The following is a 54,856-nucleotide window of genomic DNA, read 5'->3' as shown; positions in this document are numbered from 1 at the left end:
CTCATCCGCCTGCCGGCACCTTCTCCCCGCAAGCGGGGCGAAGGGAGCTTTGCCGCACTCTTTCGCCCAGCCACATACGCCGGCCACGCGCCGGATCGATGTCAACTCATGCGCGAGCCGCGCTTAGGGCACGTCCCCTCGCCCCGCCTGCGGGGAGAGGGCTAGGGTGAGGGGCATTCTTTTGAATGCACGCTAGCCCCACCAAATCAACCTGGGAAAAACGAAAAGGCCGCCTCGTCCTTCATGACGGGCGGCCTTTCGAAACTAAGGCGATGCCAGAGGCATCGCCTGCTGGTTGGCTTGTGGCCAACCATGCCCGCGAGCCTGAGGAGGAGGAGTGCTCGAGCGGGCGTCTACTGTTCCGAAGCTGACCACCCTTGAGGGAGGAGGAGAACAGAGTGACCAACTATTCTCGGAACCGCAGCTTTTTGAACCACCGGATGTTCGTCCGTGTTCGTTGAGGCGGCTTATAAACTATTATTCCGATAGAGAAAGAGTTTTCTGAGCATGGGTGCCATGCGCTGAGCGCATATGTATGGTAAATGGGCAATTGCTCTCTTACCGCAGCACAACTGCAGCTTTGCACCAATCGCGGATCAGGCCGCCATCGCAGGATATCGCCTCTTTCCTCCAAAGGGCCGTTTCCGCTAACATGGCCCATCTTTTCCCGCGGTTTGCCGCTCAATCTACCGGAATTCCCTCATGTTTCAGTCTTTTGAAGTCACCTCCACGCCGCAGTTCGGCAAGGAGCGCACCGAAGCCCTGCGCGCGTCCTTCGCGGCCCTCGGCATCGACGGCTTTCTCGTGCCGCGCGCCGACGAGTTCCAGGGCGAATACGTGCCGGCCTCGTCCGAGCGCCTGTCCTGGCTGACCGGCTTCACCGGTTCGGCCGGCGTCGCCCTCATCACGAAGCGTGAAGCCGTCGTCTTCGTCGATGGCCGCTACGTCACCCAATTGAAGGAACAGGTCGATGGCGCCGTCTTTACCGGTGGCGACCTCATCGGCGAGCCACCGCATCTCTGGCTCGAAAACCATGGAACCAAGGGCTTCAAGCTCGGCATCGATCCCTGGGTTCACACCGGTGCGGAAGTCCGCCGGCTGGAAAAGGCGCTCGCCACCCTCGGCGGTTCGCTCGTCTTCCTCGATCACAACCCGCTCGACAGGATCTGGACGAACCGTCCGGCTGCCCCGCTCGGCAAGGTGACGATCCAGCCGATCGAGCATGCGGGCACGCTCGCCAAGGACAAGATCGCGACGATCGCAGCCGGCCTTTCCAAGGCGGGCGCCGAAGCCGTCGTGCTGACCGACCCCTCCTCCGTCGCCTGGACCTTCAACATCCGCGGCTCCGACGTGCCGCACACGCCGCATCCGCTGGCTCGCGCGATCATCCACGCCGACGGTCGCGCCGAGCTTTTCCTCGACAAGCGCAAGACCGGCATCGAGCAGGAAGCCTATCTCACCCAGATCGCCGAGATCGTCGCACCGTCGACCTTCGACGATCGCTTGGCCGCACTCGGCACTGCCGGCGCGTCTGTCATGATCGATCCGGACCTCGCGTCCTTCGCCATTTCCGAGCTGATCCGCGCCAAGGGCGGCAAGATCGTCGAGGCGGTCGATCCCGCCCGCCTGCCCCGCGCCCAGAAGAACATGGCCGAAATCGAAGGCTCGACCCGCGCCCATCTGCAGGATGGCGCCGCCATGGTCGAGTTCCTCGCCTGGCTCGACGGCCAGCAGCCGGGCACGGTGACCGAGATCGCTGCCACCAACCAGCTGGAAGCGGCGCGCACCACCGTCGGCGAGCGCATGCAGAACCCGCTGAAGGACATCTCCTTCGACACGATCTCCGGCGCCGGCGCGCATGCGGCGATCATGCACTACCGCGTCAACACCGCCACCGACCAGGCAATCGAGGCGGGCACCATGTTCCTGATCGATTCCGGCGCGCAATACATCAACGGCACCACCGACATCACCCGTACGGTCGCCATCGGCGCGGTACCGGAAGAGCAGAAGCGCTTCTTCACCCTGGTGCTGAAGGGTATGATCGCGATCAGCACGGCGCGTTTCCCCAAGGGTTCGCGCGGCGTCGATCTTGATCCCTTGGCCCGCATCGCGCTCTGGAAGGCGGGCGCCGATTATGCCCACGGCACCGGTCACGGCGTCGGCTCCTATCTCTCGGTGCATGAGGGGCCGCAGCGCATCGCCCGTCTTTCGACGCAGGAACTGCTGGCCGGCATGATCCTCTCCAACGAGCCCGGCTACTACCGCCCCGGCGCCTTCGGCATCCGCATCGAAAACCTCATCGTCGTGCAGCCGGCAACGATGGTCGACGGTGGCGACCTGCCGATGCTCGGCTTCGACACGATCACCTACTGCCCGATCGACCGCCGCCTGGTGCTGCCGGCGCTGTTGACCGACGAGGAACTCGCCTGGTTCAACGCCTACCATGCCGAGACGCGCGAAAAGCTGACGCCGCTGCTGGCGAGCGACGAGACCCGCGCCTGGCTGAAGGCCGCAACGGAAGCGCTCTCACGCTGAGTCAGTCGCCGACCGACACAATAAAAAACGCCGCGCTCCTTGAGCGCGGCGTTTTTGCTTTCCCGATACCGGGCGCTTATTGGCCCTACATCACCAGGTGGCGGATCACCATCACCACGACCCAGCCGATGACAAGCATGCGCAGCGTCGAGAGGTTCAGCCCGAGCGCGATGGCAAAGGCGATGAACATGGCGATCGTGACGTCGAGCCCGCCATAGACGAAGGCCGGCGCCACGAGCGTGGTGAGAACGGCCGCCGGAACGGCGTTCAGCGCCGCCTCCAGACGCGGCGGAATCTGCTTCATCTGGGTGATCAGGATGTAGCCGCCGACACGCGTCAGGAAGGTCGCAACGGCCGCCGCGACGATCAGGTAGATGAGGTTCAGGTGCTGCGGATCCATCGTCATGCCTCCTTCTCGACAGCCGGCGCTGCAGCCTGCCCGCTTGGCGGCAGGATGGCGGCCAGCAAGATGCCGGCGAGCGCGCCGATGCTGACATGCCAGGGCGAGCCGACGAAATGCATGCCGGCGACGGAAGCCAGCCCCGAGACGATGACAATCGGCAGGAAGCGGTCGCGCTTGCGGAAGCCCATGACCAGGCCCATGAAATAGACCGGCAGCAGGACATCGAGGCCGATTGCCTTGGGATCGCCGATCATCTGCCCGAAGATCGCGCCGACCAGCGTGTTGATGATCCAGGGAACGTAGATGATCAGCCCGAAGCCGAGATACCAGGCAAAGGTGATCGGCAAGCCGCGCTCGCCGCGCTTCTCGGTCTCGGCATATTGCGGATCGACCAGCAGGAAGAAGGCGAGGAACTTCTGCCCGAAGGTGAAGTGCCGGACATATTTGGCGATCGAGGCCGAATAGAGCACGTGGCGGAAGTTGACCGCAAAGACCGAGAGCACCACCAGCCAGGGCTGGACGTGGTTGCCGAAGAGCTCGATGCCGACCATCTGGCTGGCGCCGGCATATACGGTCGCACTCATGAACACCGCATCGGCAATGGTGAAGCCGTTGTCGACCGCAAGCGCCCCGAACAGCGCGCCAAAGGGCGATGCTGCCAGCATGATGGGAAAGCCGCCGCGGACCCCTTCCCAGAATTCATCTTTTTTCATGGAAACCTCCGCCGGCCGGGGCGATGACGCGCCGCGCGGCCGGTGCCGGACTGATAGGCGCTTGCGCCCCCGGCAACAATTCAAATGCGCTGATACAATGATTGAATTTTATGATGCCTCGGCGAACGAGGCTTGAACAAAAGGCGCACCGATCAAGAAACCGGTACGCTTTGTCGCTTGGAACATGCGGCCGGCGCGGGTCAGCTACCGCCTACTTCTTGACCTGGAACGTATGCTCGATACCGGGGAAGCTACGCGCCTTCACCTCGTTGGCATACGCCTCGGCCGCCTTGGAGATCGCCGGCGCCAGTTCAGCGAAATGCTTGACGAAGCGCGGCTTGAAGTCGTTGAAGAGGCCGAGCATGTCGTCGGAGACGAGGATCTGGCCGTCGCAGGCGGGCGATGCGCCGATACCGATCGTCGGCGAGCGCAGCTCGGCGGTAATCTCGCGGGCGACCGGCTCGACCGTGCCCTCGATGACGATGCCAAACGCGCCGGCATCGTCGATCGCCTTGGCGTCGCGGCGGATCTTTGCCACTTCCTTGTCGTTGCGGCCGACCGAACGATAGCCGCCTGTGGTGTTGACCAGTTGCGGCATCAACCCGACATGGCCAAGCACCGGAATGCCGCGGCTGACGAGAAACTCGACCGTCTCGGCCATCTCGGCGCCACCCTCGAGCTTCACCGCGCTGCAGCCGGTTTCCTTGAGGATGCGGGCTGCGCTGCGGAACGCCTGCTCCTTCGATTCCTGGTAGGAGCCGAAGGGCATGTCGATGACGACGCAGGACTGCTGCGAGCCGCGCATCACCGCCTGGCCATGGGCGATCATCATTTCCAGCGTCACGCCGACGGTGGTGTCGAGCCCATAGAGCACCATGCCGACGGAATCGCCGACCAGCAGGAAATCCACATGCGGATCGAGCAGCCGGGCGATCGGCGTCGTGTAGGCCGTCAGGCTGACGATCGGGCGTTGGCCCTTCAGCGCTTCGATGTTGGCAGGGCTGAGGCGGCGCTTCTGTGACTGCACGCTCATGTCAGGCAACCTTTGCAAAGGACGCGGATTTCGGGGCGATGACACGGTTGTCGAGCAACTTCGTCGTGCCGAAGCGGACGAAGAGAAGCAGCAGCACCGGCTGGTCGCCGATCGTTTCGATCGTCTCCAGCGTCTCGGGATCGCGGACTGCCACGACCTCGGGCTTCGCCAGCGGCTCGCTCGCGAGAAACGCGGTCACGGCCTTTTCGAGTGCCGCGACATCGCAGACGCCGGATGCGACGAGACGGGCCGCCTCATCGAGCGCCTTCGGCACGATCGCCGCCGCACGCCGCTCTTCCGCCGTCAGATAGACATTGCGCGACGAGCAGGCGAGCCCGTCGGCCTCGCGCACCGTCGGCACGCCGATGACGGTGACCGGTTGGGCCAGGTCTTCCACCATGCGGCGGATGATCTGCAACTGCTGGAAATCCTTCTCGCCGAAATAAGCGCGATCGGGCCCGACGATGTTGAAGAGCTTGGTGACGACCGTGGCGACACCGGCGAAATGGCCGGGGCGCACCGAGCCCTCGAGCTCGCTGCCGAGCGTCGGCACGTCGACCACCGTCTCCATCGGCCGCGGATACATGTCGGCAACACCCGGCGCAAACAGATAGTCGACGCTGCCCGCTTCGAGCATCGCCTGGTCGCGGGCGAGATCGCGCGGATATTTGGAAAGATCCTCGTTGGCGCCGAACTGCAGCGGATTGACAAAGATGCTGGCGACGACGATGTCGTTTTCCTCGCGGGCCCGGCGCATCAGCTCCATATGGCCGACATGCAGGTAGCCCATGGTCGGCACGAAGCCGACGGTCTTGCCTGCGCGGCGATGTTCCGCAAGCGCTGCACGCAGCTCGGCGATGGTGGTGAAAGTCTTCATCTCCGGACCCTCCAATCCGCGCCGGCGCCCTGCCCTTTGGGGTGCTGGCGCGCTGCCTTCGCAGATGGCCGCGACCTGCTCCACGAAAAGGCATTTGCATAAAATTCGGCTGCAATCCTCTATCTTGTGCAGCGCAAAAAAACAATCGGATTGATGACAGGTTGATGACGCGCGGCCGCGCTTGACTTCCCCCGACAGCCTGTCACGGTTGGCCATTGATGCCACCTGCAACCCACGCTGGAGAGCGAGATGAAACCCTGCCTGCGCCTTCTCAGCCTTCTTGTCCCGACGCTTGCCTTCGCCGCGGCCGCCGAAGCCAAAATCCCGCTCGTCAACGCCACCTGCCCCGGCAAGATCGAGGTCCATGCCGACGAAGGCGGCCCGATCTACATCAATGGCAAGGAAGCCAAGCTGAAAGTGTTCAACGAGAACTACTACGAGGCCAAGGGCGCCGGCGTTACCATCTCGCTCAGCATCAATCCCGATGGCTCGCCGAGCGTGTCCTACACCGGCAAGGGCGGCGCCAATGGTGTGTGCACTGTGAAGTAGGAGAACTCCTTGGCTGGTGTTCTTCACCGACCTCCGGCGCGGACAAACTGCCGTTCAATCGAAGTCGAATACAGCACCGTGGGCTCGCCCGCCGATCTCTTCGGAGCGATGCCAGCCGAGCCAGATCGGCTCCGAGATAGAGCCGTTGCGGATCAATGCAGCGAGTATCCGTTCGGCGAGCCTTTCTGGCTGTGGAACGAGTTTCCGATCATTGATGAAACAATCGAGCCGGGTGTGTTTATGGAAGCCCTCCGCAGCTATACGAGGGCGCGAAGCAAAGAACCGAGCCACCGGTGTCGCGAGCGAGCCGCCACGCGCATTGACGAGCCGATGAAAAACTTCCCCTTCGCGAAACGAAGCGCCTTCATCGCATTCCGCATAGAATTCAGGTGACAGTTCTAGCTGGGCCATGCAACCTCGTGCAGCTCAAGGCATTTTTTTTGCGATCATCGCGATTTCCCGGATCAAGGCCGCGACGCGCACATTTTCAACCAACTTTGCCTTAGCCCGGATCGCTTGAATACCTCAAGCTGCACCCCACATCAGCCCGGCTCAAAAAAATCTTTGAGCCGGTGTCGGGATCGTCGTCCGGCATACGTCCTTAGGACAATTCCAGGGGGCCATGGATCGGTCCTTCGTCCGGAGTTGAGCATTTTCAAAGAGTTGGGCCTTTTCACGGATGGTGTGGAGTGGCCTGACGCCCCAAAACACAAAATCCATTCCAAGGAGCATTTCATGCGCATGATTTTCGTAAACCTGCCGGTCAAGGATCTGAAGGCTTCGCGCGCGTTCTTCGCCGCCCTCGGCTATACCTTCAACGAGCAGTTCTCCGACGACACCGCCGCCTGCACGGTGATCTCGGACAATATTTTCGTCATGCTTTTGACCGAGCCGAAGTTCCGCGACTTCATCACCGGCGAGATCAGCGACACCCGCAAGGGCACCGAGGTCATCACCGCCCTTTCCGCCGGCAGCCGCGCCGAATGCGACGACATCCTCGCCAAGGCCCTTGCCGCCGGCGCCAAGCCCTGGAAGCCGGCGATCGACTACGGCTTCATGTACGGCATCTCCTTCCAGGACCTCGACGGCCACGTCTGGGAATACATGTGGATGGATCAGGAAGCAGCCCAGCAGCAGGGCTGATCACGACATCAGCGCAGCAAAAGACCGCCCGGCATGCCGGGCGGTCTTTTTGCACCGCGTGTCCGGCAGCGCGCAGCCATTACGATGCGCGCTGTCCGTTGGAAGGTTTACCCGATGGTTGAGACGGCGTGCACCTTCATGTCGTCGCGCACTTCATAGAACTTGTTCCCTTCAATGTAGATGGTGAAGCAAGTCGGCTTCTCACCTTTCCCGTTCGAGCAAGCCTTGTCGTCCTTGAAGGTCAGCTTGGTCTTCACGCCGAACGTTTTTCCGTCGACCTTGGCCTTGCCCGTTATCGTCCCCTTCTTCCAGTTCCAGACCAAATCTGCGGTCACGGGCTTGTCGAAATCGTAGACCTCGACTTTGACGGGTTTGCCGTCGGCAAAGGCCTTGAACTCGTCCATCGTGACCTTCTTGGCACCTGCCGGAAGGTCGAGGGCGTAAGCATTAATGCCTGATAGTAGGAACGCCAAAGCGATGCCTGAAAGTATCTTTCTCATCGTGGTCTCCCCATCATTTAAAGAAGTGACCACTAATATACAATGGAACCGGTTGCGGCGGCAACGAGGCACACGTTCACGTTTTCAGCGCAAAGCCACCACCACCACCGACTGAACCGGGCTCGGCGCCCTTCGAGACGCTGCAAACTCTCGCGCGGTTCAAGCGCCTCGCGCGATCGGCCATGGATCATGGCAGCCCCTACCCGCCGATCAGCGCCAGCCACTCGTCCTCGTCCATGGTCGCGACTCCGAGTTCGCGGGCCTTGTCGAGCTTGGATCCGGCGCCCGGCCCGGCAACGACGATATCGGTCTTCTTCGACACGGAGCCTGCCACTTTAGCGCCGAGGCTTTCGGCCTTGGCCTTGGCCTCGTCGCGCGTCATCTTTTCGAGCGAACCGGTGAAGACGACCGTCTTGCCGGCGACCGGGCTGTCGCTCGCGACCGGCGCTTCCGCCGCCTCCGGCGTCACCTCGGACAGCAGCCGGTTGACCACTTCGAGGTTGCGCGGCTCCTTGTAGAACTCGACGATGGCGCGGGCGACGACCTCGCCGATGCCGTCGATGCTGTTGAGTTCGTTCCAGGCGTCGCCCGTAAACGTCGAAGCCTCGCTCATCGCTGTGCCGAAGTGTTCATAAGTGCCGTAGGAGCGCGCGAGCAGCTTCGCCGTCGTCTCGCCCACATGGCGGATGCCGAGCGCGTAGATGAAGCGCTGCAGTGCGATCGAGCGGCGCGTATTGATGGCGTCATAGAGTTTGCGCACGCTGACGCGGCCGAAGCCGTCAATGTTTTCAAGCTTGGTGAGCGACGCCTCCTGGCGCTTCTCCAGCGTGAAGATGTCAGGCGCCGTGCGGATCGAAAGCGTCGGATCCTCGCTTTCGAAGAAGAACTCGATCTGCTTGGAGCCGAGGCCCTCGATGTCATAGGCATTGCGCGAGACGAAGTGCTTCAGGTGCTCGACCGCCTGGGCGCGGCAGACGAAGCCGCCGGTGCAGCGGCGCACCGCATCCACCTTGCCGGTCTTCTCGTTGATGTCGCGCACCGCATGGCTGCCGCAGACGGGGCATGTCGTCGGGAAGCGATAGGGCTCGGAGCCTTCCTTGCGCTCGTCCATGACGACATCGACGATCTGCGGAATGACGTCGCCGGCGCGCTGGACGATCACCATGTCGCCGATACGGATGTCGCGGCCCTCGCGGATTGCCTCGCCCGAATTGCCAAGCCCCTTTATGTAGTCCTCGTTGTGCAAGGTCGCATTGGTGACGACGACGCCGCCGACGGTGATCGGCTCAAGCCGCGCCACCGGCGTCAGCGCGCCGGTGCGGCCGACCTGGATGTCGATCGCCGTCAGCCGGGTGAACGCCTGCTCGGCCGGGAACTTGTGCGCCGTCGCCCAACGCGGCGAGCGCGAGCGGAAACCGAGGCGGGCCTGCAGGTCGAGCCGGTCAACCTTGTAGACGACGCCGTCGATATCATAGTCGAGATCCGGCCGCTCGCGCTCGATGTGGTGGTAATGTTCGAGCAGCGCATCGGCCGAGGAGAGGCGCTGCATCAGCGGGTTGACGGGGAAGCCCCAGGCCTTGAAGACCTCGACCATGCCCATCTGCGTATCGGCGGGCATTGCCGAGATCTCGCCCCAGGCATAGGCAAAGAAACGCAGCTTGCGGCTCGCTGTCACCTTGGCGTCGAGCTGGCGCAGCGATCCGGAAGCGGTGTTGCGCGGGTTGACGTAGAGCGGCTTGCCGAGCGCTGCCATCTCGGCATTGAGCGCGGCAAAGTCGGACTTCGCCATATAGATTTCGCCGCGCACCTCGACGATATCAGGCGCGCCGGCCGGCAGCGTCTGCGGGATCATGCCAATGGTGCGGATATTGGCGGTGACGTTTTCCCCCGTCGTGCCGTCGCCGCGGGTCGCGGCCGTCACCAGCCGGCGGTTTTCGTAGCGCAGCGACATGGAGAGCCCGTCGATCTTCGGCTCGGCGGTAAAGGCGATCGAATTATCCGGTAGCTGCCCGAGGAAGCGATAGACCGAGGCGACGAAATCGCGGGCGTCCTCGTCGGAAAACGTGTTGTCGAGCGACAGCATCGGCCGGGCGTGAACGACCGGCTGGAAGGTGACGGACGGCGCCGCGCCGACCTTCCTCGACGGGCTGTCCTCGCGGATCAGCGCCGGAAACTGCGCCTCGATCGCATCGTTGCGCCGCTTCAGCGCGTCATAGTCCGCATCCGAAATCTCCGGCGCGTCCTGGCCGTGATAAAGCGCGTCGTGGCGCGCAAGCTCGGCCGCAAGATAGGCAAGCGCTTCCGCCGCTTCCGCTTCGTTGAGATTCTCGACGGGTTTCAATTCTTGGGACATGCGCGACAACTCCGGATTCGGAGTCGTTTTGTAGAGCAACCGCTGGGAAAGAAAAGACCGTCCGGCGCCGTCAACTTACGCGCCCGTGGCATTGGCCCTCCCCGCCGCGAGCCCGGCAAGCGGCCGGACATCCAGTTCGCACCATCGTTCATAGCGCTTCCGATAGCGGCAGCGGATGGCCTCCAGATCCTTTTTCTGGACGCCACGCTTGCAGTAGATCCATTTGCCTTTCGCCTCGCCACGCATCACCCGGCTGACCGGCTGCAGGCCGAACATCTTCAGGATCGCAGCCCCGCCCTTGTCCCAGCCGATGCTGTAGATGTCGATGCCATCGGGCGGGAACGTGTGGTGCTCGAGGATCGCCGAGACCGTCGCCCAGACGAGGATGCCGTTCTGCCGCCGGCGCTCGACACGCATGGAATCGAGCAGGAAGCTCAAATTGAGGATGGTCGCGAGATAGACGACCTTCGCCTTTCGCGCCTGCGGATGGGCGAGCAGCCCGCTCGCCAAGAGATTGTCGAAGGCATAGTGGCCCTGCAAGAACAGTTTGAAGTGGTTCTTTTCGAAGGCGTAGTAGTCGATGAAGCCGAAGATGTTCTCGTCGGGATCCTGCAGGCAAATCAGGCTGTAGGGATCGGAATGGAACGCTTTCATATCCTCTTCGGGATCGATCGCGCCGCTGCGAAACACATCCTGTGCCTTGCGGACCACATCATAGGCGACCGCCGTCGGCGCCGGGACGCGGACAAGATAGGAACGGTCCCCACGCGCGCAGGGCGCCACAAGCGCCAACGGCGTGGCTTCGTCCGCGTTCGGCGGTTGAGGATCGGCCACCTCCTCCGCCGGCCCGAACTGTGAGGCACGTCGTAGCCTTGCGACAAGGGCTGCTGCGATCACGGCGATCGCAACGCACGCGACCACCCCGAAGCCGCCCAGTTCCTGGTTCGCGTCCCTTATGGTCAGGATAAGGCCGGCATAGGCGAGCGCGATGAGCAGGATCAGTTCCGGATGCGCACGCATCTGCGCAAACCGGATCTCCAGTTTATGCTGAAGTTTCTCCCACATGCTCGAAGTGCCCCAACCGCAGAGGAAATAGAACACGGGTGCAGCGGCGCAACAATTCAACCAAAAGGCTTAGGAAGCCCAGCCGTGGGTTCGGATGAGCACTCTGAGGAGATCGCATTTCAGCTGCCAATGTTTCCACTTGGCGGCAGAATGATCTAGCCGTTGCCGGAAAGCAGGCGAGCGGCTGCCGCCCTCGCCTCTTCGGTGATCGAAGCGCCGGCAAGCATGCGGGCGATTTCTTCGGTGCGCGCCTTGTCGTCCATGCGGGCGACACGGGTGGAAATCATCTCGGCCTTCTCGGCCGAAGGACCCTTGGAGATCAAGAGATGCGTTGCCGCGCGCGCGGCAACCTGCGGCGCGTGGGTGACCGAGAGCACCTGAACCGTTGCCGAAAGCCGCTTCAGCCGCTGGCCGATGGCGTCGGCCACCGCACCGCCGACGCCGGTGTCGATTTCGTCGAAGACGAGCGTCGGCGCCGAGCCGCGATCGGCGAGCGCCACCTTAAGCGCCAGCAGGAAGCGCGAAAGTTCGCCGCCCGAAGCCACTTTCATGATCGGCCCCGGCCGCGTGCCGGGGTTGGTCTGAACGTGGAACTCGACAAGGTCAATGCCGTCGACCGTCGGCAGCGACGGATCGCTCTGCACCTCGACCATGAAGCGTGCGCGTTCGAGCTTCAGCGCCGGCAGCTCGGCCATGACGGCGTCGGAAAGTGCTGTCGCGGTATGGCGACGCTTTTCGGAGAGCGAGCGCGCCGAAGCGTCGAACGCCACCCGCGCCATGCCGACTTGGGCATCGAGTTGCTTCAGCTTTTCCTCGCCGGCATCGAGATCGGCGAGATCGGAAATCATGCGGACGGCAAGCGCCGGCAGTTCCGTGACCGGTACCGAATATTTGCGGCTGGCGGCGCGAAGCGCGAACAGCCGCTCCTCCACCCGCTCCAGTTCCTTCGGATCGAATTCCGTGTTGCGCAACGCCCGCTCGACCGACATCTGCGCGTCCGAAAGCTGGTTGAGCGCCCCGTCGAGCAGCTCGACCGTTTCTTCGAGCAGGCCCGGCGCCTCCTGGCTCTTGCGCTCGAGACGGCGCACGAGCGAGGCGATCAGCGGAACCGGCGAGGCGTTGCCGTTGAGGAACTCCGAGGCCTCGTTGATGTCGCCGGCAATGCGCTCGGCCTTCATCATCCGCGCCCGGTTTTCGGCAAGCTCGTCCTCTTCGCCGTCGCGGGGGCTGAGCTTCTCCAGTTCTTCGACCGAGGACCGCAGGTAGTCCGCCTCGCGCGCGGCCGCTTCGACCCGCTCGCGGTGTTTCTTCAGGCCGCGCTCGGCGTCCTTCCAGGCGCGATAGAGTTCGCTCACATGCGCCGCTTCGTCGGCGGTGCCGCCAAAAGCGTCGAGCAGCGTGCGGTGCGCGTCGATATCGACGAGCGCGCGGTCATCGTGCTGTCCGTGGATTTCGACGAGCGTCTGCCCGAGCTGGCGCATCAGCTGGACGCTGATCGGCTGGTCGTTGACATAGGCTTTGGTGCGGCCGTCGGCCGACTGCACGCGGCGGAAGATCAGGTCGCCGTCGTCGTCGATGCCGTTTTCCCTGAGCATCAGCCGCGCCGAATGCCCCATCGGCACGTCGAAGACCGCCGTCACCTGCCCCTTGTCGGAGCCGTGGCGCACGAGCGAGCCGTCGCCGCGCCCGCCAAGGGCGAGCGACAGACTGTCGAGAAGGATGGACTTGCCGGCCCCGGTTTCACCGGTCAGCACCGAGAGCCCGGCGTCGAAATTGAGATCAAGCCGTTCAATCAGGACGATATCGCGGATCGAAAGCTGGGCAAGCATCCGGGGTCATATCTTCCTAGAGGGCGCTGATTAAGATCAGGCGCCGACGAGTTTCTTGGCGGCACGCGAGATCCAGGAGTTGCCGCTTTCACGTGGCTCCAGGCCACCCGACTGCAGCAGCTTGAACGAATCGGAATACCACTGGCTGTCCGGATAGTTGTGGCCGAGAACGGCGGCAGCGGTCTGCGCCTCCTGGGTCACGCCCATCGCGAAGTAGGCTTCCGTCAGACGGGCAAGCGCCTCTTCCACCTGGTTGGTGTTCGGGTACTGCTCGATGACGACGCGGAAACGCGATACGGCGGCAAGGTATTCCTTGCGCTCGAGATAGTAGCGGCCGACCTGCATTTCCTTGCCGGCCAGCTGGTCGCGGGCAAAGCGGATCTTCGACTTGGCGTCGTCGACATATTCGGAGTCCGGGTAGCGGTCGACGACCGCCTGCATGGCTTCGATCGCCTTGAAGGCCGGCTTCTGGTCCTGCGTCACCGCCGGGATCTGCTTGGTATAGGCGAGACCCTGGATGTACTGCGCATAGGCCGCGTCTTCCGACTGCGGATAAAGATTGAGGTAGCGGCCGGTGGCGTTGATCGCCTCCTGGTACTGACCGTTACGATAGGAAACGAAGGCGTTCATGACCAACGCCTTGCGGGCATATTCCGAGAACGGATGCTGGCGGTCGAGCGCTTCGAACTTGCGCGCCGCCTCCGTCGTCTTGCCGGCATTGAGGTTGGCAAGGCCCTGATTGTAGAGCACTTCCGGCGGATCGGTCTCGGCCGTCAGCTTGGTGATGTCGATATCGGGATCGTTCTGGCAGGCGGTGATCAGGGCGCTGCCGGCAACAGCCGCGACAATGACGGCGGCGACGCGCGCTGACTTCTTCAAATCCACAGAAACTGCAAGAACCATCGGATATTCCCGTTCCATTCTGCGGGCATGGACCCCGCCAGACATGCGCTTTTAGAGCAAGTTACCTTGAGACCGCAACGTCATGATCGGTGATTCATGCAAATTTGTGGCAGCTCTATCATGAAAATGCCGGCCTTTCGGCCGGCGACTGGAGGAGATGATGTCTTTTTTTGTTATGCGGACCAGGGCGCGAAGCCCGGAGCTGCCACTGCAACCATATCGCGCGCGCGGGTACGCTGGCGCGGGGTTGCCGTTTCGACGACTTCGTAGGCCGTCGGGTCGCTGAGCAGTGCCTTCAGCGCGTTGGCGTTCATCTTGTGGCCGCCGCGGTAGGAGCGGTAGCAGCCGATGAACGGCGCGCCGGCGAGCGAGAGGTCGCCAACCGCGTCGAGCGTCTTGTGGCGCACGAATTCGTCGGTGTAGCGCAGGCCCTCGACGTTGATCACCGTGTTGTCGTCGGAAATGACGACGGAGTTTTCGAGCGAGGAGCCGAGTGCGAAGCCGGCGGCCCAGAGGCGTTCGACATCACGCATGAAACCGAAGGTGCGGGCACGCGACAGTTCGCGCTTGAAGACGGACGGCGTCATGTCGCCCTTCCAGGCCTGGCGGCCGATCAGCGGGCAATCGAAATCGATCTCGACCTCGAAGCGCATGCCGTCATAGGGCGTGAACTCCGACCAGGAGGCGCCTGATTCGATACGCACCGGCTTGATGATGCGGATGTAGCGACGCTTGACCGCAAGGGCGCGAACACCCACCAGCTCGATCGCGTCGATGAAGGGTTCGGAGCTGCCGTCCATGATCGGCATTTCGGCGCCGTGCACTTCGACCGTGAGGTTGTCGAGGCCGAGCGCATAGATCGCAGCCATGACATGTTCGATCGTGGCGATCGAGGTCGCCGGCGACATGCCGAGAACGGTGCAGAGATCGGTGTTGCCGACCTGCGAGGAAACCGCCTTGTATTCGCTGACCCGGCCGTTGGACAGGACGCGCTGGAAAACGATGCCCGCATCGGCTTCGGCCGGATGGAAGGTGATCGACACTTCTGCGCCCGAATGCACGCCGATGCCCTTGAGCGTTACCGGGCTTGCAATCGTCGTCTGAAACCCGAGCAATTCGATTCCCATTCTCGTCACTTTCAATACCTGTGGCCGATGGCCAAAACCTGCTGGTGGACGCAACGATCTTCAGGGCACAAGAAAGATGCCCGAGAGTCCCGGTTCAACAACCGGTCCTCTGCGTTTCGAACAGACAGCGCTTGATCGAATCGCATGCGTCCCCAATTCCGAGTCTGAAAATAGGAGTTTGGAGGCACCATTCCAAATCACTGTTCGTTTCGCTTTGTTACGCATTTGCGACGGTTCGTAACATGGAATCAAACACCTGAAATGATGAACAAAATGCAAAAATGCCCGGGCAGTTGCCCGGGCATTCGGCAAGGTGAAGGAACGGGCCTTCCAATCAGTTCGATTGACGGCGCAGGAACGCCGGGATCTCGAGCTGATCATCTTCTTGCGGGCGCGCCTGCGGCGAAGCGCGACCGTGATCGTCAAGCTGGCCGCGACGCGGCGCATAGAGGCTCGCTTCCGGCGAGAGCGGCCGGCGCTGCTGGGAAGCAGCGGTCGGTGCGGAAGCCGTCATGTCGGCGGCTGCCGGGGTTTGTTCGCGTTCACGCAGGCCAAGCGAGCTGGTGATGCGGTTGAGCAGGCCCATCGGGCCGCGCTCTTCCGCGATCGGGGCAGCCGGCTGTGCGCGGCGGTCCATCTCGGCCTTTACGACCGGCGGGAAGTCTTCGACCTTCGGCATGCGAACCTGTTCCGGCTGCTGGCGCATGACCGGAGCGACGGGCTCCTGGCGCATGATCGGCTGCGGCTGCGGCTGCGGCTGAACCGGCTGCATCTGCGGCTGCGGCTGGCGCATGACCGGAGCGGCTTCTACCGGTGCAGCACCGGCGAAAAGCTTGCTCTGGGGACGAAAGTTGTCTTCGTGCATCGGCTGCTGAACCGGAGCCTGGGCCTGCACCTGGGCGGCGCGGGTGGCGATGTCGAGCTCGCGTTCCATTTCGGCTTCGCGGATGGCGGCGGCGATCTGGTCGGCGGTAGCCTGCTGCTGCATCGGCTGCTGAACCGGCTGGGCGACCGGCTGCTGCATCACCGGCTGGTGAACCGGGGCCGGCTGGTGCTGGGCAACGGCCTGCGGCTGCTGGGCCGGAACCGCGGCAGACGGACGGACGACCGGCTTTGCTGCTACCGGACGAAAGTCGGCGGAACGACCCGCCACCTCCGCGGCCGTACGGTCGATGCCGGTGGCAACGACCGAGACGCGGATGAGGCCTTCGAGGTCTTCGTCGAAGGTCGCGCCGAGGATGATGTTGGCATCCGGGTCGACTTCTTCGCGAATACGGGTTGCCGCTTCGTCGAGTTCGAACAGGGTGAGGTCGCGGCCGCCGGTGATCGAGATCAGCAGGCCCTGCGCGCCCTTCATCGAGGTTTCGTCGAGCAGCGGGTTGGCGATCGCGGCTTCGGCTGCGGCCAGTGCGCGGCCTTCGCCCGAAGCTTCGCCGGTGCCCATCATGGCGCGGCCCATTTCGCGCATCACCGAGCGGACGTCGGCGAAGTCGAGGTTGATGAGGCCTTCCTTGACCATGAGGTCGGTGATGCAGGCAACGCCCGAATAGAGAACCTGGTCAGCCATCGCAAACGCGTCCGCAAAGGTCGTGCGGTCGTTGGCGATGCGGAAGAGGTTCTGGTTCGGGATGACGATCAGGGTGTCGACCGACTTCTGCAGTTCGGCGATGCCCTGGTCGGCGAGCCGCATGCGGCGCGCGCCTTCGAAATGGAACGGCTTGGTGACGACGCCGACCGTCAGGATGCCCTTGTTGCGGGCGGCCTGCGCGACGATCGGGGCTGCACCGGTACCGGTGCCGCCGCCCATGCCGGCGGTGACGAAGCACATGTGGGTGCCGTTGAGGTGGTCGATGATCTCATCGATGCACTCTTCGGCGGCCGCACGGCCGACTTCCGGCTGCGAACCGGCGCCGAGACCTTCGGTGACGGCGACACCCATCTGGATGATGCGCTCGGCCTTGGTCATGGTGAGTGCCTGGGCATCCGTGTTGGCGACGACGAAATCGACGCCCTGGAGGCCTGCGGTGATCATGTTGTTGACGGCGTTGCCGCCACCACCGCCCACACCAAAGACGGTGATGCGCGGCTTCAGCTCCGTGATATCCGGCTTCTGCAAGTTGATAGTCATAGTCCCGTTCCTTCTGTTTTCTGGCCGCCTTGCCGAGCCGGCCAAATCTTTCAGTTTGTCTTCACCGGCCCCGTCCCTGTTCGGAGCCAGCCGTCACTCAAAAGCTTTCTTTCAGCCACTGGCCCATGCGGGCGATGCGGCCGTTGCCGGCGCCGAGCGCCGAGAACATGCCGCCGTGGGAGGCATGCGTCTCGAGGTCGGCGACCTGCGGATAGATCATCAGGCCGACCGCCGTGGAGAAGGCGGGGCCCTTGGCAGCGGCCGGCAGCCCGGAAACCCCGAGCGGACGACCGATGCGAACATTGCGGGCGAGGATGCGACGGGCCGCTTCCGGCAGGCCGGTCAGCTGGCTGGCGCCGCCCGTCAGTACGATGCGCTTGCCGACGATCGGGCTGAAGCCCGAGCGCTGGATGCGATCGCGGATGAGTTCGAGCGTCTCTTCGATGCGGGCGCGCACGATGCGCGACACGAGTGCGCGCGGCACATGCGTCGGCTGATCGCGGTCGTCCTCGCCGATCGGCGGAACCGAAACGATATCACGCTCGTCGGCGCTGTTGGGCAGGGCCGAGCCGTGCACGACCTTCAGCCGTTCGGCATCCTCGATGCGGGTCGAAAGACCACGCGCCAGATCCGTCGTCACGTGATGGCCGCCGAGACTGACAGCGTCGGCGTGAACCAGCTTTCCTTCGGCAAAGACCGAGATCGTCGTCGTGCCGCCGCCCATGTCGATCGCCGCGCAGCCGAGCTCGACCTCGTCGTCGACGAGTGCTGCAAGACCGCTGGCATAGGGGGTGGCAACCATGCCCTCGACCGAAAGGTGAGCGCGGTTGACGCAGAGTTCGAGGTTCTTCAGCGCTGCCCGTTCGGCCGTCAGCACATGCATGTCGACGCCGAGAACGTCGCCGAACATGGCCAGCGGATCGCGGATGCCGCGCTCCCCATCGAGCGAGAAGCCCGTCGGCAGCGAGTGCAGGATGGCGCGGTCGGAGCGCAGCGACTGCTGGCCGGCAGCCGACAGAACCTTGCGCAGATCGTTGGCGTCGACTTCCTGGCCACCGAGATCGATCGTCGCGGTGTAGACGTCGCTCTGCAGCCGGCCGGCCGAAACGTTGACGATCAGGCTGTCGATGGTGAGACCGGCCATGCGCTCGGCCGCGTCGACGGCGAGCCGGACGACGCTTTCCACCGCATCGAGGTCGGCGACGACGCCGTTCTTCACGCCGCGGGATTTCTGGTGGCCGATGCCGATGATTTCGACGCTATGCGTACGGTTGGGCAGGATCTGGCTCTCGGCGCGCGGCGTCAGCCGGCCGATCATGCAGACCACCTTGGTCGAACCGATATCCAGCACCGAGACGACATGAGACCGCTTCGAGGAAAGCGGCTTCAGGCGCGGCAGGCCAAAGCTGGAGGAACCGAACAGACTCATATGCGGCCTTCTTTCTTCTTTTCGGTCTCCTGCGCCTTCAGCATCTTGTCCCTCGCCTTCAAGGCAACTTCGCGCCGGGTCACTGCGTCCGGCGTCAACTGAACTGTTGTTCTGTCTTCAAGCCTCAGATCCACGGCAGCGATGTCGCGCTCGAGGAGCTGGTGCTGGCTTTCCATGTCGGAGAGCACCTTCATCGCCCGGGCGACGTCGTGCTCCGGCAGCTTGACGACGATGCCGTTGTCGAGGCGCAGATCCCAGCGGCGGCCGGCCACGCGCACGAAGGCCTTCACCCGCGAGCGGATCTCCGGCCAGCGGGAAAACTCGTCGTAGAAATCGGCAGCCGCCGTTTCGGCGTCACGACCGACGAAGAGCGGCAGCGCCGCAAACTTGTTGTCGCGCAAGGGCGCGATCACACTGCCGCTGCGCTCGATCAGCGAAAGGTCGGAACCGTGCTGCCAGATGCCGAAGGCCTTGCGCTCGGTGAGGCTGACCTCGATGGTGCCGGGATAGATCTTGCGAACGGTAACGCCCTGCACCCAGGGCATTTCCGCAATCAGCTTGCGCGCCTCGGCAATATCGAGCGCCACCAGCGACGTCGTGCCGTCGAGGCCGAGCTGCTGGAGAATGTCGATTTCCGAGGTCTGGTCGTTGCCGGAAACCTTGACGTCTTCGATCGCAAAGCCTGCGGCCGTGGTCGAGGCCTGTGCGAAATTCTGCGTGTGGCCCCCAAGCGACATGCCGTAAAAGCCGGTTGCCGCAAAAAAGGCGATTGCCGACAGCGTGCCGGTATGAGCGGGAAAACGAATGCGGCCAGCACCGAGGCTGACGAAGAAGCGCACGACACGACGAAGCGGACGCGGCAGTACGCGCGCGCCGTCCACATCGGCGGCGGCGGCGCCATCGAGGTGACGAACCCTCTTGCCCCTTTTGCCCCTCAACGCAAACACGACGCGTCCTCCACCATCCAACTCAAAAACTCACCGAAGCTGTAGCCGGCATGCGCGGCCATCTCGGGCACCAGGGAGGTCGGAGTCATGCCGGGCTGGGTGTTGATCTCCAGCCAGATCAGCTCGCCCTCAGCGGAGGAACTGTCATCGAAACGAAAGTCGGATCGGCTGACGCCCCGGCAACCGATTGCCTGATGCGCCTTCAGAGCGAGTGTTTGTATTTTTTGGTAAATATTTGGTGAAATCTGTGCCGGAATGACGTGGCGCGAACCACCTTTTACGTATTTGGAATCATAATCGTAGAAGGCGTGGCCCTGCGGGATGATTTCGGTGACGCCAAGCGCCTTGTCGCCCATGACGCCACACGTCAGTTCACGGCCGGCGACATAACGCTCGACCATGATTCGGTCGCCGTAACGCCATTCGCTCGACGTCACCACCTGCGGGGGATGCGACTGATCTTCCTTGACGATGACGACGCCGAAGCTCGAGCCTTCGGAAACCGGCTTGACGACGTAAGGCGGCTTCATCGGGTGCTTCGGACCGAAGGCGTGGCGGTCCATGACCTGCGCATCAGCGACCGGAATGCCGGAAGCAGCCGCCACGTGCTTCGCCTGCGCCTTGTCCATCGCGAGCGCCGAGGCAAGCACGCCGGAATGGGTGTAGGGGATCTCGAGATATTCGAGGATGCCCTGGATCGTGCCGTCCTCGCCGAACGGACCGTGAAGGGCGTTGAAGGCAACGTCGGGGCGCAGTGCGGCCAGCGTCTCTGCGACCTTGCGGTCGACGTCGATGCGGGTGACACGATAGCCGGCAGCCTCCAGGGCATCCGCACAGGCAGCCCCGGACGACAGGCTAACCGGTCGCTCCGAAGAAAATCCGCCCATCAGGACAGCCACATGCTTGCCGTTCATTCAAACCCCCAGACAATACGCCACTATCGCAAGGTTTCCTTGCGTCTGGCTGGCTCCCGCCCTCGCGAGTCAGCTGTGCCATTGGGGTCACTAGAACGTCATTAAGGTTAACGAACCGTTTACTTTCGTTAACCCCAGTCAGGAAATGAAACGCCATCTGCAGGCGCAAGCGCATGTGGAACAAGGCATTTTAGCGAGAGATCAAAGGGTTGCGGAGCAATCTTGAATCTAATGCATAAACAGAAGAAAAAATGAAAAAACCCGCCGCATCGAGGGCGGCGGGTCTATGCGTGACGGTATCCTGACTTGATCAATCGTCGTCGCCGACGATCTTCCAGACGATGCCGGCGATCGCCGCACCGACGATCGGCGCCACCCAGAACAGCCACAGTTGCGACAGCGCCCAGTCACCGACAAAGAGCGCCTGCCCTGTCGAGCGGGCCGGATTGACCGAGGTGTTCGTCACCGGGATCGAGACGAGATGGATCAGGGTCAGCGCCAGCCCGATGGCGATGGGCGCGAAGCCCGCGGGCACCCGGCCATGGGTGGAGCCGAGAATGATGAACAAGAAGAAGAAAGTCAGCACTACTTCGGCCACCAGCGCCGCCGTCAGCGAATAGCCGCCCGGCGAATGCTCGCCATAGCCGTTGGCAGCAAAGCCGCCGAGCTGGAAGTCGCCCTTGCCGCTGGCGATCACATAGAGGACGGCGGCAGCCGCAATCGCGCCCAGCACCTGGACGATGACATAGCCGACAAGGTTCGACGCCGGGAACTTGCCCGCGACCGTCAGGCCGACGGAAACGGCCGGGTTGAAATGACCGCCGGAAATACCGCCGACCGCATAGGCCATGGTCAGGACGGTGAGACCGAAAGCAAGGGAGACACCAAGATAACCAATACCGACGCCGGGAAGAGCAGCAGCCAGCACCGCGCTGCCGCAACCGCCAAAAACGAGCCAAAATGTACCGAGAAATTCTGCTGAAAGCTTTTTGAACATGCATTCGCTCCTGAAAAACGAAGCCGATCGCTTCAGTTGCCCAGAGTTTGCCACAATTTGATTCCCGTCAATCCGGGTTGTCGAGCCGCACCACGCACCCGCAAAGCGTGAGCCTTGGCCGGCAGCAGGCCCGTTGGGGCGCAACCGGAAAGCCGGTTCCGTACGGCCGACCCTGGGCCGCGCCGCAGCAGAAGATTGCTGCGCATGGCGGCGATATCGTTCGCACTTCTTACGGTATCAGGGTTTCGCCATGCCGAAACTTGCGTTAAGAGGCCCTCACCCGCCTCCCAAGACGGTATGAAATCCACATCAGGAATTATGATAATGACAGACGCGACAACCTCCCTGTCGCCGAAGGACAATGCGTCAAAGCACGCGGCAGTGAACTCCCCTGCCCGGGTGCTGTTCGCAAGCCTCGTCGGCACGACCATCGAATTCTTCGACTTCTACGTTTACGCCACCGCCGCCGTACTGGTGTTCCCGCACCTGTTCTTCCCGGCCGCCGATCCGACCTCGGCAATGCTGCAATCCTTCGCGACCTTCTCGATCGCCTTCTTCGCCCGCCCCTTCGGCGCCGTGATCTTCGGCCATTTCGGCGACAAGGTCGGCCGCAAGGCGACCCTGGTGGCCGCGCTCATGACCATGGGCATCTCCACCGTCGTCATCGGGCTTCTGCCGACCTATGCGTCGATCGGCGTCGCAGCCCCGCTCTTGCTCGCGCTTTGCCGTTTCGGCCAGGGTCTCGGCCTTGGCGGTGAATGGGGCGGCGCAGTGCTGCTCGCCACCGAGAACGCGCCTGAGGGCAAGCGCAGCTGGTACGCCATGTTCCCGCAGCTCGGCGCGCCGATCGGCTTCATTCTTTCGGCCGGCACCTTCCTCATCCTCGGCGAAGTCATGAGCAACGAAGCCTTCCTCGCCTGGGGTTGGCGCGTGCCGTTCATCGCCAGCATCCTGCTCGTCGCCGTCGGCCTTTATGTCCGCCTGAAGATCACCGAAACGCCGGAGTTCCAGAAGGCCGTCGACAAGCACGAGCGCGTGCAGGTGCCGATCATGGAGATCTTCCGCTTCCACAAGCGCAGCCTGGTGCTAGGCACTTTCGTGGCGCTTGCGACCTTCGTGCTGTTCTACCTGATGACCGTCTTCTCGCTCTCCTGGGGCACGGCGAAGCTCGGCTATTCGCGTGAGCAGTTCCTGGTCGTGCAGATGACTGGCGTCGTCTTCTTCGGCCTGATGATCCCGGTTGCCGGTATCCTCTCGGACCGCTACGGCCGTCGCCTGATCCTGATCGTCACCACCATCGGCATCGGCGCCTTCGGCCTGTTCATGGCGCCGCTCCTTGCCGGCGGCATCGGCGGCGCCTTCCTGTTCTCGATCATCGGCCTCGGCCTCATGGGCCTCACCTACGGCCCGATCGGCGCAGCACTCGCCGCCCCCTTCCCGACCTCGGTGCGCTATACCGGCGCGTCCATGACCTTCAACCTCGCCGGCATCTTCGGCGCGTCGCTGGCGCCCTACATCGCCACCTGGCTCGCCACCAACTACAGCCTGGACTACGTCGGCTACTACCTGCTCGCCGCCGCCGCCATCACGCTGCTCTGCCTGGTGCTGTCGACCGAAGACGAGGTTTCGGCCTGATACGACTGGCTGCGCCCCGGGGCGCGGCCGACCGCAAACAAGGAGAGCCGCAGCGGCAACGCTGCGGCTCTTTGTTTATAGGGCATGCGAACCCTCTGCGAGAAAGCGGAGAACTGTTGAGCATCGATCTATGGCCACGATGCTCGCCCAACTCTGGTCATCCTCGGGCTCGACCCGAGGATCCATTCCCAAGGCCACCCATGTCGCAGCTGGAGCGTGGATGCTCGGGTCCAGCCCGAGCATGACGGAGGATGTGGGCCTCTCCTCGGTCCTCATCGCCCCAAAAAGCGAGAGGCCGCAGCGTCGCCGCCACGGCCTCTCCAAAGCATCCCTCGCAACCCCGCCTTAAGCGATGCCGCGGCCGAGGAATTCCTTGATCTCGTAACCGGGCATGAAGGTGCCGATGCGCTTGATCTCCCATTCGAGCCGGACGCCGGAATGTTCGAGCACGCGCTGGCGCACGGTTTCACCGAGATATTCGAGCTCGTAGCCGGTCGCCTGGCCGGTGTTGATCATGAAGTTGCAGTGCAGCGGCGACATCTGCGCGCTGCCGATCATCATGCCGCGGCAGCCGGCCTCGTCGATCAGCTTCCAGGCTGAATGGCCCTCGGGGTTCTTGAAGGTCGAACCGCCGGTCTTCTCGCGGATCGGCTGCACGGTTTCGCGATGCTGACGCACGGCGTCCATGTCGGTGCGGATCTTGTTCTTGTCCTCGGCATAGCCTTCGAACACCGCATGGGTGAAGATCAGGTCCTTCGCCGCCGCCGAATGGCGGTAGGCGTAGCCCATGTCGGCATTCGACAGCACATGCTGGTTGCCCTGGCGGTCGACCGCATGGACCTCGACGACCCGTTCGCGGGTCTCCGCGCCATTGGCGCCGGCGTTCATGCGCAGCGCGCCGCCGAGCGAGCCGGGAATACCGTAGTAGAAGTAGAAGCCGCCGATGCCGTGGTCGAGCGCCATCGCCGCGATGTTCTTGTCCGGGCAGATCGCGCCGGCCTTGATGCGGTTTTCGCCAACCAGCTCCAGGTCGCCAAAGCCCTTGGCCGACAGCCGGATGACGACGCCGGGAATGCCGCCGTCGCGCACCAGCAGGTTCGAGCCGACGCCGACAACCATGACAGGCACTTCAGCCGGCACCAGCTTCAGGAAGGTGATGAGATCGTCCGTGTCGTGCGGCTGGAACATGAGCTCGGCAAGACCACCGGCGCGGAACCAGGTGACACGATCCATCGGCGCATCCGGCGTGATGCGGCCGCGCACAGCGCTGACGCCACTTCCGAGCGATTCCAGTAGTTTCTGACCGTTGACCTGTTTCATGCTCAATTTCCTGAAATATCCGCGAGTTCCTTAGGCAGGGCAGCAGCCCAGTAGGTGATGCTGCCAGCGCCCAAGAGAACCACAAAATCGCCGGGCTGTGCAATCTTGCTGACAACCGGCGCGATTGCTTCCGGACCGGAAACAAAACGGGCGTCGCGGTGGCCGCCTGCCTTGATGCGATCGACCAGCTCTTCCGCCGTAGCCCCCTGGATCGGCTCTTCACCCGCCGCATAGACCGGCGCGATCAGGATCGTGTCGGCATCGTTGAAGCAGGCGGAGAATTCCTGGAACAGGCTCGAAAGGCGCGAGTAGCGGTGCGGCTGGTGCACGGCGATGATTCGGCCCTGGCAGGCCTCGCGCGCGGCGCGCAGCACAGCCTTGATCTCAACCGGATGGTGGCCGTAGTCGTCATAGACGCGCACGCCGTTCGTCTCGCCGGTCAGCGTGAAGCGGCGCTTCACACCGCTGAAGGAGGCGAGCCCTCTGGCGATCGCTTCCGGGCTGACGCCGAGGCGCTGCGCAACGGCGATCGCTGCGGTCGCGTTCGATACGTTGTGGCGGCCAGGCATCGGCAGGCGCAGGTCCTTCATCGGGATCACCTGGCCGGTGCGGCGACGGCGGATCTCGATGTCGAAGACGGAGGTGGCGCCGTCCATGCGGATGTTGTGGAAGCGCACGTCGGCCTGCGGGTTCTCGCCGTAGGTGACGACCTTGCGGTCCTCGATCTTGCCGACCATGGTCTGCACTTCCGGATGGTCGAGGCAGAGCACGCCAAATCCGTAGAAGGGCACGTTCTCGACGAACTGGCGGAAGGCCGCGCGCACGGCGTCGAAGTTGCCGTAGTGGTCGAGATGTTCCGGGTCGATATTGGTGACGATGGCAACGTCGGCCGGCAGCTTCAGGAAGGTGCCGTCGGATTCGTCGGCCTCCACTACCATCCACTCGCCCTCGCCCATGCGGGCGTTGGTGCCATAGGCATTGATGATGCCGCCGTTGATGACGGTCGGGTCGAGCCCGCCGGCTTCCAGCAATGCTGCGACCATCGAGGTCGTCGTCGTCTTGCCATGGGTGCCGCCGATCGCGATCGCATTGCGGAAGCGCATCAGCTCGGCCAGCATCTCGGCGCGGCGCACGACGGGCAGGAACTTTTCGCGCGCGGCGATCAGTTCCGGATTGTCTTTCTTGATCGCGGTCGAAACGACGATCACCTCGGCCTCGCCGAGGTTCTCGGCCTTGTGGCCGACGAAGACTTCGATGCCCTTGGCGCGCAGGCGCTGCACATTGGCGCTGTCGGACTGATCGGAGCCCTGCACCTTGTGCCCGAGATTATGCAGCACCTCGGCGATGCCGCTCATGCCGATGCCGCCGATACCGATGAAATGGACCAGCCCGATGGTTTTCGGCATTTTCATGAGCGTGTTTCCCTGAATTTCTCGACTGTCAAACCGCTGGCAATAGCCTCTACGAGGGATGCAAGCAAGCTTGCAGCGTCCGGCTTGCCGGTTTCCCGGGCATTTGCCGCCATATCCGCGAGCGATTGCGGCTTGCCGATCGCATCATTGAGGATGCCGGCGAGACGGTCGGCGGTGAGTTCGGCTTGCGCGATCACCCGCGCGCCGCCCTTTGCGGCAAGCGCTGCCGCATTGGCCGCCTGGTCGTGGTCGAGCGCATAGGGATAGGGCACCAGGATCGCCGGCCGGCCGATGACCGCAAGCTCGGAAACCGTCGAGGCACCGGAGCGGCAGATGACGAGCTGGGCGCCGGCGATGCGGTCGGCCATGTCGGTAAAGAAGGGCGAGACTTCGGCCGGTACGCCGAGCTTCTCATAGGTGGCGATCACGCCGTCCTTGTCTTCCGGCCTGGCCTGCTGCGTGACCTTGAAGCGCTGGCGAACCTCGTCGTCGAGACGGCAGATCGCCTGGGGGACCGCCTTGGAAAAAAACTGCGCGCCCTGGCTGCCGCCGAAGACGACGAGATGAAACGGCGCGTCGCCGACGGCCGACGCATAGGGTGTCTTGGCCGCGGCAAGCACCGCCGGGCGTACCGGGTTGCCGGTCGTCACGGTTTTCGCGGCAAAGGCGCCGGTGCCCTCCGGCAGGAAGCCGCCGGCAATCGCCTTGACGCGTGAGGCCAGCGCCTTGTTGGCGCGACCCATGACTGCATTCTGCTCGTGGATGATCGACGGCACGCCCATGCCGGTGGCAGCGAGGAGCGGTGGCACGGTCGGATAACCGCCGAAACCGACAACGGCCTTGGGCTTCAGCCGGGCAATCAGCTTGCGTGCGGCGCGCATGCCCGCCCACAGCGTCCAGAGCGATTTGACGACGGTCACCGGGTTCTTCGAGCCGATCGTCGCCGAGGGCACGACATGCACCTCGTCGGCCGGAAACTTGCCGGCGTAACGCTCGGCGCGGCTGTCGGTGACCAGATGCACCGAATAGCCCATGGCCTTCAGCTCATGGGCCAGCGCTTCTGCCGGAAAGAGATGGCCGCCGGTACCGCCGGCGGCAAGCAGGATGATGCCTTTAGTCATATTTTACTCCGCCGGCACACCGATGCCGGACCGAAACAGGCTGCGCTCCACGGCGCGCTTCTCCGGGCGGTGACGGGTCAAGGCCAGGATGAAGCCGGCAGTGACGCAGATCGCCACCATGGACGAGCCACCATAGGAGATCAGCGGCAGGGTCATGCCCTTGGCCGGAAGCAGTTCGAGGTTCACGCCGATGTTGATCATCGACTGGATGCCGATCTGGAGCACCAGGCCGGCAACGGCGAACCGGTTGAAGTCGTTGCGTTCGCGGAAGGCGTGGTTGAGGCCGCGCATCACCAGGAAGGCGAAGATCATGACGATGACCATGCAGAAGACGATGCCGAATTCCTCGGCCGCAACGGAGAAGACGAAGTCGGTGTGGCTGTCCGGAATGATGCGCTTGACGATGCCTTCACCCGGGCCACGGCCGAACCAGTCGCCGCGGATGATCGCCTCGCGCGCCGTGTCCATCTGGAAGGTGTCGCCTTCACCCGTCAGGAACTTGTCGATACGGGCCGCCACGTGCGGCAGCATCGTATAGGCGACGAAGAAGCCGCCGAGGGCTGCACCTCCAAGCAGGATGATCCAGAGCCAGGGCATGCCGGCCATGAAGAACATGCCGCCCCAGACGGCGGTCGTCAGGATCGTCTGGCCAAGGTCAGGCTGGGCGACAAGCAGGGCAGCCACGATACCGAAGAGCAGGATGGCGAAGAGATTGCCGGGGATTTCCGGCTGGCGCGCATGCTCCGAGAACAACCAGGCGCAGACGACGACGAAGGCCGGCTTCATGAACTCGGACGGCTGGATCGAAATCCCACCGAGCGAAATCCAGCGCATCGAGCCCTTCACCTCTTCGCCGATGAAGAGCACCAGCACCATCATGCCGAGCGAACCGGCAAGAAGCAGGATCGCCGCCCGCCGGACCTGGCGTGGCGAGAGGAAGGAAATGCCGACCATCACCACCAGCGACGGCAGGAGGAAGAGCGCGTGACGCCGGACGAAGTGGAAGCTGTCGAGGCCGATGCGCTCGGCAACCGCCGGGCTCGCCGCAAACGACAGCATGAAGCCGACGCCCATCAACAGGATGAAGGTCGCCAGAAAGAACCTGTCGATCGTCCAGAACCAGTCGGCCACGGGGCCACGTTCGGCTCGGCTTACCATCTTGTCAGTCCCCTTCTCCGGCGCCCATCGCGCCCACGTCCGAAATCCCGCACCACCTTCCGCATCGACCGGCACGCCTGCGCGCCGGTCGAGGGATCAAATCAGCATCGTCACGCCTTCGATCGCGCGCACATGGCCGACGAAGGCATCACCGCGTACCTCGAAGTTCTTATACTGGTCGAAGCTTGCGCAAGCCGGTGACAGCATCACCGCCGAACCGCCCGTCTCGTCCCTGCCGGCATCAGCCGCGGCATGCGCCACTGCCTGCTCCAGCGTGCCCGAGATCTCATAGGGCACCGCTTCGCCGAGCGTCGCGGCGAAGGCCGGTGCGGCCTCGCCGATCAGATAGGCCTTGGCGATCTTCGGGAAGAAAGGTGAAAGCGTCGTGATGCCCCCTTCCTTCGGCAGGCCGCCGGCAATCCAGTAGATGCGGTCATAGCTCGAAAGCGCAGGCGCCGCCGCATCCGCGTTGGTCGCCTTGCTGTCGTTGACGAAAACCACCGCGCCCTTGCGGCCGACCGGCTGCATGCGGTGCTTGAGACCGGGGAAACTCTTGAGGCCCGCGTGGATTTCCGTAGCGCTGACGCCGACCGCAAGGCAGGCAGCGATGGCCGCTGCCGCGTTCTGGGCGTTGTGACCGCCGCGCAGCGTCTGGATACCGTCGAGATCGACGAACAGGCTGGACGTGCCCCCCTCGGCCGTCAGGATGCGCGAGCCCTCGGCATAAAGGCCGCTTGCCAGCACATGGCGGCGCGAAATGCGCACGGTCTTGGTACCGGCGCGCTCGACGCGATCGGCGATCAGCGCCGAAAAACTGTCGTCGACGCCGACGATCGCCGTGCCGCTGCCGGCAACCAGCCGTTCCTTAATGTCGGCGTAATGCTGCATCGTGCCGTGGCGATCGAGGTGATCCGGCGTGAGATTGAGCAGAATGCCTGCGCTCGGGTTCAGCGTCGGCGCCAGGTCGATCTGGTAGGACGAGCACTCGACCACGTAGAAGCGTCCGGCCTTCGGCGGGTCAAGCGTCAGCACCGCCGTGCCGATATTGCCGCCGAGCTGGGTGTCGCGGCCGCTTTCTTTCAGGATATGGGCGATCAGCGCCGTCGTCGTCGACTTGCCGTTGGTGCCGGTAATCGCAATGAACGGGCAATCGGGCGCATGCGCCCGGCGCTCGCGCACGAAAAGCTCGACGTCGCCGATGATCTCGACGCCCGCCCCATGAGCGAGATCCACCGTCCAGTGAGGCTTCGGATGCGTCAGCGGCACGCCGGGCGAAAGCACGAAGGCGGCAAAGCCGGACCACTCGACCGTGCGCAGGTCCGCCGTCGGCACGCCTGCGGCAGAAGCCTTGGCGACGCTATCCGGGTTGTCGTCCCAGGCGGTGACCGCGGCGCCACCGGCGACGAGCGCCTCAGCCGTGGCCAGCCCCGAACCGCCGAGACCGAAGAGAGCGACTTTCCTGCCCTTGAAGGAGGTGACCGGGATCATCGTCCGCTCACCGCAGCTTGAGGGTGGAGAGGCCGACCATCGCCAGGATAACGGCGATGATCCAGAAGCGGATCACGACCTGGCTTTCGGTCCAGCCCTTCTTTTCGAAGTGGTGGTGGATCGGCGCCATCAGGAAGACGCGGCGGCCGGTGCGCTTGAACCAGAAGACCTGGATGATGACCGACAGGGTCTCCATGACGAAAAGGCCGCCGATGATGATCATGACGATCTCGTGCTTGACGGCGACGGCAACGGTGCCGATCAGGCCGCCGAGCGCCAGCGAACCGGTGTCGCCCATGAAGATGGCGGCCGGCGGCGCATTGAACCAGAGGAAGCCGAGGCCGGCGCCGATGACGGCGCCGAGAATGACGGCAAGCTCGCCGGTGCCGGGCACGAAATGGATCTGCAGATAGTTGGCGAAGACGGCGTTACCGGCAAGGTACGCGATCAGGCCGAAGGCGGCAGCGGCAATCATCACAGGCACGATCGCGAGACCGTCGAGACCATCGGTCAGGTTTACGGCATTGCCGGCGCCGACGATGACGAAGCCGCCGAACAGCACGAAGAAATAGCCGAGGTTGACGATCAGGTCCTTGAAGAAGGGGAAAGTGACGGAGGAGCCGAAGGTGGAGCCGGACGGGCCGCTCGAAAGCGAGGCCTGCATCATGAAGAACACGGCGATCGCCGCGATCACGAACTCGATGCCGAGGCGCGCCTTGCCGGAAAAGCCCTTATCCGACTGCTTCGTAACCTTGAGGTAATCATCGTAGAAGCCAATGGCGCCGAAGCCGAGCGTGACGAGCAGCGTCGAGACCACGTAGACGCTCGACAGATCGGCCCACAGCAGCGACGAAACGACGATGCCGGCCAGGATCATCAGGCCGCCCATGGTCGGCGTGCCGGCCTTCTTGAAATGCGTCTGCGGCCCGTCGGCGCGGATCGGCTGGCCCTTGCCCTGGCGGATGCGCAGCGAGGCAATCATCGCGGGCCCGAAGAGGAAGACGATCATGGCCGACGTGAAGAGCGCCGCACCGGTGCGGAACGTGATGTAGCGAAAAAGATTGAAAAACTGAAAGTGGTCCGCCAGTTCCACGAGCCAAATGAGCATAAGGGACCTTTCCCCAAAGGTTTCCTGCACAATGATGCAGCAGTTTAAAGTGTTACAGCGAAGCTTTCCCGCCCCGGGAATAGCGCGGCGCCGTAGTATTTCGAAACACGTCCAACAGAATCATCTGAAAAACGATACGCGCTTGCATGAGAAAGTGTTAGGGCGCGCGGCCTAACCTCAAACTGTATCCACCGCGCCATCATGGCGGTGCCGCCGGCTCTTTTATTGCCCGCTATCCCTCGGCTTCGGATCCCTCGGCCGCGTATTCCTCGGCTTTCGCCGCCGGATAGGTGTCGATCAGCGCCTGCACGATCTTGGCGCAGCCGGTCCCCTTGGACGACTTGACCATGACGACGTCGCCCGGTGCGACAGCGGCCAGCGCGTAGGCTTTGAGGTCCTCGACGCTCTCGCGGTAAACAACCGAAACTTCGGGCGGCAGCGCGTCGCGCAGGTGCGCCATCAGCGGCCCGGCGAGCCAGACGTCGGTGATGCCGGCTTCGATGAGCGGACGGGCAAGTGCCGCATGCACCTCGGCCGCGTGTTCGCCCATTTCCAGCATGTCGCCGAGCACGGCAACGCGACGGCCGCCGACCGGCGGCTCGCTGTCGCGCAGGAGCGAAATCGCCGCCCGCATCGAGCTCGGATTGGCGTTGTAGCTCTCGTCGATCAGCTTCAGCGTACCGCCGCCGATGACAAGCGTATGGCGCCGACCCCTACCCGTTTCGGCCTGCATGGTTGCGAGCGCCGAAGCCGCATAGTCGAGATCGCCGCCGGCAAGCTTGACCGCTGCCAGAACCGCAACCGCGTTTTCGGCGATGTGGCGCCCGGGGGCACCGATCGCGACTTCGAGCGTGCGACCACCGATGCCGGCCCAGAGGATCGAGCCTTCCGCACCGCCGCTGAACTCGACCAGCCGGAATTCGGCCTTCGGGTTGGCGCCGAAGGAATGGATATGGCTGACGCCGGCCGCAGCAGCGGCGTCTTCGAGCAGCTTGTATTGCGGGCTGTCGTGAATGATCAGCGCGTGGCCGCCATTGACGACGCCTTCGAAGATCTCGGCCTTTGCTTCGGCGATCTGGTCGAGGCTCTCGAAATTGCCGAGATGGGCGGCGGCGATGCTGGTGACGATGGCCACGTGCGGGCGCACCATGGCGGTCAGCGGCCTGATCTCGCCCGGATGGTTCATGCCGATTTCGAAGACGCCGAAATCGGTGGCCTCGGGCATGCGTGCAAGCGTCAGCGGCACGCCCCAGTGATTGTTGAAGGAGGCGACCGACGCATGCACGCGGCCCTGCGGCTGCAGCACGTGGCGCAGCATCTCCTTGGTGGTCGTCTTGCCGACCGAACCGGTGACGGCGATGATCTTGGCGGCGCTGCGGTCGCGCGCAGCGCATCCAAGCCGGATCATCGCTTCGAGCACGTCGTCGACGACGATCATCGGCGCATTCAGCCGTCCGAGCGCCGGCAGCTTGCCTTCGCTGACGACCAACACCGCGGCGCCATTGGCAAGCGCAATGCCCGCATAGTCGTGGCCATCCACGCGATCGCCCTTGATCGCGAAGAAAGCTTCGCCCTTGCCGATCGAGCGGCTGTCGATGGAGATCCCCGAGATGCCTTCCGGCAGATTGCCGACCGGCCGGCCATTCATGGCGGCCAGGAGATCGCTGCTTGTCCAGAGCCAGTTCAAATCACAAGCCTCCCAATGCCTTGCGGACCTCCGCATGATCCGAGAAGGGCAGCGTGACGGAGCCGATCGTCTGCCCCTCCTCGTGCCCCTTGCCGGCGACGATCAGCGTGTCGCCGGTCTTCAGCATGCCGACCGCCGTGCGGATCGCCGTGGCGCGGTCGCCGATTTCGATCGCGCCCTTGGCCGCAGCCATGATTTCGGCGCGGATCACATCAGGCACTTCCGAGCGCGGATTGTCGTCGGTCACAATCGTCACGTCGGCAAGCCGGGTGGCGATCTCGCCCATGATCGGGCGCTTGCCCTTGTCACGGTCGCCGCCGCAGCCGAAGACCACGACGACGCGGCCGGTGGTGAACGGGCGCACCGAGGCGAGCACATTTTCGAGCGCATCCGGCTTGTGGGCGTAGTCGACATAGGCGAGCGCGCCGTCCCGGGTCTGGCCGACCAGTTCGAGACGACCGGAGGCACCCTGCAGCTTTTCAAGCGCGGAGAAGGCCGCCTTGGCGCTGATGCCGGTGGACATGGCAAGGCCTGCCGCAACGAGCGCATTGGCGACCTGGAAGTCGCCGGCCAGCGGAATGTGGATTTCGAAGATGTCGTCGCCGACATGCACTTCGGCCGACTGCTTGTGGCGGAAATGTTCGACCCGCTTCAGCGAGATATAATCGCCCTTGCGGCCAACGGTGCGTACGTCGAGCTTGGCCTTGCGGGCGGCCGCAATCGCCTGGTCCGACCATTGGTCGTCGGCAAAGATCACCGCCGGCGCGCCCTTCGGCAACAGCGCCTCGAACAGCCGCATCTTGGAGGCCATGTAGTGCTCCACCGTCGGGTGGTAGTCCATGTGGTCGCGGCCGAGATTGGTGAAGGCGGCAGCCGCAAGGCGCACGCCGTCGAGCCGGCTCTGGTCGAGACCGTGGCTGGAGGCCTCCATCGCCGCATGGGTGACGCCTGCATCGGCAAGTTCGGCCAAGAGCTTGTGCAGCGACACCGGATCGGGCGTCGTCAGCGAACCGTAATCGTTACGCCCCGGCGCGATGACGCCGGTCGTGCCGATCATCGCGGCTGCAAGACCGGAATGGGCCCAGATCTGGCGGGTAAACGAGGCGACCGAGGTCTTGCCGGCGGTCCCGGTGACGGCGACCATGGTATCGGGCTGGCGGCCATAGAAGGCAGCGGCAGCGCGGGCGAGAAAGGCGCGGGGTTCGGAAAGCTTGAGCACGGGCGCCGCCGAGGCGTCGACGTCAGAGTCCGTTGCGGTGACGACAGCGACCGCGCCGCGCTTCAGGGCGTCGGCGACATAGGTACTGCCATTGGCCTTGCTGCCGGAAACGGCGACGAAGAGATCCCCTGGCTGAACCTGCCGGCTATCGGCCGTCAGTCCGGCAACGTCGATATCGGCGGCAGCGCCGCTCAATTGCGCCGAAAGTTCCGGGAAGTTCGATCCCGCCAGGTCTTTGATCTTCATGAACGCACGTCTCGCATCGATTTCGATCCGCAAGAATCGCGAATCGTCCGCTTTCTCATTTCATGTCTAATAAGACACAAGCAAGGCAGAACCGTCTTCTCCAAACTTTGGTTCGACACCGAGCAGCGGCGCAGAGCGGCTGATGATGTCACGAACCATGGGAGCCGCGTTCGAGCCTGCGGTGCGCCCGCCACCCTCGCCGGTCTTCGGCGCGTCGATGAAGGTCAGCACAATGTATTTCGGGTTGTCGATCGGGAAGGCCGCGAGGAAGGCGTTGAAGTTCTGGTCGCTGGCATAGCGGCCGTTGACCACCTTGTCGGCCGTGCCGGTCTTGCCGCCGACGTTGAAGCCCGGAACCAGTGCGCGCTTGCCGGAGCCTGCAATGCCGTTCCAGCGCAGCAGGAAGCGCATGTCGTCGCTGGTGCTCTTCTTGACCACCGGCGTGGCGACTGCGTTGGCCTCTTCCTCGGTGCGCGGCAGGAAGGTCGGCTCGATCAGCTTGCCGCCGTTGACGAGTGCAGCACCCGCGACCGCCGTCTGCAGCGGCGTCGTCGAGACGCCGTGACCGAAGGAGATGGTGACCGAGTTGATCTTCTTCCATTCGCGCGGCTGCGTCGGTGATTTCACTTCCGGCAGCTCGGTCGGCAGCTTGGAAAGCAGGCCGAGGCGTGTCAGGAATTCCTTGTGCCCGGGAATGCCGACGAGGTCGGCGATCTTCGCCGTGCCGATGTTCGACGAATACTGGAAGATTTCCGGAACGGTCAGAACGCGGCGCTTGCCGTGGAAGTCCTTGATGGTGAAGCCGCCGATGCGGATCGGCGCCGAGGCGTCGAAGCTGTCGTTCAGCGTCACCTTGCCGGAATCGAGCCCCATCGCGATGGTGAAGGTTTTAAAGGTGGAGCCCATTTCGAACGTGCCGTTCGACATGCGGTTCATCCAGCCCTCTTCCGCCCCTTCGGCCGGCTTGTTCGGGTCGTAGTCGGGTACCGACGCCATGGCCAGCACTTCGCCGGTGTGCACGTCGAGCACGACGGCACCGGCAGCGAGCGCCTGGTAGTTCTTCATGCCGGCATCGATGACGTCCCGCACGATGTTCTGCACGCGCACGTCGATCGAGAGCTTCACCGGCTCGAGCTTGGCGTCGCTGGTCATGCCGATCGCGGCGAGGTCGGCCAGCCCCTGGCTGTCGATGTAGCGCTCCATGCCGGCAACGCCGCGGTTGTCGATGTTGACGTGGCCGAGGATATGCGCGGCGGTGTGGCCGCCGGGATAGAAGCGGCGCTTTTCCGGACGGAAGCCGACGCCGGGAATGCCGAGCGCCAGGATCTCCGACTGCTGCTTCGGGGTCAGCTGGCGACGCAGCCATTGAAAGCGCGATTTCGACTTCAGCTTGTTGTAGATTTCGCGGCTATTGATGTCGGGCAGTACCGTCGCCAGCCGCTCGACCGCCTCGTCGGCATCGACGATCTTGTGTGGCTCGGCATAGAGCGAGACGGTGCGGATGTCGGTCGCGAGGATCTCGCCGTTGCGGTCGAGAATGTCGGGGCGCGACGCCATCAGGTTGTCGGCCCGGCCGATGCTGGAAACGGTCTCGGGCGCAGCCATGCCGTATTGCACCAGGCGGCCGCCGATGACGGCATAGACGATACCGAAGCTGCAGATCACGATGGCGACGCGGTTCTTCGCCTGGTTCGTGGTCTTCTTGCGTGTCCCCTGGAAGGTGACGTTGACGCCGCTTTCGGCCGGTCGGTTGTTTCCGCCCGCCGAGAAGTGCGCCTTGCTTTTCAACACCATGATGCGGGAGAGAAACGACATCAGCGCGCCACCGAGCCAGTTGCGATCTTATCGGTCTTTTCGATGATGGCAGCGATGCCATCCTTGGCTGACTTGTCCTCGGGCACGGGCAGATCGGCCTTCATCATCGGCAGTTCCTGCGGCTGCGCGAGCTGCGTCGAGGGGGTCGGCACGAGCTGCAGGTCGGCTCCGAAGGCGCCGACGAGGCGCTCAAGCCGGTTCGGCTGGGTCAGAAGCGCCCAGTCGGCCCGAAGCAGGTCGATCGTGTCTTCCTCGAGCTTGATCGCCACGTCGAGCCTGCGGACTTCCTCAAGCTTGTTTTCGGCGCGATGCTTGATCGTGTAGGTCACCGTGGCCGCGGCCGTCATGACGACGATCAGAACGATATCGAACGTTCGAAGCATGTCTTGTCAGCCCCCCAGCCGTGCAAGGCTTGCCAGTTCCGGCAGATTGAAAATGGACAGATCGTTTCCCGGCGACTGAGCCTCAGTGCGGATACCGGCGCGCAGCTTGGCGGAGCGCGCGCGCGGATTGAGGGACGCTTCTTCCTCGCTGGCCGATACCATAGGCTTGCCAACTGGCGTGAAGGTTGCCGCCCGCGCCGAAACCATCGGCAGGTGGCGCGAACCGCTGGCCTTGCCGGAGCGGTCCTGGAAGAATGCCTTGACGATGCGGTCTTCAAGCGAATGGAAGGTAACGACGACGAGACGGCCACCGGGCTTCAGCGCCTTCTCGGCAGCAAACAGCGCCTGGGCCAGCTCACCGAGTTCATCGTTGACGAAGACGCGCAACGCCTGGAAGACGCGGGTCGCCGGATGGATCTTGTCCTTGGCCTTGCGCGGCGTCACCACCTCGATCAGGCCGGCAAGATCACGGGTCGTCTCGAACGGCTGTTCGGCGCGGCGCTTCTCGATGGCGCGGGCGATGCGGCCCGCCTGCTTCTCTTCACCGAGAAAACCGAAGATGCGGATGAGGTCGGAGACCTTGGCGCGGTTGACGACGTCGGCGGCAGAGACGCCTGACGCTGACATGCGCATGTCGAGCGGCCCCTTCTTCTGGAAGGAGAAGCCGCGCTCGGCCTCGTCGATCTGCATGGAGGAAACGCCGATATCGAGCACGACGCCATCGAGCCCGCCCTCGGGCGCCTGGGCGGCAAGATCGGAGAATTGCGCATGAATAAGCTTCAGCCGACCGCCCCACTCGGCGACCTGCGCCTGGCCGGCAGCAATCGCCGTCGGGTCGCGGTCGAGCGCGATCACGTCGGCACCGGCCTTGAGGATTGCGGAGCTGTAGCCACCGGCACCGAAGGTGCCATCGAGGATGACCTTGCCGGGCGCGGGCTCGAGAGCCGCAAGCACCTCGGGCAAGAGAACGGGAATGTGACGAACCGGTCCGCCTTCGGCTTCAGAAACACCTCCGCCTTGATCCGTCACCATTCCCTCTCTCCATTCTATTCTGGACGCAACCCCCGTGACTTGCGCCCTTCCCGGGCTGCCGCCTGCGCCTTTTGAAAGGCCTGCGGCTCCCAGAGCTGAAAATAATCGCCCCGCCCGACGAACATCACGTCGGTCGAGATCCCGGTGAAGTCGCGGATGAAATCCGTCATCATCAACCGGCCTTCCGGATCGAGCTTCACGAAGACCCCGCCGCCGTGAACCAGCAGCGACATCTCGTTGGCCTCCGGGGAAAAAGGATCCTCGGCCGCCATCTGCTTCTCGAACCGATCCAGGAGATCCGGCCCACCGACGCTGACCGCCGGAAAGACGAAATCCTGAAAACAGTATAGCTCCCGAACGCCCCCATCCGACAGCACGGAGCGAAACGCCGAGGGAACGGAGACCCGCCCCTTCGCATCGATCCGATTGGTGGCATGTGACAAGAAGCGGTTCATAACGCGAAACGGCCGCCCAAGACTGACGGGCCACGATCATCGACCCGCGAGAACACGTCACTCCGCACGCAAGACAGCCCCGCCGAACAGTGGAATGTCCGACCACCCTCCGAAGCCGGAAGGCACTGGAATCTTGCGATGTTGGGCCGCGAAGCAGCCCCTGCGCAGTGCCATTATGGGATATCATGGGACCATATGGGCGTCAATGGGAATGGATCGTAAACAGCCGTCGGGCTGATCAAATATTGATAGGTTGTTAAGTTTAACGAAGCGTTACGAAGAGACCCCCACTGTCCGCGAATGCGACGGTCGAACGGCTTCAAATCGTTGAAAAATCAGAATGTGAGAAAAAGCGCAGGAACGACGCTGTCAGCATCTCTATGACGCAGGAATGACGGGATCCGCGCAGCATCGAAGAGTGCCGCCTCACTGCACCGCCAACATTAAGCTGAAGCACCTACCAGCGACGGAAGCAGCGGCAAAAATCGCTTGAGCCGCAATCAATGGCAGAGTACAGCCGCGCCATACATTTCATGATTGAAAAGAGGTAAAATTGGAGAAGGCAACATTTCTCGACTTGGCTAGCCAAATCTTTAGTATCGGCGCTGCCGCGATCGCCGCAATTACAGTCTCATACTTTGGTTCCCTCGCAGTGCGGTCCATCCGGTCATCGAAGATTGGCCCACTCGAAATCGAAGGGCAAATAGCGGGATCACAGATCGAAAAACCTTTCGAAATCACCGTCCTGTCAAACCACTACAACCAAGCACTATCCAGAGCCAATATCAGCTTTTGGTTTAGTCTTATTTTCGCAGCCATCGGGTTTGGCGTTATTATATTCGCGTTTCTAACGCATAATACAAATGACATCGCTGGAACTGCAATCAAGATAGTGAGCGGGACTATCATTGATGCGGTATCGGCGCTGTTCTTTGTACAGACGCAAAATGCGCAAAAATCCATGAGCGAGTTTTTCGAGAAGCTGCGGCTGGACCGCCTCAATGCCGAAGCACGCGAAATGATCAGCGAAATCGAGCTTGCAGAGCGAAGGGATCAGGTTCGCACCCAATTGATCATAAAATACTCTGGAATAGAGAAACTTATCGAAGGCGGGAAAAACTGAAGGGCCGTTATTCAGCCCCGCGCGACAGCGTCAGAAAGAGAAATCGCCAGTTGGCCTGTAAGCCGGGTTCTGTATGGCTCCGCCACCCGAAGGCAACGGAACGTGGCAGCCATTCATCTGGGACTACGTTTGCACGCAGCCTCTTGCAACCCACCCGGATGACTGGCCCGGAAACAGGCTGGGCGCTTGCGCGTCCGCGTCATCCCTATTCGGTCTTGCTCCCGGTGGGGTTTGCCGTGCCGTCCATGTCGCCATGTCCGCGGTGGGCTCTTACCCCACCCTTTCACCCTTACTCCGCAAGCGGAGCGGTTTGCTTTCTGTGGCACTTTCCCTGAGGTCACCCTCGCCGGACGTTATCCGGCACCGTGCTTCCGTGGAGCCCGGACTTTCCTCCCCCCGCGGCCTTTCGGCACTTGCGGAGAGCGGCTGCCCGGCCAACTGGCAGGCGCTCCTTAACGCAAGCCCCCGCCCGGCGCCAGAAAAAACGGCAGGGTTTCGAAAGCCACCAACAGGCAGATAGGCTGGAGCCTGGCGGATGCCGCCTTCGCCTAACGGAAGGCCACCGCGAAATCGGCGTCATATTCTGGCTCATCGATCCGGCCGTTTTGCACGAGGACAGCGCCGAGCCTGCCGATTTCATCGGAGCTTTTTGCCGCCTGGCCGTTACCGCCGGTGACGACAGCGATTCGGTCGCTCTCGGCAAAACCGATATAGGGCAGGCCATGCCGGGTGAACGAGGTGACGCAGGGCGAAAAATGAGTGGAGGCCGGCTTGAAAGCGGGCATCACCTCGGCCAGCAGCCGACGCAGATGCTCGGCCGCGGCGGCACCGCCAGGCCCGCGGAACCAGTGCCGTATCGCCGGCTCATCATCAAGCGTTCTATCGCTCGGATCACCGCCGATCTTGATGTAGGTCTTGCCGTCGGCATAGCCGACCGGCGGCAGCAGGTAGTAGCTCTTCTCCTGCTCTGGCGCCGCACCGATCAGCGAAGGCATGCCCTCGAAGTCAGGCAGCTCGCTCGCCGCCACCTCGGCGAACAGCACCGTGCGGGCCTTGACCGTCAGGTCGATCGGCCGCGGCAGCAGCGTGTTGGAAAGCGAGAAGCCACCGGCCGCCACGATGACCCGCGGCGCCGTCAGCCGATCGCCCTTGAGCGTGGTAACGATCACCCGGCCGGCGGTTTCTGCGATGGAGCGAACCTCGTCGCGCACGATCCGCGCGCCGGCCCTCTCGGCGCAGACGACCTGTGCGGCAACGAGCGCACGCGGGTTGACGTAACCGGCGCCAAGGCGCTCGTAAACGCCGGCCGCTCCCTCTGGAAAACGGAACCAGGGAAAACGCTGCGACAGCGTCTCGCGGTCGTAGAGCGGAGCCTCGACGCCGAGCGCATCCCGTGCCCTCTCCACCTGCTCGATATAGTCGTAGCTCGATCCCGGCGCCGGCCCGGCCATCAGGCAGCCGACCTCATGATAGAACCGGATGCCGCTCTCGCGCTCGATCTCGTCGTAGCGCTCGATCGAGCGCCGGGCAAGGCGCGCCCAGACGGGATCGTCGTCGATGGTGCGGGTGATGCGGGCATTGTCGTAATGGCTGGAAAAGACGCCGGAATGGCTAGCCCAGTCGCTCGGTTCGTCCGGGCCGACGAGCGCAACGTTCGCCCCCGACAGCGCCAGGTGCCGGGCCGCAGCCGCGCCCATCATGCCCTTGCCGACGACAATGAAATCAAAGCTTTCCGACATGCCCATCCCCGCTCCGCTGACACGGGAAGGAGGTAGCATATCGGCGCCGACAGGACACCACCACTCAAGGATTTAATTGGTGCGCCGGAACGCGAGACCTGTCCGGCTGGAGCATCCGCCATGGCCGCGTGGCCGGCGGATGATGCTCTCTCGTCGCGCGGGCAAATGCGTCACCCACGCTTGTCTGTCGATCGACCGGAGCGCCCGCTCTCAAGTGGAACCACCGAGGCGAAAAGATGCTCTGGTCTGGGAACGCCTATGCGTTCTTCGTGCGCCCAGTGGAACGCACGGTGTTCTAGTCGATGATGTCCTGGACCTTGCCGCAATAGCGCTTGGAAACCGGGTTCATGCGCTTGGCGCCATGGCCGGCATTGTACTTCAGGATCGTGCCACAGGTGGTGCCGCCCGACAATTCGTGCGCCATGGCGAGATACTTCATGCCGAACTTGATGTTGGTTTCCGGATCGTAGAGACCCTTGGAGGAACCGGAATAGCCCATCATGCGCGCCGTGGCGGGCTTGATCTGCATCAGGCCGATTTCGCCGGCGCTGCCGCGTGCCTTGGGATTGAAATTGCTTTCGACCTTGACGACCGCATGCGCCAGATCGACGGGAACGCCGTACTGCTTCGCATAGCTCTTGATGAGGGCTGAATACTGAACGTTCTTGGGAAGGTCCGGTTTCGGGAAGCCTGTGGTCCGGGTGACGGACGGGATGGAAGAGGTCTTGATGGTCTTGTCGACATTCCCCGCATACGACGTACCCATCCCGGCGAAGGACATGCCAAGGCATGCCGCCACCGCAGCAACAGACGATATTCTCATGTAGTTTGAATTCTCCGGTCTGGGGATTGGACCGAAGCGCACCCCGCTTCGAGCCTCACGTCCCGATCGTTTCATTCACAGGAAGTGAGCGTTGCGCCCTGAAGCTCCTGCAGTTTCAATGAGCGGGAAATGAACGGCGCATCATGGTAAACATGTGGCAAAGCTAAAAAAACATGCCACGAACATCCGCAAAACTGACCTCAGGACGAAAAATTCTTCCGCGTCAGGCGATGAATTGCGGCAGCCCGGAAAGCAGGCGATGGAGCGTATCGAGGGTTGAGATGTCGGCGATGCCGTCCACCCTCTGTTGCCGGAAATGCCTTTGGAACGCGGCAACGGCGCCCTCGGTTTTTTCGCAGAAATCGCCAGTCACTTCAATGCCGTAGCCATAGAGCGACAGCATCGACTGGATGGCCTCGACCGGCTGGCCGCGGTCGCCGCGCTGAAAAAAGCGCCCGCCGCCGATCGGCGCCGGCTCAACCCAGTGTCCGACCCCTTCGCGGTGAAGAACGTGCCAGGGAAATTTTTCTCCCGGATCGACCTTGCGAATGGGGGCGATATCGCTGTGCGCCAGCACCCTTTCCGGGGCAATCGACCACCGCTGGCCACAGTCCCGACACAATTCGACGACCGCTTCGATCTGTTTTTCCGGGAAATCCGGCAGTCCGCCGGGGTGGCCGGGATTGGCGATCTCGATGCCGATCGAAGAGGAGTTGATGTCGGTCTCGCCCTTCCAGTAGCTCTTGCCCGCGTGCCAGGCACGCAGCGTCTCAGGCACGAGCTGGTCAACACGCCCGTCCTCGTGAACGAAATAGTGGCTGGAAACCTGGCTCTCTTCACGACACAGCCATTCGAGCGCCGAAGCGCCCGTCGCCATGCCGGTGTAGTGCAACACGATCATATCCGGTGCCCGCTTGTCAGCGCGCTCACCGAAATTCGGCGACGGCATGAAGCGAGCCCCCGGATAGTCGCAGTATTTAGACGTCATGCAGCTCGGCGTTCTTTCTCGATCGCCTCATAGGCGGCATTGAGGGCCGCCATGCGATCATTGGCGATCGCGTGGAATTCTTGCGGTACGCCGCGCGCAACCAGCATGTCCGGGTGGTTCTCAGAAACCAGCACACGGTAGCGCTTGCGGATGTCGGCGAAATCATCCTTACGCGAAACGCCGAGCACCTGATAGGGGTCGCGACCGTCGCCGTGCACGTGACGGGCCATGATGCGACCGAAATGCGCCTCGTCCATGCCGAAGATCTCGCCGACCCGCAACAGAAACGCCAATTCGCGCTCGTGAACCGCACCGTCGGACTTGGCGATGTGGAACAGGCCGTCGACGATATCTTCGAGGATCGGGCAGTTTTCTTCGCAGGACGAACACAGCGACGCCATCTTCTCGGCATAGGCCTCGTAGCCGGCGACGTCCTGGCGCGCCAGGTTATAGAGACGCGCGACGTTCTGCGCCTGGTCGGGCGGGAACTGGAAGATGTCGCGGAAGGCGGCGACCTCGGCCTCGCTGACGATGCCGTCGGCCTTGGCCATCTTGGCCGAAAGCGCGATCATCGCGACGGAGAAGGCGACCTTGCGCCGTGTCTCCGGATCGCCCTCGAACAGGGTACGCACGGCCTCGACCACACCGGCAAGCGCATTGCCGGTGGCGGTAACGATCTTGAGGAGGCTGTCCCAGAATGACATGCGAGAATCCCTGTCTCTCCAGCATATAGCATGGACTTGTGTGGTGGCAAATTGCAAGCGGTGGGATGGTCCGAACCACGAGGATGACGAATTTGTGATGGCACCTCACTATTGTCAATCCATCGATTGGAACTTGCGACAGCTGGTAGACGGAAAGCTGTTCCCTTGGGAACACCCTAGCGATCCGAAGCGGCAAATTTATGCCGCAAAACGCGCCGAATGCACCGCCTGCGAAGGCCGCGCCTCCTGATCGCCTGCTAACGCCTGCGACAATCGGCGCGGCGCCGGGCCTGCCCTTCGTCTCCGACGGCAGAACGCGGCCGTTCCCTCCCCGCCTCGACACAACATCCACAGGGCCGTCATTTAAATTCCATCCGATTTGCGCTATGGAGGCCGCACCCATCGCATGCCAAAGTCCCGAGGAGGAAACATGGCCAAGAAAAAAGTCGCAATGCTGACGGCCGGCGGGCTCGCACCCTGTCTGTCATCGGCCGTTGGAGGACTGATCGAGCGCTATACGGACATAGCGCCCGAATACGAACTGGTCGCCTATCGCTCGGGTTACCAGGGCGTGCTCCTTGGTGACCAGATCGAAATCACCCGCGACATGCGCGAGAAGGCCCATATCCTGCACCGCCATGGCGGCTCGCCGATCGGCAACAGCCGCGTCAAGCTCACCAACGCCGCCGACTGCGTCAAGCGAGGCCTGGTCAAGGAAGGCGAAAACCCGCTGCGTGTCGCAGCCGAACGCCTTGCCAAGGACGGCATCTCGATCCTGCACACCATCGGCGGCGACGATACCAACACGACCGCTGCCGATCTTGCCGCCTATCTCGGCGCCAACGGCTACGACCTGACCGTGGTCGGCCTGCCGAAGACCGTCGACAACGACGTCGTTCCGATCCGCCAGACGCTCGGCGCCTGGACGGCTGCCGAATACGGCGCCCGCTTCTTCGACAATGTCAGCAACGAACAGAGCGCCGCTCCGCGCACGCTCGTCGTCCATGAAGTCATGGGCCGCCACTGCGGCTGGCTGACGGCGGCCACCGCCCGCTCCTACATCCAGATGACCGACGACAAGGAATTCGTCGACGGTTTCATGATGAACCGGCAGATGAAGAACATCGACGGCCTTTACCTGCCGGAGATGAAATTCGACCTGCAGGCCGAAGCAGACCGCCTGCGCCAGGTCATGGACCGCTCGGGCTTCGTCACGCTGTTCGTCAGTGAAGGCGCCTGCCTCGACGCCATCGTCGCCGAACGGGAAGCCGCCGGCGAGACCGTCAAGCGCGACGCCTTCGGCCACGTGAAGATCGACACCATCAATGTCGGCAACTGGTTCTCCAAGCAGTTCGCGGCCCTTCTCGGCGCCGAGCGCTCCATGGTGCAGAAGTCCGGCTACTACGCCCGCTCGGCTCCGGCCAACGGCGACGACCTGCGCCTGATCCAGAGCATGGTCGATCTCGCCGTCGAAAGCGCGCTCAACAAGGTCTCGGGCGTCACCGGTCACGACGAGGACCAGGGTGGCAAGCTGCGCACCATCGAGTTCCCGCGCATCAAGGGCGGCAAGCAGTTCGACACCTCGACCAAGTGGTTCGGCGAGGTGATGGACGTCATCGGCCAGAAGTGGAAAGCCCAGAAGCACTGAACGAAACTTGCCGGCGGGTGCATAGGACATCCGCCGACAACGCCTGATTAGACGTTGACGGCTCCGCGTTTCCGTGGCTGGCTCGGCAAATTGATTGCCGAGACGCCCTCAAACGCGGAGCTTTTTCATGTCGTTCGAACACTGGTTTGCCTTTGCCGCGGCCTCGGCCGTGCTGCTCGCCATCCCCGGCCCCACCATTCTCCTCGTCATTTCCTATGCGCTCGGCCATGGCCGCAGAACCGCGGGCGCGACGGTCGCCGGCGTGGCGCTCGGCGATTTCACCGCCATGACCGCCTCCATGCTCGGCCTCGGCGCCCTGCTTGCCACCTCCGCCGCCATCTTCACCGTGTTGAAATGGGTGGGCGCTGCCTATCTCATCTGGCTCGGTATCAAGCTCTGGCGCGCGCCGGTGGCAGCCGGCGGCGACGCCGACCTCGAAACCACGTCGACGGAACGCCCGCTGCGCATCTTCTTTCATACCTATGCCGTGACCGCACTGAACCCGAAGAGCATCGTCTTCTTCGTCGCCTTCCTGCCGCAGTTCCTCGATCTCAGCCAGCCGCTCTTTACCCAGATGGCGATTTTCGAGCTGACGTTCCTGACGCTCGCGATCCTCAACGCCAGCCTCTATGCAGCCCTTGCGACCGCCGCCCGCAGCACGATTTCCAAGCCGAATGTGCGCCGGATCGTCAACCGCGCCGGCGGCTCCATGCTGATCGGCGCCGGGCTTCTGACGGCGACGATGAAGCGGGCCACGGCCTGAAATTCGCCCCCACGCTTGCCGCCGCCAGCCTCATAGGTTAATGGAGATTCACGCTTGGCGGCTGGCAACCGCTGATTTGCAGGGGCTACGGGGCCCAGAAGCACGAAAGTGACAGAATGGCGAATTACCGTATTTCCCTTTCCAAACAGACGTTTGGCATGGCAGCTTTGTTGTCGGCGACCATCGTCTCGGGATGCTCAACGGTAGAGCACACGTCGCTGGCAGACCTCACGGCCGTGCAGACGGTCACGCCCCTCGCAAAGCCCGGCACCGAAACGACGGCCTATGCGCTGCCGACGCCCGACGGCGTCGCCACCGCAACGAGCGCGGCCCTGACGGCTCAGACGGCAGGCCAGACCGCTGGCGTCGCCGCCACCTACCCGGTCGCGACCGATCTGGCACAGGGCGCCGAAGCTGCCCCTGCACTGGTCGCGGTTCCCGCGTCCAAGCCGGGCGACACGATGGCGCTTGCCATGGTTGCCCCGACGACCCAGAACGGCGCCAGCGCGGCGATTGCCGCCGCTGAAGCCTCCTCGCCCGCCGACACAACGCAGGTTGCATCCGCCGCCCTTTCGCCGGCGGCAACCAAGACCACGCGCGTCCAGGACCTGCCGGTCTCGACGCTCGCAGTTGCGGCCGCAATGGAATCGGACTTCGACACCGGCGAACCGGTCGGCCTCGAAACGCTGGTCGCCAACCGCATGATCGTTCCAACCGAGCGCCCGAAGACCGGCGTCATCGGTTCGACGGTGGCCGCAGTCGCCAACGTCATTCCGGATTCGATGAAGTTCACCAAGACGCCGACGAGCTCGCGTCCCGAACTCGACAAGATGATCAAGTACTATGCCGATCTCAACGGCATTCCGGTGGAGCTGGTGCACCGCGTCGTCAAGCGCGAGAGCAACTACAATCCGCGCGCCTACAGCAAGGGCAATTACGGCCTGATGCAGATCCGCTACAACACCGCCAAGGGTCTCGGCTATGACGGTCCGGCCGAAGGTCTGTTCGACGCCGAAACCAACCTCAAATACGCGACCAAGTATCTGCATGGCGCCTGGATGGTGGCCGACAACCAGCATGACGGCGCAGTCAAGCTCTATGCCAGCGGCTATTACTACCACGCCAAGCGCAAGGGCCTGCTCGAAGAGCTCGGCATGAAGTAAGCCGGCCATCCGGTTTGCCCGAAGCGAAGCTGCTTCTCGACGGTTCAGGAATTCCCTTATGAGGCGCTCAATCGAGCGCCTCAATTATTTTGGCGTTGAGCTTCTGCACGTCGTAGCCAAGGCGTGAGGGCGTAAGGCCCAGCCGCACGACCGCCAGCTTCAGCGAAGGCACGAGCATGATCGCCTGGCCGTCATGGCCGAGCATCCAGAAGGCGTCCGCCGGGAAACTGCCCGTTCCTGCCCGCGCGCCGTTTTCCTCGAGCCAAACCTGACCCTGGCCGTATTTCCCGCCCGATGCCTTGGTCGGCGTGCGCATGAAGGCGACATAGTCCTTCGGCAGCATCGCCCTCCCCTTCCAGACGCCATCCTGCAGCAGGAACTGCGCAAACCGCGCCCAGTCCTGCGTCGTCGCATACATGTAGGAGGAACCGACGAAGGTTCCGGCCTCGTCCGTCTCCAGAACGGCGCTCGTCATGCCGAGCGGTGCAAACAGCGCGTCATAGGGAAAGGCAAGCGCTGCCGCCGGGTCGTCGAAGGTCCGCATCCAGATCCGCGACAGCAGCGTGCTGGTGCCGCTCGAATAGCTGAAGTTCGCGCCGGGCTTTGCACCCAGCGTCCGCGTAGCGGCAAAACCCGCCATGTCCTTTTCCAGATAGAGCATGCGCGTCACGTCGGTGACGGCGCCATAATTCTCGTTGAAGGCGAGCCCGCTCTGCATCCCCATCAGGTCCGCAAGCGTGATGGCCGACCGCTCGTCCCCGGCCCATTCCGGCAGCAGGTTTCGTTGCGACACGTCCATCCGCCCGTCAGTGATCCGAAGGCCAATCAGCGCCGCCGTCACCGACTTGGTCATCGACCAGCCGAGCAGCGGCGTCGAACGGTTGAAACCCTTGCCATAGGTTTCCGCCACCAGCTGCCCGTCGCGGATCACGGCGATCGCCCGCATGCCGGGCCCGGCGAGATCGGCGTCCTCGATGAGCTTCTGCAGGGCCGGCTCGATCGCGACCCCATCGCCTTCGGGCCAGGCCGCACCCGGCACCGGCGCTGCCGCGGCGGTTTTCGTTTCGATCGGTGCCAGGGCCGCGGCATTGCCGTCGGGCAGGCTGGCGCAGCCGGCACCCGGACGGTAGGCCGCGTAACCGGGTGCGGCAAAACCGAGGATGCGCGCCGTCACCAGTTGCTTCTCCTTGTCGACGCCGACGCGCACGAGCTTGAGCAAGGGATGGCCGGGGGCCTGCACGTCGTCGGCGAGCACCGCCTGGGCATCGCGCCCGGCGATGAAGACGTTGGAGCAGACAATCTTCGCGGCATAGCCGTCGCCGACCTTCAGCAGTTCCGGCGGCGCCAGCGCAAGCCAGCCGAACAGACCGACGACGATCAGCGCCAGCGCGGCTCCCGAAATCTTCAGCAAACGTCTCATGCGATCCTCCGGCCTGATGCGCAAAGAGAACCAGCATTTTGCCGCAAGGGAAAGCCCCGGCCGGCTCAACTTTTCATATTAGAAAGACGTTCAGGCGGTCGAAAAAAGTGCAGCACTTTTCTGCCCGTGACGTGGTCTCGCTTAAGCCCGGGCCGAGCGGCGCGACTCTTCCGCCTCGCCGTCGCCGACGAGCACCGAGACGTCGGCCATAACAGGCGAAACCCAGGGGCCGCGGATCTCGGCAGCGCCGCAGGCCCGCGCGCAATCCGCCTCACTCTCCTTCTCGACACCGCTGACGGCGATCGAAAGCCGCAGCACCTGTCCTGTTTTGATCAGGCAGGCGAGCAAGGCCACGCTGCGCTCGCTGCCATGTGCGGCACGAACGGCGGCGAGATCGACGGTCACCTGGTCGGGCTGCACGTCGGAGATCTGGTTCAGGGGCAGCGACGAGGCGGAGCCGCCGCCAAGCGCGACGCGAACGCCGAGCGCGCGCAGCCCCCTCAAGTTGTCGGTGACGATGACAAGATCGTCGGTCGAGACGCCCTCGGCGACCTCGATCGTCAACCGCTCCGGCGAAAGTCCGGCATCCGAAAGGCACCGCTCCACCTGCGTGACGAAATCGCGGTCGCGCAGTTGCGAGACGAAGGGTGCGATCGTCAGCCCCTTGGGGACGTTCCAGCCGGCCGCCTGCCTGCAGGCGGATTGAAGCGCCCAGGCGCCAAGCGCCAGGGTGATCGCGCTCTGTTCCGGCGGCTCGAACGTTTCCGCGCCGATGACGCCGAGATGGGGATGCCGCCAGCGCAGCAGCGCCTGGAACCCGCCGATGGAGCCGCTTTCGATGCCGAGGATCGGCAGGAACGCGAGAAAGAACTCGTCCGCCTCGAAACCGCGCGTAAGATCGCGCTCGGCTTCCGCCCGCTGCCGCACGGCATGGCTCAGGGTTTCCGAGTGGAAGGCATGGCTGTTGCCGCTGATCGCCTTGGCCTCGTAGAGTGCCAGGTCCGCCCTTTTCAACACGTCGGATGTCGACTTGTCCGACCGCTCGATGAAGGCGATGCCGATGCTGCAGCCGGACGCGATGCGCGTCTCCCCGAGATCGAACGGCGCTTCGAACAGCTTCTCCACCCGCGTCGCGAGCATTTCGGCATCGGCTTGAGACGGCGCGTGCGCAGCCGCAAGCACGAACTCGTCGCCGCCCAGCCGGTAGATCGTCGCCTCGCCGGCAAAGGCACGCCTGAGACGGGCGCCGAACAGCGCCAGCAACCGGTCGCCGGCGTCATGGCCCAGCGTATCGTTGATCACCTTGAAGCGGTCGAGGTCGAGAAGAAGCAGGGCATTGCGGGCAAACGCTGTACCTTCTGCACAGAGCGCCTGGCTGATGTCGGCTTCGAGCGCTGCGCGGTTTGCAAGTCCCGTCAGCCTGTCACGATGAACTTCGTTGCGCAGGCGGCGCTCGGCGCGCCGCGCGGCGCGCAACTCCAGCTCGAGCCGGCGCGAATAGCGCCAGCGATAGAAAGAGCCGCCGAGGACAAAGGGCATGGCGCCGGCCGCAAGCACGGCGGGAGCGTCCCAATGCGGCGCCATCTGACCGGGAAGAGCGGTTCCACCGGCAAGCCACGCCGCAGAAACCAGAGCCCCCAATGCCGCGCCGGCAGCCGCAAATCGCTGCTCGGGCTTCGGCAGAAACGTACTTAACATCATGTCGACGCCCCCCCGTATGTGAGGAGGTGCTAGCACGTCAGGGTTTAATGAATTCTTATGGGTGAAAAATTGTAGATTTGGGCTCGGGAGGCCGGCCCGACCCTTGTGGAAAGCCCGTCATCAAAGTGTAGCCGAGTCACTTTAGAAGCGCCTAAGTTTCAACTGGATGACCGGCAGAGATGAATGAACTCGCTCCCGACGTAGGCTTTGGCAGAAAAAATCCGAAGCTGAAAAACGCCCTGCTCCAGCACAAGACCTTCTCCCTCGCAGGCCTCTCGGAACGCCTCTTCGGCCTGCTTTTTTCGGGGCTCGTCTATCCGCAGATCTGGGAGGATCCGATCGTCGACATGGAGGCGATGCAGCTGACCCCGGAAAGCCGGATCGTCACCATCGGCTCCGGCGGCTGCAACATGCTGACCTACCTGTCGGCCGGCCCGCGCAGAATAGACGTCGTCGACCTCAACCCGCACCACATCGCGCTCAACCGCCTGAAGCTCGCAGCTTTCCGCCACCTGCCGAGCCACAAGGACGTCACGCGGTTTCTCGCGACCCAGGGCACGGCGAGCAACGTCCAGGCCTTCGATCTCTTCCTCGCACCGAAGCTCGATACGGCGACGCGCAGTTACTGGAACGGCCGCGACATGACCGGCCGCCGGCGCATCGGCGTCTTCGGGCGCAACATCTACCGCACCGGCCTGCTCGGCCGCTTCATTGCAGCCAGCCACCTGCTTGCCCGTCTGCACGGGGTCAACCCGGAAGACTTCGTCCAGGCGCGGTCCATGCGCGAACAGCGCCAGTTCTTCGACGAGCGCCTGGCGCCGCTGTTCGATCGCCCCGTCATCCGCTGGATCACCGGGCGCAAGAGCTCGCTCTTCGGCCTCGGCATTCCGCCGCAGCAGTTCGACGAACTCGCAAGCCTGAGTGCCGAAAAGTCGCTCGCCGCCGTGCTGCGCCATCGCCTGGAAAAGCTCACCTGTCATTTCCCGCTGCGCGAAAACTACTTCGCCTGGCAGGCCTTCGGCCGCCGCTACCCGCTGCCGCATGAAGGCGACCTGCCGCCCTATCTCGACGCCGGCGCCTATGAGGCGATCCGCAACAATGCCGAGCGCGTCGAGGTGCATCACGCAAGCTTCACCGAGCTTCTCGCCGGAAAATCCGCCGGCTCCGTCGATCGCTACATCCTGCTCGACGCACAGGACTGGATGACCGACCAGCAGCTGAACGACCTCTGGACCGAGATCACCCGCACGGCGGATGAAGGTGCCGTCGTGATCTTCCGCACGGCGGCGGAAGACAGCATCCTGCCCGGCCGTGTCTCCCCGGCCCTGCTGGACCAGTGGCACTACGACGCCGAAACCGCCCTGCGGCTCGGCGCCGATGACCGCTCCGCCATCTATGGCGGCTTCCACATCTACCGCAAGAAGGGCTGAAACGTGCAACAGGCCGGGATCTCCCACGCGCGGCGCATGGACCACATGTACCGCTATCAGCGGCACTTCTACGATCTGACGCGGAAGTACTATCTCTTCGGCCGCGACACGCTGATCCGCGAAATGAACCCGGCCTCCAGCGCCTCGGTGCTTGAGGTCGGCTGCGGCACCGGCCGCAATCTGGCGCTGATCGGCCGCTGTTTCCCCTCGGCCCGCCTGTTCGGGCTCGACATCTCCCAGGAAATGCTGACCTCGGCCGATGCGAAGCTCAACCGCGGCGGCAACAGGCGCGCCACGCTCCGCGTCGCCGACGCGACGGACTTCAACCCGGCGATTTTCGGCGAAAGCGGTTTCGACCACATCGTCATCTCCTATTCGCTGTCGATGATCCCCGACTGGCAAAAGGCGATCGACGCGGCGATCGCAGCGCTGAACCCGGGCGGCTCGCTGCACATTGCCGATTTCGGCCAGCAGGAACGCCTGCCAACGAGCTTCCGCCGGGCGCTGCACGGCTGGCTCAACCGCTTCCACGTGACGCCGCGCGAGCGGCTTTTCGAGGTGTTGCGCGAGAAAGCCCGCGAAAATGGCGCCGATCTCGAACGCCGCGCCATCGGCCGCGGCTATGCCTGGCTCGCCGTCTACCACCGCCCTTTCGTGGCGATCGCCGCCTGAGGCGGCAGGCGGTTACACCAACGTTTTCCACCCTGCCTGAGGTAGCTATTCCAGCAAGCGCCGAAACCGCCTGGTTTTCGGCGTTTTTTGGCTTTTCTGCCACCCGCAATTCCCGCTTGAGCTAACTCAATTTTTACGATGATATGGTGAAAATGAGGTTCACGCCTCACTGGGGAAATCACCGACAGGGAAGCCATCGTGTGAGGCAGGATCATCGATCGTCTCTAGACAGGAAAATCATGCGCCGGCTTCTCCTGGCTCTGCTGCCTCTTGCCACCCTTCTTTCGGGCTGCTCGTCGACCGACTACGACCTGATGCAGACGGCTTCGATCCCGCCGCGCTTCCAGGACACCGACCCGCAGAACTTCGGCACACGCACACCGCAGCACCACAACATCCACGGCATCGACGTCTCGAAATGGAATGGCGATATCGACTGGATGAAGGTGAAGAACTCCGGCGTCTCCTTCGCCTTCATCAAGGCGACCGAAGGCAAGGACCGGGTCGATACGCGCTTTGCCGAATACTGGCAGAAGGCGCGCGCCGCCGGCATCCCCTACGCGCCCTATCACTTCTATTATTTCTGCTCGACCGCCGACGACCAGGCCGACTGGTTCATCGCCAATGTGCCGAAGAGCGCGGTCTATCTGCCGCCGGTTCTCGACGTCGAGTGGAACGGCGAATCGAAGACCTGCCGCCATCGCCCGACACCGGACGAAGTGCGCGTCGAGATGAAGCGCTTCATGGACCGGCTCGAAGCCCATTATGGCAAGCGCCCGATCATCTACACCTCTGTCGACTTCCACCGCGACAATCTCGTCGATCAGTTCAAGGAACATCACTTCTGGGTGCGCTCGGTCGCCAAGCATCCGGGTGAGGTCTATGTCGAGCGCCGCTGGGCGTTCTGGCAATATACCAGCACGGGGGTCATCCCCGGTATCGACGGCGCCACCGATATCAATGTCTTCGCCGGCTCGGCGAAAAACTGGAAGAACTGGGTCGCGGCGGTCTCGCAGCCGAAGCAGGACTGACATTCCTGCCGATAGCTGCGGCGGACAAACCCATTTTCTTCTTTCGGTCATAATGCTCTGAAAGAGCAACGGCAGATTTCGTAGCGATTTGATTGCCCGTGGCGGTGCAAGGCGCCCCACGGCAAAGAAAGGAATTTCATGATGACCCGCACAGCCCGGCGCGCGCTTGCCTCCGTCGCTCTTCTGGCGCTGACCGCGTCGGCCGCTGCCGCCCAGACCGCAGCCTCGACGGGCGCGAAGGCAGCAACCCCGGCGGTCGCCTGCGGCGGCGATCTCGCAGCCTTCCTGCAGGGCGTGAAGGCCGAGGCGGTCGCCAAGGGCGTTCCGGCCGATGTCGCCGACCGGGCGCTCGCTGGTGCCGCCATCAATGAAAAGGTGCTCAGCCGCGACCGTACCCAGGGCGTCTTCAAGCAGACCTTCACCGAATTCTCCAAGCGCACCGTCAGCAAGTCGCGCCTCGATATCGGCCAGCAGAAGATGAAGGAATATGCCGACGTTTTTGCCCGCGCCGAGAAGGAATTCGGCGTCCCGGCACCCGTCATCACCGCCTTCTGGGCGATGGAGACCGACTTCGGCGCCGTCCAGGGCGACTTCAACACCCGCGATGCGCTGGTAACGCTTTCGCATGATTGCCGCCGCCCGGAAATGTTCCGCCCGCAGCTGATCGCGGCGATCGAGATGGTGCAGCATGGCGACCTCGACCCGGCAACGACGACCGGCGCCTGGGCCGGCGAGATCGGCCAGGTGCAGATGCTGCCGGAAGACATCATCGCCTATGGCGTCGATGGCGATGGCGACGGCCACGTCAACCTGAAGAAGAGCTCGCCCGACGCGATCCTGACCGCCGCCAAGTTCATCCAGAGCCTCGGCTACAAGGCTGGCCAGCCGGTAATCCAGGAAGTCAGCGTTCCCGAAGAGCTCCCTTGGGAAAAGACCGGCCTGCAGCCGGGCATGAAGGCCAGCGACTGGTTCGCGCTCGGAGTCAAGCCGCGCAACGGCGACACCGCCTTCGGCAATCTGGAAGCCTCGCTCGTGCTGCCGCAGGGCCGCAAGGGCGTGGCCTTCCTCACCTACCCCAACTTCAACGTCTATCTCGAATGGAACCAGTCGTTCATCTACACGACGTCGGCCGCTTATTTCGCGACCCGTCTCGGCGGTGCGCCCACCTATGAAGGTGGCAATCCGGAACCGGGCCTCGACGACACCGGCATGAAGGCGCTGCAGACCAAGCTGCAGACGCTCGGCCACGACGTCGGCAAGATCGACGGTATCCTCGGTTCCGGCACCCGCGCGGCACTCCAGAAGGAGCAGCTCCGCCTCGGACGTCCGGCCGACGGTTGGGCGACGCTCGAACTCCTGAACGCGCTCTAAGCCCGAACCGCCGTTCAAAAATCATGGCCCCGGAGATCGGATCGATCTCCGGGGCTTTTTCATTCTGCGGCGACCGACCGGATCCCGATCGATGAGAGCTTGCCGGCCGGCTCCGATCACGTCCCTTCACGATCGCCGCAAGAACCGGGTGGTTCCGCCGGACGTGCCGGGCTATGTATCATGTGTCGGAGCACAACCGATCCGGGAGCGGTACCCAGGCGCTTGCGCCACGGCGTCCACCCGGCGGTGGAAGACTGACGCCAGCACACAATCAGCACGGATAGGCATCACCATGAATGCGCGAAGCACCGTCGATGGCAATCAGATGAACATCGGGACCTGGGGGCTGCTTGCCCTGCTCGGCCTGATCTGGGGCGGATCGTTCTTCTTCGCCCGCGTTGCCGTCGCGCATGTGCCACCCTTCACACTGGTGTTCCTGCGCCTGGGCCTGGCGGCGCTGGCGCTGCATATCTATATTCGCGGCCGCTTCGGCATGTATGAGGCACTGGCCGGACGCTGGCGCGAATTCGCGCTGATGGGGCTGATCAACAACGCCATTCCGCACGCCTTCATCTTCCTCGGGCAGACCCATATCGGCGCCGGGCTGGCGGCGATCCTCAACGCCACGACCCCGGTCTGGACGGTGATCATCGCCAACATGGCGACCGAGGATGAGAAGCTGAGTTCCGCCAAGATCGCCGGCTGTCTGCTCGGGCTCGCCGGCACCGTCGTCCTGATCGGACCGAGCGCCGT

47 protein-coding genes and 1 other RNA gene (1 of these 48 cut by a window edge) are annotated in these 54,856 nt (G+C 63.5%); 13 read left to right on the top strand and 35 right to left on the bottom strand.

The genetic code is table 11. From position 1 onward, the window contains the following. Window positions 1-702: 702 nt before the first annotated feature. Complete coding sequence (locus L981_RS12320) at window positions 703-2,538, top strand: aminopeptidase P family protein (RefSeq protein ID WP_043615961.1); 1,836 nt, start codon at window positions 703-705, stop codon at window positions 2,536-2,538. Window positions 2,539-2,623: 85 nt separating this feature from the next. On the opposite strand, the gene L981_RS12315 is transcribed toward L981_RS12320, so the two are convergent. The 4 genes from L981_RS12315 to panC form a co-directional block, all read right to left on the bottom strand. Continuing rightward, window positions 2,624-2,938 carry an AzlD family protein gene (locus tag L981_RS12315; protein ID WP_043615991.1) on the bottom strand — a complete coding sequence of 105 codons (315 nt, stop codon included), beginning with the start codon at window positions 2,936-2,938 and terminating at the stop codon, window positions 2,624-2,626. A 2-nt stretch (window positions 2,939-2,940) separates the two neighbouring features. Beyond that, on the bottom strand, window positions 2,941-3,654 hold the full coding sequence (locus L981_RS12310) for an AzlC family ABC transporter permease (protein ID WP_043615959.1): 714 nt from the start codon (window positions 3,652-3,654) through the stop codon (window positions 2,941-2,943). A 211-nt stretch (window positions 3,655-3,865) separates the two neighbouring features. Then, window positions 3,866-4,687 carry a 3-methyl-2-oxobutanoate hydroxymethyltransferase gene (gene panB, locus L981_RS12305; RefSeq protein WP_043615957.1) on the bottom strand — a complete coding sequence of 274 codons (822 nt, stop codon included), beginning with the start codon at window positions 4,685-4,687 and terminating at the stop codon, window positions 3,866-3,868. A 1-nt stretch (window position 4,688) separates the two neighbouring features. Further along, window positions 4,689-5,564: a pantoate--beta-alanine ligase gene (panC, locus tag L981_RS12300; protein ID WP_043615949.1), complete on the bottom strand. Its 876-nt coding sequence runs from the start codon at window positions 5,562-5,564 to the stop codon at window positions 4,689-4,691. Between the two features lie 249 nt (window positions 5,565-5,813). On the opposite strand from panC, the gene L981_RS12295 reads away from it, so the two are divergent. Further along, on the top strand, window positions 5,814-6,113 hold the full coding sequence (locus L981_RS12295) for a hypothetical protein (protein ID WP_043615947.1): 300 nt from the start codon (window positions 5,814-5,816) through the stop codon (window positions 6,111-6,113). A gap of 54 nt (window positions 6,114-6,167) precedes the next feature. On the opposite strand, the gene L981_RS33730 is transcribed toward L981_RS12295, so the two are convergent. Further along, a complete protein-coding gene (locus tag L981_RS33730) occupies window positions 6,168-6,524 on the bottom strand; it encodes a hypothetical protein (RefSeq protein WP_082005993.1) in 357 nt (118 codons plus the stop codon). 324 nt (window positions 6,525-6,848) lie between these two features. Between L981_RS33730 and L981_RS12285 the strand changes: the two genes are divergently transcribed. Beyond that, window positions 6,849-7,256: a VOC family protein gene (locus tag L981_RS12285; protein WP_043615939.1), complete on the top strand. Its 408-nt coding sequence runs from the start codon at window positions 6,849-6,851 to the stop codon at window positions 7,254-7,256. A gap of 107 nt (window positions 7,257-7,363) precedes the next feature. Here the strand turns inward: L981_RS12285 and L981_RS12280 are convergent, their stop codons facing one another. The 11 genes from L981_RS12280 to aqpZ all read right to left on the bottom strand — a co-directional run bounded on the left by L981_RS12280 (window position 7,364) and on the right by aqpZ (window position 21,448). Next, on the bottom strand, window positions 7,364-7,756 hold the full coding sequence (locus L981_RS12280; protein WP_043615937.1) for a hypothetical protein: 393 nt from the start codon (window positions 7,754-7,756) through the stop codon (window positions 7,364-7,366). Window positions 7,757-7,955: 199 nt separating this feature from the next. Further along, the gene (gene ligA, locus L981_RS12275; protein ID WP_043615936.1) at window positions 7,956-10,109 is read right to left on the bottom strand and encodes an NAD-dependent DNA ligase LigA; all 2,154 of its coding nucleotides are present in this window, start codon (window positions 10,107-10,109) and stop codon (window positions 7,956-7,958) included. 75 nt (window positions 10,110-10,184) lie between these two features. After that, window positions 10,185-11,174: a hypothetical protein gene (locus tag L981_RS12270; protein WP_156134060.1), complete on the bottom strand. Its 990-nt coding sequence runs from the start codon at window positions 11,172-11,174 to the stop codon at window positions 10,185-10,187. A 155-nt stretch (window positions 11,175-11,329) separates the two neighbouring features. Beyond that, the gene (gene recN / locus L981_RS12265) at window positions 11,330-13,003 is read right to left on the bottom strand and encodes a DNA repair protein RecN (RefSeq protein WP_043615928.1); all 1,674 of its coding nucleotides are present in this window, start codon (window positions 13,001-13,003) and stop codon (window positions 11,330-11,332) included. A gap of 36 nt (window positions 13,004-13,039) precedes the next feature. Next, window positions 13,040-13,906, bottom strand: a complete 867-nt coding sequence (locus tag L981_RS12260; RefSeq protein ID WP_043615925.1) for an outer membrane protein assembly factor BamD — start codon at window positions 13,904-13,906, stop codon at window positions 13,040-13,042. A 173-nt stretch (window positions 13,907-14,079) separates the two neighbouring features. Beyond that, a complete protein-coding gene (lpxC, locus tag L981_RS12255; protein ID WP_043615922.1) occupies window positions 14,080-15,033 on the bottom strand; it encodes a UDP-3-O-acyl-N-acetylglucosamine deacetylase in 954 nt (317 codons plus the stop codon). Window positions 15,034-15,367: 334 nt separating this feature from the next. Further along, window positions 15,368-17,161: a cell division protein FtsZ gene (gene ftsZ / locus L981_RS12250; protein WP_043615919.1), complete on the bottom strand. Its 1,794-nt coding sequence runs from the start codon at window positions 17,159-17,161 to the stop codon at window positions 15,368-15,370. Window positions 17,162-17,258: 97 nt separating this feature from the next. After that, window positions 17,259-18,590 (bottom strand): cell division protein FtsA, encoded by a 1,332-nt coding sequence (gene ftsA, locus L981_RS12245; RefSeq protein WP_034792498.1) that lies wholly within the window; start codon window positions 18,588-18,590, stop codon window positions 17,259-17,261. Further along, window positions 18,587-19,537 (bottom strand): cell division protein FtsQ, encoded by a 951-nt coding sequence (ftsQ, locus tag L981_RS12240; RefSeq protein ID WP_043615914.1) that lies wholly within the window; start codon window positions 19,535-19,537, stop codon window positions 18,587-18,589. The genes ftsA and ftsQ overlap by 4 nt, the downstream gene beginning before the upstream one ends. Further along, the gene (locus L981_RS12235) at window positions 19,525-20,451 is read right to left on the bottom strand and encodes a D-alanine--D-alanine ligase (RefSeq protein ID WP_043615911.1); all 927 of its coding nucleotides are present in this window, start codon (window positions 20,449-20,451) and stop codon (window positions 19,525-19,527) included. The genes ftsQ and L981_RS12235 overlap by 13 nt, the downstream gene beginning before the upstream one ends. A 310-nt stretch (window positions 20,452-20,761) precedes the next feature. Then, window positions 20,762-21,448: an aquaporin Z gene (gene aqpZ / locus L981_RS12230; protein ID WP_043615908.1), complete on the bottom strand. Its 687-nt coding sequence runs from the start codon at window positions 21,446-21,448 to the stop codon at window positions 20,762-20,764. A 324-nt stretch (window positions 21,449-21,772) separates the two neighbouring features. Between aqpZ and L981_RS12225 the strand changes: the two genes are divergently transcribed. Further along, window positions 21,773-23,083 carry an MFS transporter gene (locus L981_RS12225; protein ID WP_043615905.1) on the top strand — a complete coding sequence of 437 codons (1,311 nt, stop codon included), beginning with the start codon at window positions 21,773-21,775 and terminating at the stop codon, window positions 23,081-23,083. A gap of 345 nt (window positions 23,084-23,428) precedes the next feature. Here L981_RS12225 and murB read toward each other — a convergent pair whose 3' ends face one another. The 12 genes from murB to mraZ form a co-directional block, all read right to left on the bottom strand. After that, window positions 23,429-24,403 carry a UDP-N-acetylmuramate dehydrogenase gene (gene murB / locus L981_RS12215; RefSeq protein ID WP_043615900.1) on the bottom strand — a complete coding sequence of 325 codons (975 nt, stop codon included), beginning with the start codon at window positions 24,401-24,403 and terminating at the stop codon, window positions 23,429-23,431. Between the two features lie 2 nt (window positions 24,404-24,405). Beyond that, window positions 24,406-25,815 carry a UDP-N-acetylmuramate--L-alanine ligase gene (gene murC / locus L981_RS12210; protein WP_043615898.1) on the bottom strand — a complete coding sequence of 470 codons (1,410 nt, stop codon included), beginning with the start codon at window positions 25,813-25,815 and terminating at the stop codon, window positions 24,406-24,408. Beyond that, complete coding sequence (gene murG, locus L981_RS12205; protein WP_043615895.1) at window positions 25,812-26,936, bottom strand: undecaprenyldiphospho-muramoylpentapeptide beta-N-acetylglucosaminyltransferase; 1,125 nt, start codon at window positions 26,934-26,936, stop codon at window positions 25,812-25,814. Before murG ends, murC begins: the two co-directional genes overlap by 4 nt. Before the next feature lie 3 nt (window positions 26,937-26,939). Next, window positions 26,940-28,094 carry a putative lipid II flippase FtsW gene (gene ftsW, locus L981_RS12200; RefSeq protein WP_043615892.1) on the bottom strand — a complete coding sequence of 385 codons (1,155 nt, stop codon included), beginning with the start codon at window positions 28,092-28,094 and terminating at the stop codon, window positions 26,940-26,942. A 96-nt stretch (window positions 28,095-28,190) separates the two neighbouring features. After that, window positions 28,191-29,582 (bottom strand): UDP-N-acetylmuramoyl-L-alanine--D-glutamate ligase, encoded by a 1,392-nt coding sequence (murD, locus tag L981_RS12195; protein ID WP_043615889.1) that lies wholly within the window; start codon window positions 29,580-29,582, stop codon window positions 28,191-28,193. 7 nt (window positions 29,583-29,589) lie between these two features. Continuing rightward, window positions 29,590-30,690 carry a phospho-N-acetylmuramoyl-pentapeptide-transferase gene (mraY, locus tag L981_RS12190; protein ID WP_043615886.1) on the bottom strand — a complete coding sequence of 367 codons (1,101 nt, stop codon included), beginning with the start codon at window positions 30,688-30,690 and terminating at the stop codon, window positions 29,590-29,592. Window positions 30,691-30,922: 232 nt separating this feature from the next. Continuing rightward, window positions 30,923-32,377 (bottom strand): UDP-N-acetylmuramoylalanyl-D-glutamyl-2,6-diaminopimelate--D-alanyl-D-alanine ligase, encoded by a 1,455-nt coding sequence (locus L981_RS12185; RefSeq protein ID WP_043615883.1) that lies wholly within the window; start codon window positions 32,375-32,377, stop codon window positions 30,923-30,925. A 1-nt stretch (window position 32,378) separates the two neighbouring features. Beyond that, window positions 32,379-33,842, bottom strand: coding sequence for a UDP-N-acetylmuramoyl-L-alanyl-D-glutamate--2,6-diaminopimelate ligase (locus L981_RS12180; RefSeq protein ID WP_043615988.1), 1,464 nt, complete (start codon window positions 33,840-33,842; stop codon window positions 32,379-32,381). A 66-nt stretch (window positions 33,843-33,908) separates the two neighbouring features. After that, complete coding sequence (locus L981_RS12175; RefSeq protein WP_043615880.1) at window positions 33,909-35,657, bottom strand: penicillin-binding protein 2; 1,749 nt, start codon at window positions 35,655-35,657, stop codon at window positions 33,909-33,911. Beyond that, on the bottom strand, window positions 35,657-36,040 hold the full coding sequence (locus L981_RS12170; protein ID WP_043615877.1) for a hypothetical protein: 384 nt from the start codon (window positions 36,038-36,040) through the stop codon (window positions 35,657-35,659). Before L981_RS12170 ends, L981_RS12175 begins: the two co-directional genes overlap by 1 nt. Before the next feature lie 6 nt (window positions 36,041-36,046). Next, window positions 36,047-37,072, bottom strand: a complete 1,026-nt coding sequence (rsmH, locus tag L981_RS12165) for a 16S rRNA (cytosine(1402)-N(4))-methyltransferase RsmH (protein WP_043615875.1) — start codon at window positions 37,070-37,072, stop codon at window positions 36,047-36,049. 14 nt (window positions 37,073-37,086) lie between these two features. Then, window positions 37,087-37,527 (bottom strand): division/cell wall cluster transcriptional repressor MraZ, encoded by a 441-nt coding sequence (mraZ, locus tag L981_RS12160; protein WP_043615873.1) that lies wholly within the window; start codon window positions 37,525-37,527, stop codon window positions 37,087-37,089. A gap of 553 nt (window positions 37,528-38,080) precedes the next feature. On the opposite strand from mraZ, the gene L981_RS12155 reads away from it, so the two are divergent. Next, window positions 38,081-38,650, top strand: a complete 570-nt coding sequence (locus tag L981_RS12155) for a hypothetical protein (RefSeq protein ID WP_052201758.1) — start codon at window positions 38,081-38,083, stop codon at window positions 38,648-38,650. A 42-nt stretch (window positions 38,651-38,692) separates the two neighbouring features. Here the strand turns inward: L981_RS12155 and rnpB are convergent. From rnpB to L981_RS12135, 5 genes are all read right to left on the bottom strand, one after another. Then, window positions 38,693-39,092, bottom strand: an RNA gene (gene rnpB, locus L981_RS33280) — RNase P RNA component class A. A 106-nt stretch (window positions 39,093-39,198) separates the two neighbouring features. Beyond that, entirely contained in the window at window positions 39,199-40,389 is a 1,191-nt protein-coding gene (locus L981_RS12150) for an FAD-binding oxidoreductase (RefSeq protein ID WP_043615980.1), read from the bottom strand. Window positions 40,390-40,684: 295 nt separating this feature from the next. Beyond that, window positions 40,685-41,212, bottom strand: a complete 528-nt coding sequence (locus L981_RS12145) for a lytic transglycosylase domain-containing protein (protein ID WP_043615871.1) — start codon at window positions 41,210-41,212, stop codon at window positions 40,685-40,687. Window positions 41,213-41,435: 223 nt separating this feature from the next. After that, a complete protein-coding gene (locus L981_RS12140; RefSeq protein ID WP_043615869.1) occupies window positions 41,436-42,200 on the bottom strand; it encodes an N-acetylmuramoyl-L-alanine amidase in 765 nt (254 codons plus the stop codon). Beyond that, complete coding sequence (locus L981_RS12135) at window positions 42,197-42,904, bottom strand: DnaJ family molecular chaperone (RefSeq protein WP_043615866.1); 708 nt, start codon at window positions 42,902-42,904, stop codon at window positions 42,197-42,199. The genes L981_RS12140 and L981_RS12135 overlap by 4 nt, the downstream gene beginning before the upstream one ends. Before the next feature lie 430 nt (window positions 42,905-43,334). Here L981_RS12135 and L981_RS12130 point away from each other — a divergent pair, with 430 nt between their 5' ends. From L981_RS12130 to L981_RS12120, 3 genes are all read left to right on the top strand, one after another. Beyond that, window positions 43,335-44,552, top strand: a complete 1,218-nt coding sequence (locus L981_RS12130) for a pyrophosphate--fructose-6-phosphate 1-phosphotransferase (protein ID WP_043615863.1) — start codon at window positions 43,335-43,337, stop codon at window positions 44,550-44,552. Between the two features lie 127 nt (window positions 44,553-44,679). Beyond that, on the top strand, window positions 44,680-45,315 hold the full coding sequence (locus tag L981_RS12125; RefSeq protein ID WP_043615860.1) for a LysE family translocator: 636 nt from the start codon (window positions 44,680-44,682) through the stop codon (window positions 45,313-45,315). 116 nt (window positions 45,316-45,431) lie between these two features. Continuing rightward, window positions 45,432-46,478, top strand: a complete 1,047-nt coding sequence (locus L981_RS12120) for a lytic transglycosylase domain-containing protein (RefSeq protein ID WP_043615858.1) — start codon at window positions 45,432-45,434, stop codon at window positions 46,476-46,478. Window positions 46,479-46,545: 67 nt separating this feature from the next. On the opposite strand, the gene L981_RS12115 is transcribed toward L981_RS12120, so the two are convergent. Continuing rightward, window positions 46,546-47,898 (bottom strand): serine hydrolase, encoded by a 1,353-nt coding sequence (locus tag L981_RS12115; RefSeq protein ID WP_043615856.1) that lies wholly within the window; start codon window positions 47,896-47,898, stop codon window positions 46,546-46,548. Between the two features lie 141 nt (window positions 47,899-48,039). Beyond that, the gene (locus tag L981_RS12110) at window positions 48,040-49,599 is read right to left on the bottom strand and encodes a bifunctional diguanylate cyclase/phosphodiesterase (RefSeq protein ID WP_082005992.1); all 1,560 of its coding nucleotides are present in this window, start codon (window positions 49,597-49,599) and stop codon (window positions 48,040-48,042) included. 179 nt (window positions 49,600-49,778) lie between these two features. On the opposite strand from L981_RS12110, the gene L981_RS12105 reads away from it, so the two are divergent. The 5 genes from L981_RS12105 to L981_RS12085 form a co-directional block, all read left to right on the top strand. Continuing rightward, window positions 49,779-51,029 (top strand): DUF3419 family protein, encoded by a 1,251-nt coding sequence (locus L981_RS12105; protein ID WP_043615852.1) that lies wholly within the window; start codon window positions 49,779-49,781, stop codon window positions 51,027-51,029. Between the two features lie 36 nt (window positions 51,030-51,065). After that, window positions 51,066-51,701, top strand: a complete 636-nt coding sequence (locus L981_RS12100; protein WP_052201757.1) for a class I SAM-dependent methyltransferase — start codon at window positions 51,066-51,068, stop codon at window positions 51,699-51,701. A 239-nt stretch (window positions 51,702-51,940) separates the two neighbouring features. Continuing rightward, the gene (locus L981_RS12095; RefSeq protein WP_043615848.1) at window positions 51,941-52,732 is read left to right on the top strand and encodes a GH25 family lysozyme; all 792 of its coding nucleotides are present in this window, start codon (window positions 51,941-51,943) and stop codon (window positions 52,730-52,732) included. A gap of 141 nt (window positions 52,733-52,873) precedes the next feature. After that, window positions 52,874-54,103, top strand: coding sequence for a lytic murein transglycosylase (locus L981_RS12090; RefSeq protein ID WP_043615976.1), 1,230 nt, complete (start codon window positions 52,874-52,876; stop codon window positions 54,101-54,103). A 292-nt stretch (window positions 54,104-54,395) separates the two neighbouring features. Further along, window positions 54,396-54,856: the start of a DMT family transporter gene (locus L981_RS12085; RefSeq protein WP_043615845.1), read on the top strand. It continues 478 nt past the right edge of the window; the window shows 461 of its 939 coding nt (coding positions 1-461); the start codon lies at window positions 54,396-54,398; the stop codon falls past the right edge of the window.

The organism is Ensifer sp. ZNC0028 (genome assembly GCF_000799055.1).
Lineage (GTDB): Bacteria > Pseudomonadota > Alphaproteobacteria > Rhizobiales > Rhizobiaceae > Ensifer.
The sequence above is the reverse complement of the archived record's forward strand: the minus strand, read 5'-3'. Positions and strand labels throughout refer to the sequence as shown.

What these genes read in the sequence shown, in the direction of transcription:
- L981_RS12320 (WP_043615961.1), top strand. Translation starts at nt 703, where the DNA reads ATGTTTCAGTCTTTTGAAGTCACCTCCACGCCGCAGTTCGGCAAGGAG.
- L981_RS12315 (WP_043615991.1), bottom strand. Translation starts at nt 2,938, where the DNA reads ATGGATCCGCAGCACCTGAACCTCATCTACCTGATCGTCGCGGCGGCC.
- L981_RS12310 (WP_043615959.1), bottom strand. Translation starts at nt 3,654, where the DNA reads ATGAAAAAAGATGAATTCTGGGAAGGGGTCCGCGGCGGCTTTCCCATC.
- panB (WP_043615957.1), bottom strand. Translation starts at nt 4,687, where the DNA reads ATGAGCGTGCAGTCACAGAAGCGCCGCCTCAGCCCTGCCAACATCGAA.
- panC (WP_043615949.1), bottom strand. Translation starts at nt 5,564, where the DNA reads ATGAAGACTTTCACCACCATCGCCGAGCTGCGTGCAGCGCTTGCGGAA.
- L981_RS12295 (WP_043615947.1), top strand. Translation starts at nt 5,814, where the DNA reads ATGAAACCCTGCCTGCGCCTTCTCAGCCTTCTTGTCCCGACGCTTGCC.
- L981_RS33730 (WP_082005993.1), bottom strand. Translation starts at nt 6,524, where the DNA reads ATGGCCCAGCTAGAACTGTCACCTGAATTCTATGCGGAATGCGATGAA.
- L981_RS12285 (WP_043615939.1), top strand. Translation starts at nt 6,849, where the DNA reads ATGCGCATGATTTTCGTAAACCTGCCGGTCAAGGATCTGAAGGCTTCG.
- L981_RS12280 (WP_043615937.1), bottom strand. Translation starts at nt 7,756, where the DNA reads ATGAGAAAGATACTTTCAGGCATCGCTTTGGCGTTCCTACTATCAGGC.
- ligA (WP_043615936.1), bottom strand. Translation starts at nt 10,109, where the DNA reads ATGTCCCAAGAATTGAAACCCGTCGAGAATCTCAACGAAGCGGAAGCG.
- L981_RS12270 (WP_156134060.1), bottom strand. Translation starts at nt 11,174, where the DNA reads ATGTGGGAGAAACTTCAGCATAAACTGGAGATCCGGTTTGCGCAGATG.
- recN (WP_043615928.1), bottom strand. Translation starts at nt 13,003, where the DNA reads ATGCTTGCCCAGCTTTCGATCCGCGATATCGTCCTGATTGAACGGCTT.
- L981_RS12260 (WP_043615925.1), bottom strand. Translation starts at nt 13,906, where the DNA reads ATGGTTCTTGCAGTTTCTGTGGATTTGAAGAAGTCAGCGCGCGTCGCC.
- lpxC (WP_043615922.1), bottom strand. Translation starts at nt 15,033, where the DNA reads ATGGGAATCGAATTGCTCGGGTTTCAGACGACGATTGCAAGCCCGGTA.
- ftsZ (WP_043615919.1), bottom strand. Translation starts at nt 17,161, where the DNA reads ATGACTATCAACTTGCAGAAGCCGGATATCACGGAGCTGAAGCCGCGC.
- ftsA (WP_034792498.1), bottom strand. Translation starts at nt 18,590, where the DNA reads ATGAGTCTGTTCGGTTCCTCCAGCTTTGGCCTGCCGCGCCTGAAGCCG.
- L981_RS12235 (WP_043615911.1), bottom strand. Translation starts at nt 20,451, where the DNA reads ATGAACGGCAAGCATGTGGCTGTCCTGATGGGCGGATTTTCTTCGGAG.
- aqpZ (WP_043615908.1), bottom strand. Translation starts at nt 21,448, where the DNA reads ATGTTCAAAAAGCTTTCAGCAGAATTTCTCGGTACATTTTGGCTCGTT.
- L981_RS12225 (WP_043615905.1), top strand. Translation starts at nt 21,773, where the DNA reads ATGACAGACGCGACAACCTCCCTGTCGCCGAAGGACAATGCGTCAAAG.
- murB (WP_043615900.1), bottom strand. Translation starts at nt 24,403, where the DNA reads ATGAAACAGGTCAACGGTCAGAAACTACTGGAATCGCTCGGAAGTGGC.
- murC (WP_043615898.1), bottom strand. Translation starts at nt 25,815, where the DNA reads ATGAAAATGCCGAAAACCATCGGGCTGGTCCATTTCATCGGTATCGGC.
- murG (WP_043615895.1), bottom strand. Translation starts at nt 26,936, where the DNA reads ATGACTAAAGGCATCATCCTGCTTGCCGCCGGCGGTACCGGCGGCCAT.
- ftsW (WP_043615892.1), bottom strand. Translation starts at nt 28,094, where the DNA reads ATGGTAAGCCGAGCCGAACGTGGCCCCGTGGCCGACTGGTTCTGGACG.
- murD (WP_043615889.1), bottom strand. Translation starts at nt 29,582, where the DNA reads ATGATCCCGGTCACCTCCTTCAAGGGCAGGAAAGTCGCTCTCTTCGGT.
- mraY (WP_043615886.1), bottom strand. Translation starts at nt 30,690, where the DNA reads ATGCTCATTTGGCTCGTGGAACTGGCGGACCACTTTCAGTTTTTCAAT.
- L981_RS12180 (WP_043615988.1), bottom strand. Translation starts at nt 33,842, where the DNA reads ATGAAGATCAAAGACCTGGCGGGATCGAACTTCCCGGAACTTTCGGCG.
- L981_RS12175 (WP_043615880.1), bottom strand. Translation starts at nt 35,657, where the DNA reads ATGTCGTTTCTCTCCCGCATCATGGTGTTGAAAAGCAAGGCGCACTTC.
- L981_RS12170 (WP_043615877.1), bottom strand. Translation starts at nt 36,040, where the DNA reads ATGCTTCGAACGTTCGATATCGTTCTGATCGTCGTCATGACGGCCGCG.
- rsmH (WP_043615875.1), bottom strand. Translation starts at nt 37,072, where the DNA reads ATGGTGACGGATCAAGGCGGAGGTGTTTCTGAAGCCGAAGGCGGACCG.
- mraZ (WP_043615873.1), bottom strand. Translation starts at nt 37,527, where the DNA reads ATGAACCGCTTCTTGTCACATGCCACCAATCGGATCGATGCGAAGGGG.
- L981_RS12150 (WP_043615980.1), bottom strand. Translation starts at nt 40,389, where the DNA reads ATGTCGGAAAGCTTTGATTTCATTGTCGTCGGCAAGGGCATGATGGGC.
- L981_RS12145 (WP_043615871.1), bottom strand. Translation starts at nt 41,212, where the DNA reads ATGAGAATATCGTCTGTTGCTGCGGTGGCGGCATGCCTTGGCATGTCC.
- L981_RS12140 (WP_043615869.1), bottom strand. Translation starts at nt 42,200, where the DNA reads ATGACGTCTAAATACTGCGACTATCCGGGGGCTCGCTTCATGCCGTCG.
- L981_RS12135 (WP_043615866.1), bottom strand. Translation starts at nt 42,904, where the DNA reads ATGTCATTCTGGGACAGCCTCCTCAAGATCGTTACCGCCACCGGCAAT.
- L981_RS12130 (WP_043615863.1), top strand. Translation starts at nt 43,335, where the DNA reads ATGGCCAAGAAAAAAGTCGCAATGCTGACGGCCGGCGGGCTCGCACCC.
- L981_RS12125 (WP_043615860.1), top strand. Translation starts at nt 44,680, where the DNA reads ATGTCGTTCGAACACTGGTTTGCCTTTGCCGCGGCCTCGGCCGTGCTG.
- L981_RS12120 (WP_043615858.1), top strand. Translation starts at nt 45,432, where the DNA reads ATGGCGAATTACCGTATTTCCCTTTCCAAACAGACGTTTGGCATGGCA.
- L981_RS12115 (WP_043615856.1), bottom strand. Translation starts at nt 47,898, where the DNA reads ATGAGACGTTTGCTGAAGATTTCGGGAGCCGCGCTGGCGCTGATCGTC.
- L981_RS12110 (WP_082005992.1), bottom strand. Translation starts at nt 49,599, where the DNA reads ATGATGTTAAGTACGTTTCTGCCGAAGCCCGAGCAGCGATTTGCGGCT.
- L981_RS12105 (WP_043615852.1), top strand. Translation starts at nt 49,779, where the DNA reads ATGAATGAACTCGCTCCCGACGTAGGCTTTGGCAGAAAAAATCCGAAG.
- L981_RS12100 (WP_052201757.1), top strand. Translation starts at nt 51,066, where the DNA reads ATGGACCACATGTACCGCTATCAGCGGCACTTCTACGATCTGACGCGG.
- L981_RS12095 (WP_043615848.1), top strand. Translation starts at nt 51,941, where the DNA reads ATGCGCCGGCTTCTCCTGGCTCTGCTGCCTCTTGCCACCCTTCTTTCG.
- L981_RS12090 (WP_043615976.1), top strand. Translation starts at nt 52,874, where the DNA reads ATGACCCGCACAGCCCGGCGCGCGCTTGCCTCCGTCGCTCTTCTGGCG.